The 50,283-nt window shown below is 67.8% G+C and carries 49 protein-coding genes; 22 read left to right on the top strand and 27 right to left on the bottom strand.

Annotated features, from left to right (window positions below):
• The 3 genes from PSEWESI4_RS01410 to PSEWESI4_RS01400 all read left to right on the top strand — a co-directional run.
• The coding region (locus tag PSEWESI4_RS01410; RefSeq protein ID WP_187669409.1) for an electron transfer flavoprotein-ubiquinone oxidoreductase at window positions 1-721 on the top strand (721 nt) is incomplete at its 5' end.
• Window positions 722-886: 165 nt separating this feature from the next.
• A complete protein-coding gene (locus PSEWESI4_RS01405; RefSeq protein WP_187669408.1) occupies window positions 887-1,339 on the top strand; it encodes a PaaI family thioesterase in 453 nt (150 codons plus the stop codon).
• Window positions 1,340-1,610: 271 nt separating this feature from the next.
• Window positions 1,611-1,826, top strand: a complete 216-nt coding sequence (locus tag PSEWESI4_RS01400; protein WP_187669407.1) for a hypothetical protein — start codon at window positions 1,611-1,613, stop codon at window positions 1,824-1,826.
• A gap of 110 nt (window positions 1,827-1,936) precedes the next feature.
• Here PSEWESI4_RS01400 and PSEWESI4_RS01395 read toward each other — a convergent pair whose 3' ends face one another.
• Window positions 1,937-3,421 (bottom strand): helicase HerA-like domain-containing protein, encoded by a 1,485-nt coding sequence (locus PSEWESI4_RS01395; protein WP_187669406.1) that lies wholly within the window; start codon window positions 3,419-3,421, stop codon window positions 1,937-1,939.
• A gap of 126 nt (window positions 3,422-3,547) precedes the next feature.
• Between PSEWESI4_RS01395 and PSEWESI4_RS01390 the strand changes: the two genes are divergently transcribed.
• A complete protein-coding gene (locus PSEWESI4_RS01390) occupies window positions 3,548-5,425 on the top strand; it encodes a methyl-accepting chemotaxis protein (RefSeq protein ID WP_187669405.1) in 1,878 nt (625 codons plus the stop codon).
• Between the two features lie 90 nt (window positions 5,426-5,515).
• On the opposite strand, the gene PSEWESI4_RS01385 is transcribed toward PSEWESI4_RS01390, so the two are convergent.
• Together PSEWESI4_RS01385 and purU are read right to left on the bottom strand one after the other, a co-directional pair.
• Entirely contained in the window at window positions 5,516-5,692 is a 177-nt protein-coding gene (locus PSEWESI4_RS01385; RefSeq protein WP_187669404.1) for a hypothetical protein, read from the bottom strand.
• A gap of 280 nt (window positions 5,693-5,972) precedes the next feature.
• Entirely contained in the window at window positions 5,973-6,824 is an 852-nt protein-coding gene (gene purU / locus PSEWESI4_RS01380) for a formyltetrahydrofolate deformylase (protein WP_187669403.1), read from the bottom strand.
• Between the two features lie 516 nt (window positions 6,825-7,340).
• On the opposite strand from purU, the gene mvaT reads away from it, so the two are divergent.
• Window positions 7,341-7,715 carry a histone-like nucleoid-structuring protein MvaT gene (gene mvaT, locus PSEWESI4_RS01375; RefSeq protein ID WP_187669402.1) on the top strand — a complete coding sequence of 125 codons (375 nt, stop codon included), beginning with the start codon at window positions 7,341-7,343 and terminating at the stop codon, window positions 7,713-7,715.
• Window positions 7,716-7,902: 187 nt separating this feature from the next.
• Here mvaT and sbcB read toward each other — a convergent pair whose 3' ends face one another.
• The gene (gene sbcB / locus PSEWESI4_RS01370; RefSeq protein WP_187669401.1) at window positions 7,903-9,333 is read right to left on the bottom strand and encodes an exodeoxyribonuclease I; all 1,431 of its coding nucleotides are present in this window, start codon (window positions 9,331-9,333) and stop codon (window positions 7,903-7,905) included.
• Window positions 9,334-9,517: 184 nt separating this feature from the next.
• Here sbcB and PSEWESI4_RS01365 point away from each other — a divergent pair, with 184 nt between their 5' ends.
• The 6 genes from PSEWESI4_RS01365 to PSEWESI4_RS01340 are packed head-to-tail and all read left to right on the top strand — an operon-like array spanning window position 9,518 to window position 16,258.
• Window positions 9,518-10,216: an RDD family protein gene (locus PSEWESI4_RS01365; protein ID WP_187669400.1), complete on the top strand. Its 699-nt coding sequence runs from the start codon at window positions 9,518-9,520 to the stop codon at window positions 10,214-10,216.
• Window positions 10,213-11,193: a stage II sporulation protein M gene (locus PSEWESI4_RS01360; RefSeq protein ID WP_187669399.1), complete on the top strand. Its 981-nt coding sequence runs from the start codon at window positions 10,213-10,215 to the stop codon at window positions 11,191-11,193. The genes PSEWESI4_RS01365 and PSEWESI4_RS01360 overlap by 4 nt, the downstream gene beginning before the upstream one ends.
• On the top strand, window positions 11,180-12,742 hold the full coding sequence (locus tag PSEWESI4_RS01355; protein ID WP_187669398.1) for a DUF4129 domain-containing protein: 1,563 nt from the start codon (window positions 11,180-11,182) through the stop codon (window positions 12,740-12,742). Before PSEWESI4_RS01360 ends, PSEWESI4_RS01355 begins: the two co-directional genes overlap by 14 nt.
• The gene (locus PSEWESI4_RS01350) at window positions 12,739-13,914 is read left to right on the top strand and encodes a DUF4350 domain-containing protein (protein ID WP_187669397.1); all 1,176 of its coding nucleotides are present in this window, start codon (window positions 12,739-12,741) and stop codon (window positions 13,912-13,914) included. Before PSEWESI4_RS01355 ends, PSEWESI4_RS01350 begins: the two co-directional genes overlap by 4 nt.
• Window positions 13,911-14,930 (top strand): AAA family ATPase, encoded by a 1,020-nt coding sequence (locus tag PSEWESI4_RS01345; protein WP_187669396.1) that lies wholly within the window; start codon window positions 13,911-13,913, stop codon window positions 14,928-14,930. Before PSEWESI4_RS01350 ends, PSEWESI4_RS01345 begins: the two co-directional genes overlap by 4 nt.
• Window positions 14,927-16,258 (top strand): DUF58 domain-containing protein, encoded by a 1,332-nt coding sequence (locus PSEWESI4_RS01340; protein WP_187669395.1) that lies wholly within the window; start codon window positions 14,927-14,929, stop codon window positions 16,256-16,258. Before PSEWESI4_RS01345 ends, PSEWESI4_RS01340 begins: the two co-directional genes overlap by 4 nt.
• A 30-nt stretch (window positions 16,259-16,288) precedes the next feature.
• Here PSEWESI4_RS01340 and PSEWESI4_RS01335 read toward each other — a convergent pair whose 3' ends face one another.
• The 5 genes from PSEWESI4_RS01335 to mdlC all read right to left on the bottom strand — a co-directional run bounded on the left by PSEWESI4_RS01335 (window position 16,289) and on the right by mdlC (window position 23,173).
• The gene (locus PSEWESI4_RS01335; RefSeq protein WP_187669394.1) at window positions 16,289-17,539 is read right to left on the bottom strand and encodes an OprD family porin; all 1,251 of its coding nucleotides are present in this window, start codon (window positions 17,537-17,539) and stop codon (window positions 16,289-16,291) included.
• Between the two features lie 95 nt (window positions 17,540-17,634).
• Complete coding sequence (locus PSEWESI4_RS01330) at window positions 17,635-19,110, bottom strand: aldehyde dehydrogenase family protein (protein WP_187669393.1); 1,476 nt, start codon at window positions 19,108-19,110, stop codon at window positions 17,635-17,637.
• A gap of 25 nt (window positions 19,111-19,135) precedes the next feature.
• Window positions 19,136-20,086 carry a ketopantoate reductase family protein gene (locus PSEWESI4_RS01325; RefSeq protein WP_187669411.1) on the bottom strand — a complete coding sequence of 317 codons (951 nt, stop codon included), beginning with the start codon at window positions 20,084-20,086 and terminating at the stop codon, window positions 19,136-19,138.
• A gap of 49 nt (window positions 20,087-20,135) precedes the next feature.
• Window positions 20,136-21,527, bottom strand: coding sequence for an MFS transporter (locus PSEWESI4_RS01320; protein WP_187669392.1), 1,392 nt, complete (start codon window positions 21,525-21,527; stop codon window positions 20,136-20,138).
• Window positions 21,528-21,586: 59 nt separating this feature from the next.
• Complete coding sequence (mdlC, locus tag PSEWESI4_RS01315; RefSeq protein WP_187669391.1) at window positions 21,587-23,173, bottom strand: benzoylformate decarboxylase; 1,587 nt, start codon at window positions 23,171-23,173, stop codon at window positions 21,587-21,589.
• 109 nt (window positions 23,174-23,282) lie between these two features.
• On the opposite strand from mdlC, the gene PSEWESI4_RS01310 reads away from it, so the two are divergent.
• Window positions 23,283-24,179 (top strand): LysR family transcriptional regulator, encoded by an 897-nt coding sequence (locus PSEWESI4_RS01310; protein ID WP_187669390.1) that lies wholly within the window; start codon window positions 23,283-23,285, stop codon window positions 24,177-24,179.
• Between the two features lie 7 nt (window positions 24,180-24,186).
• Here PSEWESI4_RS01310 and PSEWESI4_RS01305 read toward each other — a convergent pair whose 3' ends face one another.
• Complete coding sequence (locus tag PSEWESI4_RS01305) at window positions 24,187-25,512, bottom strand: MFS transporter (RefSeq protein WP_187669389.1); 1,326 nt, start codon at window positions 25,510-25,512, stop codon at window positions 24,187-24,189.
• Between the two features lie 335 nt (window positions 25,513-25,847).
• Between PSEWESI4_RS01305 and PSEWESI4_RS01300 the strand changes: the two genes are divergently transcribed.
• A complete protein-coding gene (locus PSEWESI4_RS01300) occupies window positions 25,848-26,906 on the top strand; it encodes an aromatic ring-hydroxylating oxygenase subunit alpha (RefSeq protein ID WP_187669388.1) in 1,059 nt (352 codons plus the stop codon).
• Window positions 26,907-26,957: 51 nt separating this feature from the next.
• Window positions 26,958-27,902, top strand: coding sequence for a PDR/VanB family oxidoreductase (locus tag PSEWESI4_RS01295; protein WP_187669387.1), 945 nt, complete (start codon window positions 26,958-26,960; stop codon window positions 27,900-27,902).
• Between the two features lie 452 nt (window positions 27,903-28,354).
• On the opposite strand, the gene PSEWESI4_RS01290 is transcribed toward PSEWESI4_RS01295, so the two are convergent.
• The 4 genes from PSEWESI4_RS01290 to PSEWESI4_RS01275 form a co-directional block, all read right to left on the bottom strand.
• Window positions 28,355-29,083 carry a GntR family transcriptional regulator gene (locus tag PSEWESI4_RS01290; RefSeq protein ID WP_187669386.1) on the bottom strand — a complete coding sequence of 243 codons (729 nt, stop codon included), beginning with the start codon at window positions 29,081-29,083 and terminating at the stop codon, window positions 28,355-28,357.
• 105 nt (window positions 29,084-29,188) lie between these two features.
• Window positions 29,189-29,548 (bottom strand): PilZ domain-containing protein, encoded by a 360-nt coding sequence (locus PSEWESI4_RS01285; RefSeq protein WP_187669385.1) that lies wholly within the window; start codon window positions 29,546-29,548, stop codon window positions 29,189-29,191.
• 74 nt (window positions 29,549-29,622) lie between these two features.
• Complete coding sequence (locus PSEWESI4_RS01280) at window positions 29,623-30,054, bottom strand: DUF4124 domain-containing protein (protein ID WP_187669384.1); 432 nt, start codon at window positions 30,052-30,054, stop codon at window positions 29,623-29,625.
• An 84-nt stretch (window positions 30,055-30,138) separates the two neighbouring features.
• The gene (locus tag PSEWESI4_RS01275) at window positions 30,139-30,504 is read right to left on the bottom strand and encodes a tetratricopeptide repeat protein (RefSeq protein WP_187669383.1); all 366 of its coding nucleotides are present in this window, start codon (window positions 30,502-30,504) and stop codon (window positions 30,139-30,141) included.
• A gap of 157 nt (window positions 30,505-30,661) precedes the next feature.
• Here PSEWESI4_RS01275 and PSEWESI4_RS01270 point away from each other — a divergent pair, with 157 nt between their 5' ends.
• Both PSEWESI4_RS01270 and pyk read left to right on the top strand, forming a co-directional pair.
• Window positions 30,662-31,462, top strand: a complete 801-nt coding sequence (locus PSEWESI4_RS01270; RefSeq protein ID WP_187669382.1) for an outer membrane assembly lipoprotein YfiO — start codon at window positions 30,662-30,664, stop codon at window positions 31,460-31,462.
• A gap of 162 nt (window positions 31,463-31,624) precedes the next feature.
• On the top strand, window positions 31,625-33,076 hold the full coding sequence (pyk, locus tag PSEWESI4_RS01265) for a pyruvate kinase (protein ID WP_187669381.1): 1,452 nt from the start codon (window positions 31,625-31,627) through the stop codon (window positions 33,074-33,076).
• Between the two features lie 290 nt (window positions 33,077-33,366).
• Here pyk and PSEWESI4_RS01260 read toward each other — a convergent pair whose 3' ends face one another.
• The 3 genes from PSEWESI4_RS01260 to PSEWESI4_RS01250 are packed head-to-tail and all read right to left on the bottom strand — an operon-like array spanning window position 33,367 to window position 36,189.
• Window positions 33,367-34,125: an enoyl-CoA hydratase gene (locus PSEWESI4_RS01260; protein WP_187669380.1), complete on the bottom strand. Its 759-nt coding sequence runs from the start codon at window positions 34,123-34,125 to the stop codon at window positions 33,367-33,369.
• Window positions 34,122-35,069 (bottom strand): iron-sulfur-binding ferredoxin reductase, encoded by a 948-nt coding sequence (locus PSEWESI4_RS01255; RefSeq protein WP_187669379.1) that lies wholly within the window; start codon window positions 35,067-35,069, stop codon window positions 34,122-34,124. Before PSEWESI4_RS01255 ends, PSEWESI4_RS01260 begins: the two co-directional genes overlap by 4 nt.
• Complete coding sequence (locus PSEWESI4_RS01250) at window positions 35,062-36,189, bottom strand: GGDEF domain-containing protein (RefSeq protein WP_187669378.1); 1,128 nt, start codon at window positions 36,187-36,189, stop codon at window positions 35,062-35,064. Before PSEWESI4_RS01250 ends, PSEWESI4_RS01255 begins: the two co-directional genes overlap by 8 nt.
• Before the next feature lie 214 nt (window positions 36,190-36,403).
• On the opposite strand from PSEWESI4_RS01250, the gene PSEWESI4_RS01245 reads away from it, so the two are divergent.
• Window positions 36,404-37,927, top strand: coding sequence for a fumarate hydratase (locus tag PSEWESI4_RS01245; RefSeq protein WP_187669377.1), 1,524 nt, complete (start codon window positions 36,404-36,406; stop codon window positions 37,925-37,927).
• A 138-nt stretch (window positions 37,928-38,065) separates the two neighbouring features.
• On the opposite strand, the gene PSEWESI4_RS01240 is transcribed toward PSEWESI4_RS01245, so the two are convergent.
• The 8 genes from PSEWESI4_RS01240 to PSEWESI4_RS01205 form a co-directional block, all read right to left on the bottom strand.
• Complete coding sequence (locus PSEWESI4_RS01240) at window positions 38,066-38,302, bottom strand: DUF2789 domain-containing protein (RefSeq protein WP_187669376.1); 237 nt, start codon at window positions 38,300-38,302, stop codon at window positions 38,066-38,068.
• A 71-nt stretch (window positions 38,303-38,373) separates the two neighbouring features.
• Entirely contained in the window at window positions 38,374-38,955 is a 582-nt protein-coding gene (locus PSEWESI4_RS01235; protein ID WP_187669375.1) for a DJ-1/PfpI family protein, read from the bottom strand.
• A gap of 220 nt (window positions 38,956-39,175) precedes the next feature.
• The gene (locus PSEWESI4_RS01230; protein WP_187669374.1) at window positions 39,176-39,760 is read right to left on the bottom strand and encodes a DUF2846 domain-containing protein; all 585 of its coding nucleotides are present in this window, start codon (window positions 39,758-39,760) and stop codon (window positions 39,176-39,178) included.
• 76 nt (window positions 39,761-39,836) lie between these two features.
• Window positions 39,837-40,994, bottom strand: coding sequence for a phospholipase D-like domain-containing protein (locus tag PSEWESI4_RS01225; RefSeq protein ID WP_187669410.1), 1,158 nt, complete (start codon window positions 40,992-40,994; stop codon window positions 39,837-39,839).
• Complete coding sequence (locus PSEWESI4_RS01220) at window positions 40,991-41,566, bottom strand: YceI family protein (protein ID WP_187669373.1); 576 nt, start codon at window positions 41,564-41,566, stop codon at window positions 40,991-40,993. Before PSEWESI4_RS01220 ends, PSEWESI4_RS01225 begins: the two co-directional genes overlap by 4 nt.
• Window positions 41,567-41,801: 235 nt before the next feature.
• Window positions 41,802-42,137 carry an amidase gene (locus PSEWESI4_RS01215; protein WP_187669372.1) on the bottom strand — a complete coding sequence of 112 codons (336 nt, stop codon included), beginning with the start codon at window positions 42,135-42,137 and terminating at the stop codon, window positions 41,802-41,804.
• On the bottom strand, window positions 42,134-43,252 hold the full coding sequence (locus PSEWESI4_RS01210; protein ID WP_187669371.1) for a serine hydrolase domain-containing protein: 1,119 nt from the start codon (window positions 43,250-43,252) through the stop codon (window positions 42,134-42,136). The genes PSEWESI4_RS01215 and PSEWESI4_RS01210 overlap by 4 nt, the downstream gene beginning before the upstream one ends.
• Before the next feature lie 275 nt (window positions 43,253-43,527).
• Window positions 43,528-44,409, bottom strand: a complete 882-nt coding sequence (locus tag PSEWESI4_RS01205; RefSeq protein ID WP_187669370.1) for an acyl-CoA dehydrogenase middle domain-containing protein — start codon at window positions 44,407-44,409, stop codon at window positions 43,528-43,530.
• A 122-nt stretch (window positions 44,410-44,531) separates the two neighbouring features.
• Here PSEWESI4_RS01205 and olsB point away from each other — a divergent pair, with 122 nt between their 5' ends.
• A complete protein-coding gene (olsB, locus tag PSEWESI4_RS01200; protein WP_187669369.1) occupies window positions 44,532-45,290 on the top strand; it encodes an L-ornithine N(alpha)-acyltransferase in 759 nt (252 codons plus the stop codon).
• Window positions 45,287-46,060, top strand: a complete 774-nt coding sequence (locus PSEWESI4_RS01195; protein WP_187669368.1) for a lysophospholipid acyltransferase family protein — start codon at window positions 45,287-45,289, stop codon at window positions 46,058-46,060. The genes olsB and PSEWESI4_RS01195 overlap by 4 nt, the downstream gene beginning before the upstream one ends.
• A gap of 210 nt (window positions 46,061-46,270) precedes the next feature.
• Here PSEWESI4_RS01195 and PSEWESI4_RS01190 read toward each other — a convergent pair whose 3' ends face one another.
• Together PSEWESI4_RS01190 and PSEWESI4_RS01185 are read right to left on the bottom strand one after the other, a co-directional pair.
• Window positions 46,271-46,642, bottom strand: coding sequence for a universal stress protein (locus tag PSEWESI4_RS01190; protein WP_187669367.1), 372 nt, complete (start codon window positions 46,640-46,642; stop codon window positions 46,271-46,273).
• 72 nt (window positions 46,643-46,714) lie between these two features.
• Window positions 46,715-47,296: an acyl carrier protein phosphodiesterase gene (locus PSEWESI4_RS01185; protein ID WP_187669366.1), complete on the bottom strand. Its 582-nt coding sequence runs from the start codon at window positions 47,294-47,296 to the stop codon at window positions 46,715-46,717.
• Window positions 47,297-47,454: 158 nt separating this feature from the next.
• On the opposite strand from PSEWESI4_RS01185, the gene PSEWESI4_RS01180 reads away from it, so the two are divergent.
• The 3 genes from PSEWESI4_RS01180 (at window position 47,455) to PSEWESI4_RS01170 (ending at window position 50,094) form a co-directional block, all read left to right on the top strand.
• Window positions 47,455-47,757, top strand: coding sequence for an ArsR/SmtB family transcription factor (locus tag PSEWESI4_RS01180; RefSeq protein ID WP_187669365.1), 303 nt, complete (start codon window positions 47,455-47,457; stop codon window positions 47,755-47,757).
• Window positions 47,758-47,844: 87 nt separating this feature from the next.
• Window positions 47,845-49,014 (top strand): MFS transporter, encoded by a 1,170-nt coding sequence (locus PSEWESI4_RS01175; protein ID WP_187669364.1) that lies wholly within the window; start codon window positions 47,845-47,847, stop codon window positions 49,012-49,014.
• A gap of 30 nt (window positions 49,015-49,044) precedes the next feature.
• A complete protein-coding gene (locus PSEWESI4_RS01170) occupies window positions 49,045-50,094 on the top strand; it encodes an alkene reductase (protein WP_187669363.1) in 1,050 nt (349 codons plus the stop codon).
• Window positions 50,095-50,283 lie beyond the last annotated feature (189 nt).

Raw genomic sequence — 50,283 nt, 5'->3', positions numbered from 1 at the left:
CTCGCTGCCGAAGATGGTCTTCCCCGGCGGCGCGCTGATCGGCTGCGACCTCGGCACCCTGAACTTCGCCAAGATCAAGGGCAGCCACACCGCCATGAAATCCGGCATGCTCGCCGCCGAGGCGATCGCCGAAGCGCTGGCCGCCGGCAAAGAAGGCGGCGACGAGCTGACCAGCTACGTCGAGGCGTTCAAGTCGAGCTGGCTGTACGACGAGCTGCTGCGCAGCCGCAACTTCGGCGCGGCGATCCACAAGTTCGGCGCCCTGCTCGGCGGCGCGTTCAACTTCGTCGACCAGAACCTCTTCGGCGGCAAGATCCCGGTCACCCTGCACGACAACAAGCCGGACCATGCCTGCCTGAAGCCGGCCGCCGAATCCAAGCGCATCGACTACCCGAAGCCGGACGGCAAGCTCAGCTTCGACAAGCTCTCCTCGGTGTTCCTCTCCAACACCAACCACGAGGAAGACCAGCCGGTGCACCTGAAGCTGACCGATCCGAACATCCCGATCGGCCAGAACCTGCCCAAGTACGACGAACCGGCGCAGCGCTATTGCCCGGCCGGCGTGTACGAAGTGGTGAGCAACGACGACGGCTCCAAGCGCTTCCAGATCAACGCGCAGAACTGCGTGCACTGCAAGACCTGCGACATCAAGGACCCGGCCCAGAACATCACCTGGGTCGCCCCGGAAGGCACCGGCGGGCCGAACTATCCCAACATGTAAGCTCTGGTAGGGTGCGCCATGCGCACCGTTTACCGGGAACGACCGGAAACATTGGAGCTGCCGCCTTATCGGTGCGCGCGGCGCACCCTACCGAAGCATTGCACCGGATTGCAGTCCTCTTCTGAATAGAAGAGGACATTTCCATTTGCAGCCAGGAAATAGCGCATGACCATCGATGCCGAACAATTGCAGTTATATACCGCATATCGCGGAATCGACATTCCCCTGCTCGACCATCTGAAACTTCGTTATTGCCCGCCGGAAACAGGCGAAGAGCAAGGCCACATCATTCTGAAAGTCGAACGCGAACATCTGAACGGCTGGCGAAGTGCCCACGGCGGCGTGATCATGACCCTGCTCGATGTAGCCATGGCGCTGGCCAGCAGCCATAGCGACGAACAGCAACGCGGCGTGGTGACCATCGAAATGAAGAGCAACTTCCTGCGCCCCGGTGGCGATGTCGGCGAAACATTGGAAGCCTTCGGCAAAGTTCGCCACCACACCCATTCGCTGGCCTTCTGCGAAGCGGAATTGCGCAACAGTGCCGGCGATACCGTCGCCACCGCGTCAGGCACCTTCAAGTACCTCAACAAACCCCGCCCCCTGGCCGACGCCTGAGGCGCTCCGCTTGTCGAGCGCATCCGGCAAGCGCCACTCAGGGCAATCTGAAAAAGTCATCATCCCGCACAATCGCCGGCTGAGCTTTTTCGGCGGATTGGCTATAATCCGCCACGAAGTTGCCAACGACGCTCGTTGCAATAACGAGAAAGTCCTTGAAACATCTTCGCCAATCCAGAAAAACACCGCAGGCGGATCAAGCCCTGCTCCCGGTAACTGAAGTTCCTACTCGCATGTTGCCGGCAACAATTGAAGACCAACGGGAAACCACGTGACGAAAGACGAACTGCGCGCCGAACTCGAGCGTCAGGCGCAACGTTACAAGGATGTTTATGGCGGGGAAGTCATTACCTACGCCGCCCAACCGGACCCGGATCGCAAACCCTGGCGCAAGAAGTCCAGTCTCCTCGACAAAGCCTTCGAGAAAGAGCTGGAAAAGATCGAAAAAGACCTGAAAGCCAAAGAGCAGGAACAGGACGCTCCCTGACGGAGTAGTTTCCGCCTTGGTGGGCTGAAGCCCACCCTACAGCTCGTACCGTAGGGTGGAAAACCGCGAAGCGTTTTCCACGGGGCGGCCATCCCTCGGCCGCCTCCGTCTCAGCGCCGCTTGCCGCCCATCAGCGAGCCCATCAGCCCGCGTACCAGTTGCCGGCCGATCTGGTTGGCGGCCTGGCGTACGGCCGTTTTCATCGCCTGGCTGGCCAGGCTGCCGAGCAACTCGCCAGCCATGCCGCCCAGGTCAGTGTCCTCCTTGGTCTTGCCCTTGGCCGGCTTTTCCTCGACCTGGCTCTCCACCGCACGGGCCTGCAGCATCTCATAGGCCGATTCGCGGTCGATGGGCTTGTCGTAGCGCCCGGCCAGCGGCGACTGGCGGACCAGCGCCTCGCGCTCGCCTTCGGACAGCGGGCCGATACGCGACTGCGGCGGCGCGATCGCCACGCGCTGCACCATCGCCGGGGTGCCCTTCTCTTCCAATGTGCCGACCAGCGCCTCGCCAATGCCCAGTTCGGTGAGCACCGTCAGGGTGCTGAACGCCGGGTTGGGACGGAAACCATCGGCCACCGCGCGCAGCGACTTCTGCTCCTTGGCGGTGAACGCACGCAGGCCGTGCTGGATGCGCAGGCCGAGCTGGGCAAGCACATCGTCCGGCAGGTCGCTGGGCGACTGGGTGACGAAATACACGCCGACGCCCTTCGAGCGGATCAGCCGCACCACCTGCTCCAGGCGTTCCTGCAAGGCCTTCGGCGTGCCGGAGAACAGCAGGTGCGCCTCGTCGAAGAACAGCGCCAGCACCGGCTTGTCGGCATCGCCGCGCTCCGGCAACTGCTCGAACAGCTCGGCCAGCAGCCAGAGCAGGAAGGTCGCGTAGACCTTCGGCGCTTCGTGCACCAGCTTGCTGGCGTCGAGCAGGTGGATGCGCCCACGGCCGTCGGAATCCGGGCGCAGGATGTCTTCCAGTTGCAGCGCCGGCTCGCCGAACAGCGCCTCGGCGCCCTGCTGCTCCAGGGTGGCCAGGCGACGCAGCAGGGCCTGTGCGGAGGCGCCGGCGAACAGCGCACGGTCCTCGCCGAGCAGTTCCGGGTGGTCCTTGAGGTGGTTGAGCAGCGCCTTGAGGTCCTTCAGGTCGAGCAGCAGCAGGCCCTCGCGATCGGCCACCTGGAAGGCGGCATAGAGCGCGGCCTGCTGGCTGTCGGTCAGCTCCAGCAGGTTGCCGAGCAGCAGCGGGCCCATTTCGCTGAGCGTGGTGCGCAGCGGGTGGCCACTCTCTCCGGCCACGTCCCAGAGCGTCACTGGATAGGCGCTCGGTCGGTGCTCCAGCCAGGGCATCGAGGCGATGCGTTCGGCGACCTTGCCCTGGGGATTGCCTTCAGCGCCGAGGCCGCACAGGTCGCCCTTGATGTCGGCGGCGAACACCGCCACGCCGGCATCGCTGAACAGTTCCGCCAGGCGCTGCAAAGTCACGGTCTTGCCCGTGCCGGTGGCCCCGGCGATCAGCCCGTGGCGGTTGGCGAGTCGCAACGACTGGGATACCGGCTGGCCGGCAGGATCGGCGCCGAGAATGAACGAATTGGTTAAAGCCATGCTGCCTCTCCCTGATTTAAAGCTTTGCCCCGGATGGTCGATATCAATGCCAGATGGAACGCATATCCGGCGATGGCTCGCCCTTTCCCAAGACTGCCGCTGGTCACATGACGGATGCAACCCACCATGCCCCAGAACCTCAAATTCAGCCACAAGATACTGATTGCCGCTTCCCTGGTGGTCACTGCGGCATTCGCCTTGTTCACCCTCTACAACGACTACCTGCAGCGCAACGCCATCCGCGCCGATCTCGAAGACTACCTCCACGAGATGGGTGACGTGACCGCCAGCAACATCCAGAACTGGCTGTCCGGGCGCATCCTGCTGGTGGAGAACACCGCGCAGTCGATCGTCAACGACCCGGTCCCGGATCGCGTGGCCAGCCTGCTGGAGCAGCGCACGCTGACCTCCACCTTCGCCTTCACCTACCTGGGCGCCGAGGACGGCAGCTTCACCATGCGCCCGGACGAAGAAATGCCGGCCGACTACGACCCGCGCAGCCGTCCCTGGTACAAGGACGCCATGGCCGCCGGCGGCACGACGCTCACCGAGCCCTACGTCGACGCCGCCACCGGCGAACTGATCATCACCATCGCCACCCCGACCAGCCGCGCCGGTGTCGTGGGCGGCGACCTGAGCCTGCAGACCCTCACCCGGATCATCAACGCGCTGGACTTCGGCGGCATGGGCTATGCCTTCCTGATCAGCGCCGACGGCAAGGTCCTCGTCCACCCGGACAAGGACATGGTGATGAAGAACCTCCGGGACATCTACCCGCAGAACACCCCGGCCATCGGCACGGCGATCAGCGAAGGCGAGACCGGCGGCGCCACGCGCATCCTTACCTTCGCGCCGGTCGAGGGCCTGCCGTCGGTGAAGTGGTACGTCGGCCTGTCGGTGGACAAGGACAAGGCCTACGCCATGCTCAGCGAGTTCCGCACCTCGGCGCTGGTCGCCACGCTGATCGCGGTGGTGAGCATCATCCTCCTGCTGAGCATGCTGATCCGTGTGCTGATGCAGCCGCTGCACACCATGGGCCGCGCCATGCAGGACATCGCCGAGGGCGAGGGCGACCTGACCAAGCGCCTGGCGATCCACGCCAAGGACGAGTTCGGCGAACTGGCCGACGCCTTCAACCGCTTCGTCGAGCGTATCCACGGCTCGATCCGCGAAGTGTCCTCGGCAACCCGCCAGCTCAACGAGGTGGCCAAGCTGGTGGTCGATGCCTCCAACTCGTCGATGATCAACTCCGACGAACAAGCCAACCGCACCAACAGCGTGGCCGCGGCGATCAACGAGCTGGGCGCAGCCGCCCAGGAAATCGCCCGCAACGCCGCCGACGCCTCGCACCAGGCTTCGGACGCGCGCCACCAGGCCGAGGACGGCCGTCAGGTGGTGGAACGCACCATCGCCGCCATGAACGAGCTATCCGGCAAGATCAGCGCATCCTGCTCCAACATCGAGGCGCTGAACAGCAAGACGGTGAACATCGGCCAGATCCTCGAAGTGATCAAGGGCATCTCCGAACAGACCAACCTGCTCGCCCTCAACGCCGCCATCGAGGCCGCGCGCGCCGGTGAGGCCGGACGCGGTTTCGCGGTGGTCGCCGACGAAGTACGCAACCTGGCGCACCGCACCCAGGAGTCGGCGCAGGAAATCCATTCGATGATCGAGGAACTGCAGGTCGGCGCCCGCGAGGCGGTCACCACCATGACCGAAAGCCAGCGCTACAGCGAGGAAAGCGTGGAGATCGCCAACCAGGCCGGCCAGCGCCTGGGCAGCGTGACCCATCGCATCGGCGAGATCGACGGCATGAACCAGTCGGTGGCCACCGCCACCGAGGAGCAGACCTCGGTGGTCGAGTCGCTGAACATGGACGTCACCGAGATCAACGTGCTCAACCAGGAAGGCGTCGAGAACCTGCAGGCCACCCTGCGCGCCTGCGGCGAACTGGAGCAACAGGCCGCGCGCCTGAAGCACCTGGTCGACAGCTTCCGGATCTGAAAAAACGCTCTCCGTAGGGTGGGCTTCAGCCCACCAATCAACGGTTCGGCATTGAATGGTGGGCTGAAGCGGAGCGCCGCCCGGCCTACCCTACGGTTCTTTCCGCTCTTCCTCTTCCGAACGCTGCAACTCCTCCCACAACTCGGCGGCACCGGGAAACTCGGTGCCGTTCTCGTCGCTCAGGGCTTCCGGGTCGTAACGCCGCACGCAGCCTTCACCGAGGGTCGGTGGCGGACTGGATGTGGCTCGGTCACGTGGATCGGGCATGGCGATCACCTCCTGGCGAGGAGTATGCGCGCCCGGGACCGGCAATAGACATCCACACTTCGAAGGACGGGGCGAAGCACTGCTGTTCGACCTGCCGGCAGAGTGAGGGTAAGCCTGTAGGAACGAGGGGGCGCCTGGTTCTCTGCTCGCGAAGCCGAGTCATGCAAACGCTTCGCGAGCAGAACTCGCTACATTTAAGAGGCGTGGGCTTCAACGCCTGACCGTCATCCCCGCGAACGCGGGGACCCGGAATCCGGTGGGCTGAAGCCCCGCGTTTCGATCAGTCGAACAACACCGTCTTGTTGTCGTGGATCATCACCCGGTCCTCCAAGTGCAGGCGCAGGCCACGGGCCAGCACGCGCTTCTCCACGTCCTTGCCGAGCCGCACCATGTCCTCGACGCTGTCGCGGTGGGTGACTCGCGCCACGTCCTGCTCGATGATCGGCCCGGCGTCCAGCTCCTCGGTGACGTAGTGGCAGGTCGCGCCGATCAGCTTCACGCCGCGCCGCGCCGCCTGGTGGTAAGGCTTGGCGCCGACGAACGAAGGCAGGAAGCTGTGGTGGATGTTGATCACCTGGCCAGCGTACTCCTGGCACAGATCCGGCGGCAGGATCTGCATGTAGCGCGCCAGCACCACCACATCCGTCCGATGCTCGCGCACCAGTCGCGACACCTCGGCGAAGGCCGGGGCCTTGTCCTTCGGGTCGACCGGGACATGGAAGTACGGGATGCCGTGCCACTCGACCATGCTGCGCAGGTCGTCGTGGTTGGCGATCACGCAGGGAATCTCGCAATCCAGCTCGCCGCTGTGCCAGCGGTGCAGCAGGTCGGCCAGGCAATGCGACTCGCGGCTGGCCATCAGCACCACGCGCTTCTTCTGCTCGGAGTCGGTTACCCGCCACTCCATGGAAAACTCGCGGGCGATCGGCGCGAAGGCCTGGCGGAACCCGTCCAGGTCGAACGGCAGGGAATCGGCGCGAATCTCGTGGCGCATGAAGAACCAGCCGCTCTGGTTGTCCGAATGGTGGCTCGCCTCGGTAATCCAACCGTTATAGGTGGCCAGGAAATTACTGACCTTGGCGACGATACCGACTCCATCCGGACAGGCGATGACCAGTCGAAAAGTGCGCATGACAAACTCCAGGAAACTGCAAAGGCCGCCATTCTAGGCGCTGTGCGAAGGGTCGTCGAGCGAAGGTCGGGCAAGGCAAAAGAGGATAGGAATGGACCGAGCTCGCGTACGAGTTCTCAACTGTAAACGAGCACTCCGACTGGACTCGCTTTAACGCAGCCTCACACACGAAGCCCGCGGGCACTTTTCTTGTGGAGCCCGGCGGCCGGCAGGAAAAACCGCAGTACTCCCGTCTCCTCCGACGCTCACTCCACGCAACCCGGAACCATCGGACAACCGCGCCTCGCTAATTACCGGCAAATAGTCCATACCGCCGACATGGACTATCCGCTTATATACCGGCGAGACCGAAGACCCGCCAACTTTCCCGCAGCTCCCGGATTCACTGGCCCTTAGAACCAGAAAAGCCTTAAATGGTGCAAAACTTTGCAAATATGTTTACTTGTACAAACTGCCTGACTATTATTCGGCTTACTAAGCCACTACCACCCTCCAAAAGAATTCAAGGTAAAGCCCATGTCGCTGATCAACGAATATCGCGCTACCGAAGAGGCCATCAAGGAACTCCAAGAGCGCCTGAAAAGCCTCTCCCAAGATGACAAGCTGAAGAAAGAACTGGAGTTCGAAGGCAAACTCCGCGCGCTGATGGGCGAATACTCCAAGTCCCTGCGTGACATCATCGCCATCCTCGACCCGGAAGTTAAGTCCGCCAAGGCACCGCGCGGCGCCAAGCCGGCCGGCAGCAAGCGGGCCCGCAAGATCAAGCAGTACAAGAACCCCAACACCGGTGAAGTCATCGAAACCAAAGGCGGCAACCACAAGACTCTGAAAGAGTGGAAAGCCAAGTGGGGCGCCGATGTGGTGGAAAGCTGGGCTACCCTGCTCGGCTGAGCGACCCCCGACTTCCGGCTTCACCGCAATAAGAAACGCCAGCAATGCTGGCGTTTTTTATTGGCATATCGGAACTGTCGTCCGTCCCATCGCCCGCAGGCGATACAGGCACCGATAAGCAGAACTGCCGCACACGACACTACGGGCACAGCTCCTTTATTAGCGCCGGCTTGCTCCAGCCCAGTATTCACAGGCTGTAGCGCCGTCCCAGTTGTTCGCCGTAGGCCTGCCACTCGAGCAGCAAACTTCTCTGTTCGGGAGTGGCACTCTGGAGATTTTCGGCCAACGCCGTCTGGAAATTCGCCAGGGTATTGGGGGCGCCCCACTCTTGCTCGCTCAGCCGTAAGCGGCAGAACTCCTGCCAGCGTTGCTGTTCGTCAGCCTGCAAAGTTTCCGGGAAGTTGCGCGCGCGATAACGGAACAACAACTCGGTCAAGCGCGGATCATCGAACAGCCAATCCCCTTGGCCGAGCCGTTGCGGTTCGGCGCGACGAACCTGTTCGCACAGGCGCCGGTCACGGTCGCCGAGGAACCCGTCATAGAGTTGCTGCTCCGGATCAGAACTGGACGCGAAGGCTTCCTCGGCATAGACCAGCGGCAACTTGTCCTGCCAGACATTGCGCGCCTCGCCCAGTTGCCTGGCCAGTTCCTGGCATTGGCCCAGGTCCAGCTCCAGGCGTTGCAGGTCGTTCGCGCGCAGGACGCTCAGCGGCGCCAGCACCGGGCAGCGGTTGATGTGCACCAGCTTCAACGGCACCGGCAGGTCGCCCTCGGCCAGTTCGTCGCGGCGGGTATACAGCAGCCGACGCAAACGCTCGGCGTCGTATTCCAGCAAAGGCGTCGGATCGCCCTGCAGGTCGCAGACGATCAGTGCATTGCGGTTGCGCGGGTGCCAGGCCAGCGGCAACACCACGGAAAGGTAATGACGCGCCGCGGAAAAGCGCCCGGACACATGCACCACGGGCTGCAGCAGGCGGATCTGGTCGAGCACCGCCTGCTTGCCACGCAGGCGATAGAGGTAGTCGTAGAGCTTGGGCTGGCGCTGGCGGATCAACCGGGCCAGGGCGATGGTCGCACGCACGTCGGACAGTGCATCGTGGGCCTGGCCATGCTCCAGGCCGTTGGCGGCGGTGAGGCGTTCCAGCCTGAGGGTGACGCGTCCATCTTCCTCCGGCCACTCGATGCCTTCCGGGCGTAGCGCATAGGCGGTGCGCACCATGTCGATCAGGTCCCAGCGGCTGTTGCCGCCCTGCCATTCGCGGGCATAGGGATCGAAGAAGTTGCGGTACAGGCTGTAGCGCGTCACCTCGTCGTCGAAGCGCAGCGTGTTGTAGCCGGCCCCGCAGGTGCCCGGCGTCGCCAGCTCGGCATGCACGCGGGTCATGAACTCGGCTTCGCCGAGACCCTGCTCGGCGAGGCGGCGCGGGCCGATGCCGGTGATCAGGCAGGCCATGGGGTGCGGCAGGATGTCGTCGCTCGTCCGGCAATAGAGGTTGAGCGGTTCGCCGATCTCGTTCAACGCCTCGTCGGTGCGAATGCCGGCGACCTGCAACGGGCGGTCGCGGCGTGGGTCGATGCCGGTGGTTTCGTAGTCGTACCAGAAGATGCTGGAAGTCACGGAAGGCTCCTGAACGTGAAGGCCGCCGCAGTGTACCCCGCATGGCCGGGCTGCTGCTTGTGGTGGCACCGGCCGAGCCGCTAGCATGCCGTCCATCGCCACGTACAAGGATCGTCGCCATGAGCGCCGCGCTCGTGTTCTCTCCAGCCCCGCGCTCCGGCCGGGTGTTCGCCTAGATCTCGCCATGTCCGCCACGGCCCGTCCCCTGGATACCCGCTTCCGGGTGGAGACCCCGGAAGGCATCGACCTGCTGCTGCGTCCCGCCGGCCTGGTGCCGCGCGCGCTGGCGTTCGCCATCGACCTGGCGATCCGTGGCCTGGTGCTGCTCCTGCTGTTCATCGTGCTCGGCGCGCTCGGCCAGTTCGGCATGGGCCTGGGCGCGATCCTGCTGTTCCTGATCAACTGGTGGTACATGGTGCTGTTCGAAGTGCTCAACCAGGGCCGTACGCCTGGCAAGCAATGGATGGGCCTGCGCGTGGTGCATGACGACGGCACGCCGGTCGGCTGGGCGGCCTCGCTGACCCGCAACCTGCTGCGCTTCGTCGACCTGCTGCCGTTCGCCTACACCCTGGGCATCCTCAGTTGCCTGATCCATCCGGCCTTCAAGCGCCTCGGCGACCTCGCCGCCGGCACCCTGGTGGTCTACCGCGACGCCCCACCGAGCCGCCCGCAACTGCCGGAAGCCGAGCCGCTGCGCGCGCCCTTCCCGCTCAGCCAGAGCGAACAGCGCGCCCTGCTCGGTTTCGCCGAGCGCCAGGGCCAGCTCTCCGAACCACGCCGCGCCGAACTGGCGGCGATCCTCGCCGAGCCGCTGGACATACCGGCCGAGCAGGCGGAACGGCAACTCAACCGCATCGCCCGCGGTCTGCTGGGGCCGACATGAAGCAGAGCCTGTTCGAAAACCGCCACCAGGCCACCTGGCAGCGCTTCGCCCAACAGCTCGACGCCCTGGAAAACGGCAAGACCAAGGGCAAGGCCTACACGGATTTCGCCGCCGACTACCGGCAGCTCTGCCAGCATCTCGCCCTGGCCCGCGAGCGCGGCTACAGCAGCCACCTGGTCGACCAGTTGCAGCAACTGGCGATGCGCGGGCACCAGCAGTTCTATCGCCACCGCAGCCACCTCGGCGCCCAACTGATCGGCTTCGTGCTCGGCGGCATGCCGCGCCTGGTGCGCCAGGAATGGCGCCACGTGCTGGCCGCCAGCCTGCTGTTCTTCGGCAGCCTGATCGGCATGGGCGTGCTGGTCTACCTGTTCCCCGACCTGGTCTACAGCATGGTCAGCCCTGAACAGGTGGCCTCGATGGAATCCATGTACGATCCCGACGCGCGCCGCCTGGGGCGCTTCGGCGAGCGCGACGCCGGCGACGACTGGATGATGTTCGGCTACTACATCATGAACAACATCGGCATCGCCTTTCAGACCTTCGCCGGCGGCCTGCTGTTCGGCCTCGGCAGCCTGTTCTTCCTGCTCTTCAACGGCCTGATGATCGGCGCGGTGGCCGGCCACCTGACGCAGATCGGCTTCGGCCAGACCTTCTGGACCTTCGTGATCGGCCACGGCGCCTTCGAGCTGACCGCCATCGCCCTGGCCGGCGCCGCCGGCTTCAAGCTCGGCGCCGCGCTGCTCGCCCCCGGCCGCCTGCCGCGCGGCGAAGCCCTGCGCCTGGCCGCCCGGCCGGCCGTGCAACTGGTCGCCGGCGCCGCGCTGTTCCTGCTGGTCGCCGCCTTCGTCGAGGCCTACTGGTCGTCGATGACCCTCACCACGCCGACCGTCAAGTACGCGGTCGGCGGCGGCCTGTGGCTGCTGGTGCTGGGCTACCTGCTGTTCGCCGGACGAGGCCAGCATGCGCCTGACTGATGCCAGCGTCGCCATTCGCCCGCGCAGCGCCTGGGAGGCGGTCGACCTCGGCGTGCTGCTGGCACGCCGGCATGCCGGGCTGCTGATAGCCAGTTGGGCGCTGGTCACCCTGCCGATCTTCGCCCTGCTGACCCTGCTGCTGTGGAACTACCCGAGCTGGTCGCTCCTGCTGTTCTGGCTGCTCAAGCCGGCCTACGAACGGCTGCCCCTGCACATCCTCTCGCGCGCCCTGTTCGGCGACGTGCCCACCCTGCGCGACGCGTTGCGCGCCTGGCCGCGCCTGCTCAGACCGCAACTGCTGGCCAGCCTGACCTGGCGGCGGCTCAGCCCGACGCGCAGCTTCGACCTGCCGGTGCAGCAGCTCGAAGGGCTCTCCGGGGCAACGCGCAGCCAGCGCCTGGCAGTGCTCGGCCAGCGCGACGCCGGCGGCGCCACCTGGCTGACCGTGGTCGGCGTGCACCTGGAAATGGCCCTGTGGCTGGGCCTGATCACCCTCCTCTATATGCTCCTGCCGCAACAGGTCGAACTCGACTGGGACTGGGAGCGCCTGATCCTCGAGGACACCGGCGAATGGCTGTGGCTGGAACACCTTTCCAACCTGCTGTATGCCCTGGTGCTGATCATCTGGGAACCGATCTACGTGGCCTGCGGCTTCACCCTCTACCTGAACCGCCGTACCCAACTGGAAGCCTGGGACATCGAACTGGCCTTCCGCCGCCTGCGCCAGCGCCTGACCGGCGCCGCCTACGCCCTGCTGCTCGGCGCCGGCCTGCTGTTCCTGCAACCGGCGCCCCAGGCCTGGGCCGCCGAGGCCATCGGCAGTTGCCCGGTCCCGGAAGAAGCCGACCCGCTGGGGCCGAAGGCCGAGCGCCTGCAACAGCAGGAGCTGACCAGCAAGGCCGCCCATGACACCATCGAGCGGTTGCTCGACCAGCCGCCGTTCGAGAACCGCGAGACCGTGACCCGCTGGCGTTTCGGCGAGGAACCCGAGGAAGCGGACCACGAAACCCTGGCCCGCCTGCTGAAGCATCTCTTCGGGCTGGCCGAACACTGGGGCGGCCTGGCACACCTGCTCGAAGCGCTGCTCTGGGCGCTACTGGCCAGCCTGCTGGTGCTGCTGGTCTGGCGCTATCGCGACTGGCTGCAGACCTTCGTCGGCCGCCTGGGCCTGCCGCAGCGACGCGAGCGCGCCGCGCCGACCGTGCTGTTCGGCCTGGAAGTGGCCCCGGAAAGCCTCCCCGACGACATCGCCGGAACCGTCGAACGGCTCTGGGACGAACGACCGCGCGAAGCCCTCGGCCTGCTCTATCGCGCGCTGCTCAGCCACCTGCTCCACGAACTGCGCATGCCCCTGAAGGAATCGCACACCGAAGGCGAGGTGCTGGCGCTGGTCGAGGGCCTGGAGCAGCACGAACTGAGCCGCTTCAGCCAGGTGCTGACCCGCCACTGGCAGAACCTCGCCTATGGCCATCGCCCGCCACCAGCCGGCCTCAAGCGCGGCCTGTGCGAAGGCTGGCGCCGGCTGTTCCCGCAGGAGCGCACAGCATGAAACGGCGCGAACGCTTCCTGATCGGCGCCGGCCTGTTGCTGGCGCTCGGCCTGCTGGCGATCTTCGCGCTCAGCCGGCTGACGCCTTATCAGGAAGAACTCAAGCACGGCCCTTCACCCGAGGCCCGGCGCAATCCCTACCTGGCCGCCGAGACCTTCCTGCGCCAACGCGACCTCAAGGTGCGGCGCGCCGATAACCTGGCCGAACTGGGTGACCTGCCCAGCACCGGGCAGACCCTGCTGCTGCTCGGCGACCGTGGCAACATGACCCCGCGCCAGGCCGAACGGTTGCTCGACTGGGCGGGCAAGGGCGGCCACCTGCTGCTGATCGCCGAGCGCCTGTGGGACGAGGACGACGGCAAGAGCGGCGACCTGCTGCTCGACCGCCTGGGCGTCCAGCAATACCTCAGCGAAGACCTCGACGATGACGAGGAAAACGGGCAGCAGGACCCGGACGCAGACCGCTACCCGCGCCTGACCAAGCTCTACCTGGAGAACGAGACGGCGCCGGCCTACATCGACTTCGACACCCGCTTCCACCTCTACGACGCCAACAACCTCGCCCACGCCTGGGCCAACAGCGGCAAGGCCACCCACCTCCTGCAGCTCTATTACGGCGCGGGGCTGGTCACCGTGCTCAGCGACCCGTGGATCTGGCAGAACCAGCAGATCGCCGACTACGACAACGCCTGGCTGCTCTGGTACCTGACCCAGGACAGCGCCGTCACCCTGCTCCATCGTGCCGAGCGCGACGGCCTGTTCACCCTGCTCGGCCGGCACTTCCCCGAAGCCCTGGCCGTCCTCGCCCTGTTGCTGGCCTTCGCCCTGTGGGCCGTCGGCCAGCGCCGCGGCCCGCTGCTCGCGCCGCTCAGCCGGGCGCGCCGCCAGCTCGAGGAACACCTGCGTGGCGGCGCCGACTTCCAGCTCCGCCATGGCGGCCAGCAAGTGCTGATCCAGACCCTGCAACGCGACATCCAGCGCCGCGCGCGGCGCCGCCATCCCGGCTTCGAACGGCTCGACGTGGCCAGACAGTGGCAGGTGCTCGGCCGTCTCACCCGCCTGCCCGCCAGCGCCATCAGCCAGGCCATGCGGCCGTTGCCGGCGCAGCGCCTGCCGGCCCCCGACTTCACCCGCCAGGTCGCCCACCTGCAAACCCTCAGGAATGCCCTATGAGCGAACAGACTCCCGACTCCCCCGCCGGCGAAAAACCCGCCGCCAGCAACCCCGCCGCCCAGCGCCAGCGCGCCAGCCAGTTGGCCCAGGCGCTGCGCCACGAGTTGCAGAAGGCCCTGATCGGCCAGACGGCGGTGATCGACGACGTGCTCACCGCCCTGCTCGCCAGCGGCCACGTGCTCATCGAAGGCGTGCCCGGCCTCGGTAAGACCCTGCTGGTGCGCGCCCTGGCGCGCTGCTTCGGCGGCGAGTTCGCGCGCATCCAGTTCACTCCCGACCTGATGCCCAGCGACGTCACCGGCCACGCCGTCTACGACCTGCAGTCCGAGCAGTTCAAGCTGCGCAAGGGGCCGGTGTTCACCCACCTGCTGCTCGCCGACGAGATCAACCGCGCTCCGGCCAAGACCCAGGCGGCACTGCTGGAAGTCATGCAGGAGCGCCAGGTGACCCTCGAAGGCCGCGCCCTGGCGGTGCCGCAGCCGTTCATGGTGTTGGCCACCCAGAATCCCATCGAGCAGGAAGGCACCTACCCGCTGCCCGAGGCCGAGCTGGACCGCTTCATGCTCAAGCTGCACATGGACTACCCGGAAGCCGGCGAAGAACTCGACATGGTCCGCCAGGTGACCCGCTCGGCGCGCGCCGACATGCTCGACGTGACGCCACTGCGCCCGCTGCTGCAAGCCAGGGACGTGCTGGCCATGCAGAAGATCGCCAGCGACCTGCCGATCGACGACCAGGTGCTCGACTACGCCGTGCGCATCGCCCGCGCCACCCGCAACTGGCCGGGCCTGCTGCTCGGCGCCGGGCCGCGCGCCTCCATCGCCCTGGTGCGCGGTGGCCGGGCGCGGGCGCTGCTGCGCGGCGGCGACTTCGTGGTGCCGGACGACATCAAGCACTGCGCCTTGGCGGTGCTGCGCCATCGCGTGCGGCTGTCGCCGGAGCTGGACATCGAGGGCCTGTCGATCGACCAGGTGCTGCTGCAACTGCTGGATCAGGTTCCCGCGCCGCGCCTATGAAGCCTTCCCGTCCGCTGCTGGCGCTGCTCGTCGGCCTATTCGCCATCGCCCTGGCGTTCGGCGTGCTGTCGGCCCTCGGCCACGCTGCGCCGCCACTGCTGCACCGGCTGTGGTGGGTCGCCCTGCTGAGCCTGGGCCTGCTCGCCGCCGTCGATGCGCTGTGGCTGCGCCGGCTGCCGTCGCCGCGCCTTGTCCGCCAGTTGCCCGGCAACCTGTCGCTCGGCCGCTGGAGCGAGGTGCAACTGGACGTCCACCACGACTTCCCGCGCACCACCTGGCTGGAGTTGTTCGACCACGTGCCGGCGGACATGGAATTCGAGCACCTGCCGCAACGCATCGCCCTGCATCCCGGCGAGGTCAGCCAGTACCGCTACCGCTTGCGCCCGCTGCGCCGTGGACACTTCCGCTTCCCCGGCTGCGAGATCCACCTGCCCAGCCCGCTGCGCCTGTGGCTGGGCAAGCGCCTGCTGCCGCTACCCGACGAAACCCGCGTCTACCCGGACTTCGCGCGCCTCTACGGCGCCCAGTTGATGGCGGTCGACCACTGGCTCAGCCAGCTCGGCGTGCGCCAGCGCCAGCGACGCGGCCTTGGCCAGGAATTCCACCAGTTGCGTGAGTTCCGCGAAGGCGACACCCTGCGCCAGATCGACTGGAAGGCCACCGCCCGCAAACGCACGCCGATCGCCCGCGAATACCAGGACGAGCGCGACCAGCAGGTGCTGTTCCTGATCGACTGCGGCCGCCGCATGCGCAGCCAGGACGGCGACCTGCCCCACTTCGACCACGCCCTCAACGCCTGCCTGCTGCTCAGCTACGTGGCGCTGCGCCAGGGCGACGCGGTGGGCCTGGCCACCTTCTCCGGCGACCAGCCGCGCTTCCTGCCGCCGAACAAGGGCCAGGCGCAGCTCGGCGTGCTGCTCAATGGCGTCTACGACCTGCAATGCACCCAGCGCCCGGCGGACTTCAGCGCCGCCGCCGACCTGGTCCTCGCCCGCCAGCGCCGCCGCGCCCTGGTGGTGGTGGTGAGCAACCTGCGCGACGAAGACGACGACGAACTGCTCGGCGCCATGCAGCGCCTCGGCCGCCACCACCGCGTGCTGGTCGCCAGCCTGCGCGAGGAAGTCCTCGACCGCCTGCGCCAGGCGCCGGTACAGACCTACGAGGACGCCCTCGCCTACTGCGGCACCGTGGACTACCTCAACGCCCGCGCCGGCCTGCACGAACGCCTCGCCGCCCACGGCCTGCCAGTCCTCGACGCCCGCCCCGGCGAGCTGGGCCCGGAACTGGTCGGTCGCTACCTGGCGTGGAAGAAGGCGGGGGTGCTTTGAGCACACCCGCCAGGGCTTGCGGTCCTTGCCTCAGAGCGAGAACGGGTAATTGACGATCAGCCGCGTCTGGTCGAAATCGCTGCTGAAACTACGACGGTTGCTGCCATGGTTCACCCGCGCGCTGAGAAGCTTGAGCGGCCCGCTCTGCACCGTGTAGCCCAGCTCCACGTCACGCTCCCACTCCTTGCCGCCGCGGCCCACCTTGGTGGTGGCGTTGTCGCCCTTGCCGTAGCGCAGCATGCTCACCAGGCCGGGCACGCCCATCGCGGCGAAGTCGTAGTCGTAGCGCAGCTGCCAGGAGCGTTCGTCCTCGTTGGTGAAGTTGCCGTTGAACATGTCGTTGCCCATGGTCCTGCCGCTGCTGCCGTAGACCGACTGCCAGCCACCCTCGCCGCCGACCTTCTGCAAACCGAGGTAGAGGGTATGCCCGCCATGGTTGGCCGAGAGCAGCGCATAGGCGGTGTGGCTGTCGATGTCGCCGGCCAGGGCGCGGCCGTCGTCGCGGTCGAAGAACAGGCCGAGGTTGGCGCCCAGCACCCAGTCGCCCACCGGCTGCTTGTGCAGCAGGTTGAAGTAGCGCTGGGTGTAGATGTCCTCCAGTTGCGCGTACCAGGCGCCGACCAGGGTGCGCTGGTCGTTGAAGCGGTATTCCCCGCCGGCATAGTTGAAGGCATCGGATTTCGCCGTGGGCGCCGACCAGGACGACAGGTCCTGCATGTCCGCCGAGTTGCGCAGGCTGACCTGGTCGTAGCGCCCGCCGTACAGGCTCGTCCCGGCCCACTCGCGGGACACCAGCGCCGCGCTGCGGAAGGTCTGCGGCAGCAGGCGGCCGTCGTCGTAGCGCAGCACCGGCACGTCCGGCAGCATCTCGCCGAGCTTCAGCTCGCTGGCCGACAGCCGCAGCTTGGCCGCCACCGCCACGCGCCCGTATTCGTCGGCGGCCTTGCCGTCGTCGTGCACCGGCAGCAGCTCGGAGCCGCTCTGGTCGCGGCTGCTGTTCAGCTTCACGCCGTACAGGCCCATGGCGTCCACGCCGAAGCCCAGCGGCCCGCGGGTGTAGCCGGAGCTGAACTTGAGGATGAAGCCCTGGGCCCATTCGTTGATCAGGCTCTTGCCGGCGCTGTGGTCGCGGAAGTCGCGGTTGAACGCGTAGTTGCGCAGCACCAGGTCGGTGCGCGAATCCTCGAAGAAGCCGCCCTCCTCGGCCAGCGCGGGCGCGCACAGCAGCGGCAGGGCCACGCAGGCGAGGGACGGCAATACGGCGGTGTGACGGTTTTGCATTGTTATTGTTCTCCGTTTTTTCGGGGTGCAGCGGCCCGCGGCGCGTCCTTGTGGACACGCCGTGGGCGGGGTGGGTGGCAGAACCGGCTAGGCGATCAGAACGGGTAGTGGCGCGCCTCCCGTTGCACGCTCACCCAGTGGTCGCGGGTGAACTCGTCGATCGCCCAGTCGCCGTTGAAGCGGCCAAGGCCCGAGTTCTTCTCGCCGCCGAAGGGCGCGTTGGCCTCGTCGTTGACCGGGATGTCGTTCACGTGGGTCATGCCCGCGCGCACCTTTCGGGCGAAGGCCACGCCGCGTTCCAGGTCGCCGGTGAACACGGCGCTGGAAAGGCCGTACTCGCTGGCGTTGGCCAGTTCCAGGGCATGGGCTTCGTCACGGGCGCGCAGCAGGCCGATCAGCGGGCCGAAGATTTCGTCGCGGGCGATCTCCATGTCCGGGCCGACTTCGCCATAGACATGGGGCGCCAGCAGTTGGCCCTGCACGCCGCCTTCGTACAGCGGCGTGGCACCTTCGCGGCGGGCCAGGGCGACCTTCTCCAGCAGGCCTTCGAGCTGGCGATGGTTGATGATCGGGCCCACCGCGGTCTCCATCGACTGCGGGTCACCGACCTTCACCTGCTTCACGCGCTCGACGAAGCGTTCGGCGAAGGCGTCGTACAGCGCGTCGACCACGATGATGCGGTTGATCGCCATGCAGATCTGCCCCTGGTGCAGGAACTTGCCGAACACCGCGGCGTTCACCGCCTGCTCCAGGTCGGCGTCCTCCAGCACCACGAAGGGGCTGTTGCCGCCCAGCTCCAGGGCCACGTGCTTGAGGTGCGCGCCGCCGCTGGCGATGCGCCCGATGTTGCGCCCCACCGGGGTGGAGCCGGTGAAGGTCACCAGGCCCGGCACGGGATGTTCGACGAAGGCGTCGCCGATCTCGCTGCTGGCGCCGACCACCACGCCGAGCACGCCGGCCGGCAACCCGGCCTCCTCGAAGATGCGCGCCAGCAGCAGGCCGCCGCACACCGGGGTGTCGCTGGCCGGCTTGACCACCACCGCGTTGCCCAGCGCCAGGGCCGGGGCCAGCGAGCGCTGGGTGAGGTGCAGCGGGAAGTTCCACGGGCTGATGACGCCGACCACGCCGATGGCGCTGCGGTACACGCGGCTTTCCTTGCCGGGGATGTTGGAGTCGACGATGCGCCCGTGCACGCGGCTGGGGAAGGACGCCGACTCCAGGGTGATGCCCCGCGCCGCGCCCCATTCCAGGGTGGCCTTCAGGCGGGTGCTGCCGGATTCGCGGATGATCCAGTCGATGATCTCCTCGCGGCGCCGGTCGAACACCTCCACCACCCGGTGGAGCAGCGCGGCGCGCTCCACCGGCGGCAGCGCGGCCCAGGCCGGCTGCGCTTCGGCGGCCTTGCGGTAGGTGGCATCCAGGTCCTCGCGGCCGGCCTGGGGGATTTCCGCCAGCAGGCTGCCGTCGTAGGGGTTGCTGTCGCGCAGCACCTTGCCGGCGCTGCCGGTGCGCCATTCGCCGGCGAGGGGTTGCAGGTGGAAGTCGGTGTAGGGGGTATTGGCATCGCTCATGACAAAGCTCCTTGAAAGACGGGGTTCATACCAAGGGTCCGCTCGCGGCGGCGGCTTCGCGGGCGCGCGCCTCCACCAGGCGCAGCAGCCCGAGCAGCATTTCCGTGCGCGGCACGGCGATGCCCGCCCGGCGGGCGCGGGCCACCACCTCGCCGTTGATCGAGCCGATCTCCGTGGGCCGCCCGGCCAGCACGTCCTGCAGCATGGACGGCTTGTGCGTGCGGTGCTGGGCGATGGCATCGGCGACGCTCGCCAGGCAGTGCCGGGGGTCCACGGCGATGCCCTCGGCGCGGGCCACGGCCAGCACCTCCTGCACCACGGCGCGGGCCAGTTCGGGGCCTTGCGGCACGGCCGCCAGTTGCCCCACCGCGCAACCGGTGACGGCGCACAGGCTGTTCAGCGCGGCGTTGAACGCCACCTTCTCCCAGATCGCCGCCCACACGTCCGCGTCCGCCACGCAGCGCAGGCCTGCCGCATCCAGCACGGTCGCCACCTCCGCGCAGGCAGGGCGTTCGACACCGTCCGCCGAAAAGACCCGCACCACGCCGAGGCCGTGGGATTCGACATGGCCGGGACCGTGCAGGTCGGCAGGCCAGGTGGTCATGCCGATCAGCACCTGCTCCGGCGCGACGTGGCGGAACAGCGTCTCGGCATTGCCCAGGCCGTTCTGCAGCGACAGCACCCGCGTGTGCCCGGCCAGGTGCGCTGCGATGCTCGCCAGGGCCTGTTCGGTATGCAGGGTCTTGGTGAACACCAACAGCAGGTCCGGATGCCCGCTGGCCTGTTCCGGGCGGCAGGCCGTCAGCCCGCGGATGCGCCGGTCGCCGCTGTCGGTGACCAGGCGCAGGCCCTGCTCGCGGATGACTGCCAGGTGCGCGTCGTTGATGTCCAGCAGGGTCACCCGCTGGCCGCTTTCCGCCAGCAGGCCGCCGAACAGCGAGCCCATGGCGCCGGCTCCCAGGATGCTGATGTTCATAGCGTTGCCGTTCCGTTCATTCATCGGATGCCTCCCGCTCACGGCCGTTTCAAGAAAGCCCCGGCGCACGCCGGGGAATGTGCCGGCGCACCAGCATCAGGGCGACCATCGCCGCCACCATCACCGTACCCAGCAGCGTCAGGTAGCCGTGCGCGCCGCCCAGGGTGATGACGCTGGCGCCGGCGAAGGCGCTGAGGATGGCGCCCAGGCGACCGAAGGCCAGCGCCGAGGCCGTGCCGGTCGCCCGCACGCCGGTGGGGTAGATGAAGGCGCACAGGGCGTACAGGGTGGACTGCACGGCATTCACGAACAGGCCATGGACGCCGAAGCCGAAGATCAGCAGGCTGGCGTGCTGGTTCGCGTCCAGCACCTGCATGGCGAAGGCGCTGGCGGCGCCGCCCAGGCAGCACAGCAGCAGTGGCCAGTAGGAACCCCAGCGGGTCATGGCCACGGCGCAGACCAGCGCGCCTATCACGCCGCCCAGGTTGTAGGCGGTCAGCCCGGAGCCGGCCACGGCCAGCGATAGGCCTTCGGCCTGGAGCATGGTCGGCAGCCAGCTGAAGGCGCTGTAGACGGCGGTCAGGCACATGAAGAAGGCTACCCAGACGGCGACGGTGTCACGCCCGTAGCCGAGGTCGAACAGGGCGCGGAAGCCGGCGCGTTTCTCCCGTGCCTGTTCCAGCGAATCGGTGTAGCGCGCACCCTCGGGCATGGGCCGCTGCATGCGCCCGAGCAGGCGGCCCAGTTCGCCCCAGCGCTGCGGCCGGCGCGCCAGGAAGCGCGGCGACTCCGGCAGCGTCGCCAGCAACAGGAAGCCCAGCACCAGCGGCAGCGCGCCGCCGGCGAAGAACAGCGTGCGCCAGCCGTACAGCGGCAGGATGTGCGAAGCGAAGAAGCCCGCCAGCATGCCGCCCAGGGGCACGCAGACGATGGTCGCGGTCACCGCCAGGGTGCGCCGCCGCGCCGGGGTGAATTCGGCGGTCATGGTGGTGGCGCTGGGCAGCGCGCCACCGATGCCCAGCCCGGCGACGAAGCGCAGCAACGCCACGGTCAGGGCATCCGGCGCCAGGCCGATGGCGCAGGTCGCCGCGCCGAACACGAAGACGCTGGCGATGACCGCCATGCGCCGCCCGAAGCGGTCGGCGAACAGGCCGGCGCAGGCGCTGCCGATGCCCATGCCGATCAGCCCGGCGGCCACCGCCGGGGCGAAGGCCTCGCGGCTGATGCCCCACTCGGCGATCATCATCGGGATGGCGAAGCCGATGAGCTGGCCGTCGAAGCCGTCCAGCACGATGGACAGCGCGGCCAGCAGCACCACGACCTTCTGCATCCGGGTGAAGGGGCCTTCGTCCAGCAGGGTACCGATATCGGCGCTGGCCGCAGGGCGGTTCGAGTGCTGGCCGGCAGCCTCCAGCGTCTCACTGACGGTAGTCGTATTCATATCCACCTCGTTCTTATTGTTGTGGCGTGGCCGCGAGCTGCGGTCGGTAAGTCGGGCCCTCAGGGCTCGATGGTCAGGGTGGGCACCTCGATCAGCACCGGCTCGTCGCCGGCCAGGGCGCGGGCCAGTTCCGCGCGCAGGCTGGCGGCGTCGGCCGCCTGCACCGAGCGCACGCCATAGCCGCGGCCGAGCTGGCAGAAGTCCAGGCCGGGCACGTCCAGCCCGGGGGCGTCGGGCACGTCGAGCACCCCGGCGAACCAGCGCAGCGCGCCGTAGGTGCCGTTCTTGAGGATGATGAACACCGCCGGGATGCGGTATTGCGCGGCGGTCCAGAGCGCGGTGATGCCGTAGTTGGCCGAGCCGTCGCCGATGATGCCGATCACCCTGCGCTGCGGTTGCGCCAGCTGCACGCCGACCGCCGCCGGCAGGCCGAAGCCCAGGCCGCCGGCGGCCGGGAAGAAGTAGCTGCCCGGCTCACGCATCTGCACGCGCTGCCAGAAGGCGGTCACGGTGGAGGTGGATTCCTTGACGAAGATGGCGTCGTCCGGGGCCAGTTCGTCGATCACGTCGAACACGGTTTCCGGGTGCAGCGGGCCCGCTTCGTCGGCGCGCGGCGCCGGGCGCGGCAGGGCTTCGGGCATCGGCCGCGCGCTGGTGCGAACCGATTCCACCATGGCTTCGAGGGTGAGGAAGATGTCGCCGACCAGGGCATCGCCCATGGGCGCGCGGGCGGCCTCGCCGGGGTCGCAGGTGATGTGCACCAGCTCGGCGCCGGCGGGCAGGTAGTCGCCCGGGGCGAACTGGTGGTAGCGGAACACCGGGGCGCCTACCACCAGGATCAGGTCGTGCCCGGCGAGCCGTTGCGAGATGCCGGCGATGGCCGCCGGCAGCACGCCGCGGAAGCACGGATGGCGCGTGGGGAACGGGCAGCGCGAGGCCGAGGGCGCGATCCAGGCCGGCATGCGCAGCTTCTCCGCCAGTTGCACGGCCAGCGGGTTGGCGCGGGCGCCGTCGACGTCCGGGCCCAGCACCAGCACCGGGTTGCGCGCCCGCGACAGGCGCCCGGCCAGCTCGCCCAGTTGCGCCGGCGAAGGCAGCCCGGCGCTGGCCACGTTGCGCGCGGCCAGGTGCTCGACGCCCGCCGGCGCCGGCTGCGCCCAGTCGTCGTAGGGAATCGACAGGTACACCGGGGCCTTGGGCGCCAGGTTCGCCATGTGGATGGCCTGGCTCAGCGCGCGCGGCACGTCCTGGGCGCAGGCCGGCTCGGCGCTCCACTTCACCAGCGGCTTGGGCAGCTGCGGCGCCTCGACGTTGGCCAGCATGGCCTCCACGCCGATCATCGAGCGCACCTGCTGGCCAGCGCTGATCACCAGCGGGCTGTGGCTGTACCAGGCGTTGGTCAGCGCGCCCATGCCGTTGCCGGTGCCGGCGGCGGCGTGCAGGTTGACGAAGGCCGGCTGGCCGCTGGCCAGGGCGAAGCCGTCGGCCATGCCGACCACCGCGCCTTCGTGCAGGCCGAGGATGTAGCGGAAGTCCGCGGGGAAGTCCTTGAGGAACGGCAGCTCGTTGGAACCGGGGTTGCCGAAGATGGTGGTCAGGCCGTGGCGACGGAGGATGTCGTAGGAGGCGCAATGGACGGTTTTCATGCTGGCCCTTCAGGCTCGTTCTTGGGTTTGCGCTACTCTCGCAGCGGCCTAATAATCGATCAAATCGATAGTCTTTCTATCGAAAATAAAAACCATCTATGTGACTGCCATGGCCCAGATCGACCTCAACCTGATCCGCACCTTCGTCACCCTCTACGAGGCCGGCAGCGTGACGGCCGCCGCCGAGCGCCTGTTCGTCACCCAGCCCTCGGTGAGCTACGCCCTGGCGCGGCTGCGCGAGCTGTTCGACGACCCACTGTTCAGCCGCAGCCGCGACGGCATCCAGCCGACCTTCGTCGCCGAGCAGCTGTACGCCACCCTGCGCGAGGCGCTGACGCGCATCGAGGGCGCGGTGCAGAGCACCCGCCAGTTCGACCCGGGCACCACCGAGCGGCGCTTCCGCATCACCCTGTCGGACCTGGGCGAGCTGGGCTTCCTGCCGCTGATCCTGGCGCGGCTGAACCGCGAGGCGCCGCTGGCCGAGGTGGAAGTGCTGCCGCTGCAGGTGGACGAGGTGGGCGACTGGCTGGCCAGCGGCAAGGTGGACACCGCCATCTGCCGCCAGGCGGTGCCCGGCAGCCGCAGCCGGGTGCTGATCCAGGAGCGCTACGTGTGCCTGCTCAGCGCCGACCACCCGCGCATCGGCGAACGCCTGGAGCTGGCCGGCTACCTCGCCGAACGCCACGTGGTGGTGACGCGCACCTCCGGCCACGGCATCGCCGAGGACGTGCTCCAGGCGATGAAGCTGGAGCGCCGCATCGCCCTGCGCGTGCCGCACTTCTCGGTGCTGCCGAAGATCATCCCCGGCACCGACCTGCTGACCATCCTGCCGGCGCAGATCGCCCGCATGTTCGTCGCCGAGGGCGGGCTGAAGATGCTCGAACTGCCCTTCGCCGTGCCGGCGTTCGAGGTGTCCCTGCACTGGCGCGCGAGCAGCGAGCAGTCGGCGGCGCTGGAGTGGTTCCGCAACGCCATCGCCGACGCGATCCTCGAAGGGCAGCATTGAGGCGTCCTCAGTGCGCGGCCAGCGGCTCGCCGGCCGGCGCCGCCGGGCGCAGGCCCAGCAGCACCAGGGCGGCGGCGACGAAGACCACGGCGAACACGCCGTACAGGTGCAGCGGTTGCCAGCCGTCGTCCAGCAGCAGCCCGGCCACGGTGGGCGAGAGAATTGCGCCCAGGCGGCCGACGCCGATCGCCCAGCCCACCCCGGTGGCGCGCACGCCGGCCGGGTAGATCAGCGGCGACAGCGCGTAGAGCCCGGCGATGCAGCCGTTGGCGAACAGCCCGATGAGCAGCCCCAGGCCAAGCGCGGCAGCCAGTGACGAAGCCGAGCCGAGGAACAGCACCAGCAGCGCGGCGGTGACCAGCATGAAACCCTGCAGCACCCGCGCCAGTGGCACGCGCGCCGAGAGCGCGCCGACCAGGGCGGCGCCGAAGATGCCGCCGATGCTCAGCAGCACGCCGCCGGTGATGCCCTGCTGCGCGGTGAGGCCGGCGGCGGTGAGCAGCTTGGGCGTCCAGCTCATGATGAAGTAGAAGCCGAACATGGCGAGGAAGAACAGCAGCCAGATCAGCAGCGTCGAGCGGCGCAGCGCGGGCGCCAGCAGCTGCAGCATCGCCACGCCGGAGGCCTCGCGCGAGCGGGTTTCGGGCAGCGCATCCAGGCTCTGCAGGCCCAGGCGCCGGGCCAGGCCGTTGACCCGCGCCAGGGCGTTGGCCGGACGGCGGGCGAGGAGGAAGTCCAGCGATTCGGGCAGGCCCGCCAGCACCAGCGGGATGGCCGCCAGGGAGATCAGGCCGCCGGCCAGGAACACCGAGCGCCAGCCCCAGTGGCCGATCAGCCACACCGCCAGCAGGCCGCCGAAGGTGGCGCCCAGGGCGTAGCCGGTGGACTGCAGGCTGACCGCCAGGGGGCGCCAGCGGCGGTTGGCGTATTCGGCGGCGATCACGTTGCTGCTGGCGAGGATGCCGCCGATGCCCAGGCCGGTGAAGCCGCGCAGCAGGGCCAGTTGCGTCGGGCTCTGGGCCAGGGCCGAGCACAGCATGCCGAGGCCGCACAGCAGCAGGCAGAAGAGGATCAGCGGGCGGCGCCCGAAGCGGTCGGCGCGCGGGGCGATGAACAGCGAGCCGGCGGCCATGCCGAACAGCCCGGCGCTGAGCAGCAGGCCGACCTGGGCGCCGTTCAGGCTCCACTCGGCGGAGACCGAGGCGGCGGTGAAGGCCATCACCAGCACGTCGAAGCCGTCGATCATGTTGAGCAGGATGCAGATGCCGATGGCCGTCCACTGGAAGCGGTTCATCGGGCCCTGGTCGAGGGCATGGCGCAGGTCACGATTCATGGGCGCACCTCCGGCGGACGGAGGTTCGGGAATGGGCGCACGGCATGGCGGGTTCCTCTTGTTCTTGTTGTGGAGGCTTTGCTGGCGCACACCCTGGCAGCAGTGGATCCCGAAAACAAGCCCTATTGGATCCCAAAAACACGAAATGGGCTGACGGAGTCTACAGAGCCCACAGCCTTTACGATGCTAGAACCCCTATTTATCGGAGATTTCAGCCTGATCATGGAATTCGTTCGGTTATCGAACTGATTATTTTTCGACCACCACGGTTGACAGGCCTTCCGCTCGAAGCCAACCATTGGATCCAATAAAAACCACAAGATGAGGATCGCCCCATGTTCCCGAAGAACGCCTGGTACGTCGCCTGCACCCCCGACGAGATCGCCGACAAGCCCCTGGGCCGGCAGGTCTGCGGCGAGAAGATGGTCTTCTACCGCGGCCCCGAAGGCCGCGTGGCGGCACTGGAGGACTTCTGCCCGCACCGCGGCGCGCCGCTGTCGCTGGGCTTCGTCGAGGACGGCAAGCTGATCTGCGGCTACCACGGCCTGGCCATGGGCTGCGAAGGCCACACCGAGTCCATGCCCGGCCAGCGCGTGCGCGGCTTCCCGGCGATCCGCAAGTTCGCCGTGGAAGAGCGCTACGGCTTCATCTGGGTGTGGCCGGGCGACGCCGCGCAGGCCGACCCGGCGCTGATCCACCACCTGGAATGGGCCGACAACCCGGACTGGGCCTACGGCGGCGGCCTGTACCACATCCAGTGCGACTACCGGCTGATGATCGACAACCTCATGGACCTCACCCACGAGACCTACGTGCACGCCAACAGCATCGGCCAGAAGGAGATCGACGAGGCCGCGCCGAAGACCCGCGTGGAAGGCGACGAGGTGATCACCGAGCGGCATATGGAAAGCGTCATGGCCCCGCCCTTCTGGCGCCTGGCCCTGCGCGGCAACGGCCTGGCCGACGACGTGCCGGTGGACCGCTGGCAGATTTGCCGTTTCACTCCGCCCAGCCACGTGCTGATCGAAGTGGGCGTGGCCCACGCCGGCCACGGCGGCTACCACGCCCCGGCGCAGCACAAGGCGGCGAGCATAGTGGTCGACTTCATCACCCCGGAGAGCGAGACCTCCATCTGGTACTTCTGGGGCATGGCGCGCAACTTCCAGCCGCAGGACGCGGCGCTCACCGCGACCATCCGCGAGGGCCAGGGGAAGATTTTCGGCGAGGACCTGGAGATGCTCGAACAGCAGCAGCAGAACCTGCTGCGCCATCCGCAGCGGCAACTGCTGAAGCTGAACATCGACGCCGGCGGCGTGCAGTCGCGGCGCATCCTCGAACGCCTCTGCGCGGCCGAGCAACAGCAACCCGCCGCCGCGCTCATCGCCAGCGCCTGAGCCCCATCCCAGAGCCGGCCCGCGAGGCCGGCCGAGCGTGAGACCGCCACCGTGCTAGACGTCGTCATCACCCGCGTGCAGCGGGAAACCCCGGACATCCTCAGCCTCGAACTGGCCCGTGCCGACGCCGGCCCCCTGCCCGCCTTCAGCGCCGGCGCGCACATCGACCTGCACCTGCCGGGCGGGCTGGTGCGCCAGTACTCGCTGTGCAACGCGCCGGAGGAAACCCACCGCTACCGCATCGCCGTGCTGCGCTGTGCCGACTCGCGCGGCGGCTCCCGCGCGGTGCACGAACTGCAGGCCGGCCAGCCGTTGCGCATAGGCGAACCGCGCAACCTCTTCCCCCTCGCCGAAGGCCCGGGGCGGCGCCTGCTGCTGGCCGGCGGCATCGGCATCACCCCGCTGCTGAGCATGGCCGAGCAGCTTTCGCGCAGCGGCGCCGACTTCGAACTGCACTACTGCGCGCGCTCGGCGCAGCAGGCGGCCTTCGTCGAGTACCTGGCGCAGTCCGCCTTCGCCACCCGCGTGCATTGCCACTTCGATGACGGCGAGCCGGCGCGGCGCCTGGATGTGGCCGCGTTGCTGGCGGCGCAGGCGGGCGATGCGCAGCTGTACACCTGCGGCCCGGCGGGCTTCATGGAGCATGTGCTGGACAGTGCGCGCGCCCTGGGCTGGGACGAGTCGCGCCTGCACCGTGAGTACTTCGGCGCCGAGCCGGACGTGGGCGGGGAAGCCTTCGAGGTGCAGTTGGCGAGCAGCGGGCAGGTGGTGCGCGTGGAGGATGGGCAGAGCGTGGTGGAAGCGCTGCGGTGCGTCGGGGTAGAGGTGCAGGTGGCGTGCGAGCAGGGTATCTGCGGCACCTGTCTGACGCGGGTGCTGGAAGGTGTGCCGGAGCACCGTGACCAGTACCTGACCGAGGACGAGCAGGCTGCCAATGATCAGTTCACGCCTTGTTGCTCGCGGTCGCGGAGTCCGCGGTTGGTGTTGGATCTGTAGCCTCATCGCGGACGGAGTCCTACGCTGTTTTCTGGATTCCCGCGTTCTCGGGAATGACGTCAGGACACACGACTCTCATCCCGTCACTCCCGCGAACACAGGAGCCCGGAGACTCTGGCCCCGTGTTCGCAGGGACGACGAGATTCCTGTAGGAGCGGGCCACGCCCGCGATCGCGCGCATGGCGCGCTCCTACCGATGGGGTTAGGAGCGGATTTACCCGCGATACGCGGTGGACGGGCACCCTACGCTGTTTTCTGGATCCGCGCATTCGCGGGGACGACGTCGGGACACGCGACTCTCATCCCGTCACTCCCGCGAACACAGGAGCCCGGAGACTCTGGATCACCGCATTCGCGGGGAGGAGATTCCTGTAGGAGCGGGCCACGCCCGCGATCGCGCGCGTGGCGCGCTCCTACGGATGGGGTGGTCCGTTGCGCGAGCAAGCCCGCGCCTACGCCCGGTCTTTTTCCCCCGCCACGGACTTCTTCAGCACCGCCACACCCTCCCGCGGTGGGTGGAAGTATTCGGCGTAGCGCAGGGTGGCGTTGGCATGCTCGCGCATGATCGCCTCGGCCCGCGCGCCCTGGCCGTTGATCAGGGCGTCGTAGGCGGCGTGGTGCTGCATGTGGGCGAAGTTGAAGCGCTGGTATTCGCGCGGGAGGTTGTCGCGGTCCACCGCCAGCGAGCTGACCGAGGCGAACGGCAGGTGGTCGTTGCGCGCCAGCGCCTCGGCGATGGCGCGGTTGCCGCTGGCCTCGATGATCGCCTGGTGGAAGCGCATGTTGAGGCTGTGGTAGGCCTCCAGGTCCTCGGGCAGCACGTGGCCCTTTTCGAAAATGCGGTCGCCTTCGTCCAGGCAGGTCCGCAGGATCGCCCGCGTCTCCTCCGAGATGCCGCGCTCGGCGGCCTGCCGTGCCGCCAGCCCTTCCAGCACGCCACGCACCTCCACGGCGCCGGCGATGTCGTCCTCGGTGACCTCGCGCACCGTGTAGCCACGGCCGCCGGCCTTGACCAGCAGGCCTTCCTGCTCCAGCACGCGCAACGCCATGCGCACCGGCATGCGCGAAACCTGCAGGCGCTCGGCGGTGGGAATCTCGACGATGCGCTCGCCGGCGGCCAGTTCGCCGGAAGCGATCATCTTGCGCAGCTCGGCCAGTACGCGTTGACCCGGTTTGCTCATGGAATGCCTCTGGATACCCGTCGAGGCGACATCATAACGTCCCGCCCGGAAGTGGCGACACGGCACGGAAGGGCTTGCGAAGGAGGTCGCCGGGCAGGCTACCGCTCAGGCCGAGGCGGCGAAGCTGTGAAAGCTGAAGTAGTAGCGCAGCGCCTCGACCATATCGACGTACTCCGCCGGCGGCGCCACCAGGGAGAAGCCGGAGTCGAAGCCACCGGGCGTGACATCCTCGCGGCACCATTGGCAGGTGGCGGAGAAATCGATGAAACGCATGCCGTCCTGGCCAGGGATCTTCAGGCGCAGGTCGAAGCGCGCGCCCACCAGCATCGGCAACTGGCTGATCAGCATCAGGCCATCGAGGGAGACGTTGCCAATGTAGCCCATCGGCTTGTCGGTGATGCGGTTGAACACCTTGAGGTAATACGGCAACTGGTGGCGTTCGATACGACGGATTCGACGTTGCATGACGAGAGACCACGTAATGGCAAAACGCTACATTTCGGTCGAGTATGCCTCTCCGAACATCGGATCGACCAGCCCTAACCGCATCGTTGACCGATCCGCTCGGTCAGTTGGCGACGAGCGGCAGTGATTTCCGCGTCGCTGTAATAGATATGCCGGCCGGCATCGTCGACGCGGTAATAGCGCCCGTCCTTGGAGACTTCCGCCAGCCGCTCGCGCAACGCGCCGCACTCCTCGGCCCGCTGTGCCTGGCGCTCGGCCTGCTGGCGGGCGCTTTCCCGCTGTTCCTGGCGACGCGCCTCGTAGAAGCGTTCGACATTCGCCTCGCGCTCGCGGGTCGCGTCGTCGCGCTCGACCACCTGCGGCTTGACCTCGACCTGCTCGGCCCCGGCCTGCGGCCGCTGGCCGAAATGCACGCGGCCATGCTCGTCGGTCCAGCGATAGATCTCCGCCGCCTGGGCAACGGCCATTCCCCCTGCCAGCAGCACGACGCAGCACATTCCACGCATGATCATCCTCCCTGGAGCCCTGGCCAGCTTAGCGCTGGCCATCCGCCACTCAAGCCGGGCGCGACCGGCGGTCGGGTCTGTCCGTCAGAGTGACGTTCCAACCGTCGTCGCGCGGTCGATCCGGCCGAGCTGGCGCAAGGTTTCCAGGCGCGCGCGGGCCCGGTAGGCGTACTCGCTGTTCGGATACTGGGCGATGATGAACCGGTAGGTCTCCGCCGCATCGACGAACAGGTTCTGCCGCTCCAGGCACTGGCCGCGCAGCAGCGACACCTCCGGCTGCACGTAGCGTCGCGAACGACTCTTGCGTTCGACCTGGGACAACTCGAGCATCACCCGCTCGCAGTTGCCGCGCGTGTATTCGCGGTAGGCGTTGTTCAGGTGGTGGTCCATCGACCAGCGGGTGCAACCCGTGACGCCCAGGACCAGGGCGATGATCAGCAAAGTGCGCATGACGGCTCCTCCATGCCCGACAGTATCGACCGGCATCGGCAAAACTGCAGTCCACACATCCTCCGATTGGAACTGCGCCGCCACCCTTGGCCGGGGACGGACGGCTGTCTATGCTGCCGGCATCGGCGGGTCGTCCGCCCCACGCCCAGGAGAGTCCATGGCGCCCCTTCGCCCGTTGTTGCTGACCGGTTGCCTGCTGCTGATCGCCTGTTCCCCCACCACGCCGCTGTTCGTCGCCCAGATCACCGCCCAGGAAGCGGTGGAGCACAAGGCGCTGAAGAGCAAGCGCATCGCCGCCGCCGTCCAGGAGGAAGGCGACCTCTTCACCTACAGCGCCCGGGCCATCCGCGATGGCAAGAGCGCCCAGGCCGAGGAGCTGTACCTGACCGGCTACCGCGACCGCAAGCTGAGCGACGAGGTGCGCGCCATCGCCCTGTACCAGATCGGCCTGATCTACATGAGCCGCTACAACGATCAGCGCGACGATACCCGCGCACTCAACTACTTCTACCAGGTGCGCAACGAATTCCCGCAAACCCAGGCCGCCAGCCGCAGCGAGGAACGCATCGAACAGATCGGCCAGCGCGCCCAGCAGCCGGTACAGAAGACCGCCCGCGAGTTGCTGGCGACCTGGCAGCCGAACAACAGCCTCGACCTCTACTCCCCCGACCTCGATCCCGACATGACCCTGCTGTCGCGCCGCGCGGTACTCAAGGGGCGCGTCGCCGAGGCCGAGGAGCTGTACCTGCTGGCGGTCGACGACCCTGGCGTGACGGCGGGCATCAAGGAGAAGTCGCTGTACCAGTTGGCGTTGATGTACCTGGCGCCAACCAATCCGCAGGCCAATCGCGACAAGGCCATCGGCTATCTGCGCCGCCAGCTCGCCCAGTACCCCGACGGCGAACTCGCCGACAAGGCGGCGCGGCACCTCGACCAGGCGCTCAACCAGAACGATTGAGTACCTCGTGGTGGTGGGCTGAAGCCCACCCTACGAACTTGCCCCAAGCAGGGTGGGCATCAGCCCACCAGCCAGCGAATGGAACAGGTAGTGCGCCCCATGCATGACTACAGGGAAATGGAGGAGTAGCCTCGGCTCCAGCGTCAACACTGGAGTCTCCGCATGACCTTCCGCCGCACCAAGATCGTCGCCACCCTCGGCCCCGCCAGCAGTTCCCCCGAAGTCCTCGAACAACTGATCCTCGCCGGTCTCGACGTCGCCCGCCTGAACTTCTCCCACGGCACGCCCGAGGAGCACAAGGCGCGCGCTCGCCTGGTACGCGAACTGGCCGCCAAGCATGGCCGCTTCGTCGCCCTGCTCGGCGACCTGCAAGGACCGAAGATCCGCATCGCCAAGTTCGCCAACAAGCGCATCGAACTGGCGGTCGGCGACAGGTTCCGCTTCTCCACCAGCCACCCGCGCGACGCCGGCACCCAGGAAGTGGTCGGCATCGATTACCCGGACCTGGTCAAGGACTGCGGCGTCGGCGACGAACTGCTGCTGGACGACGGCCGCGTGGTGATGCGCGTCGAGGAAGTGGCGGCCGACGAACTGCGCTGCGTGGTGCTGATCGGCGGCCCGCTGTCCGACCACAAGGGCATCAACCGTCGTGGCGGCGGCCTCACCGCGCCGGCCCTGACCGAGAAGGACAAGGCCGACATCAAGCTGGCCGCCGAGATGGAGCTGGACTACCTGGCGGTGTCCTTCCCGCGCGACGCCTCGGACATGGAATACGCCCGCAAACTGCGCGACGAGGCCGGCGGCAGCGCCTGGCTGGTGGCGAAGATCGAACGCGCCGAGGCGGTGGCCGACGACGAGGCGCTGGACGGCCTGATCCGCGCCAGCGACGCGGTGATGGTGGCGCGCGGCGACCTCGGCGTGGAGATCGGCGACGCCGAGCTGGTGGGCATCCAGAAGAAGATCATTCTCCACGCGCGCCGCTACAACAAGGCGGTGATCACCGCCACGCAGATGATGGAATCGATGATCCACAGCCCGATGCCGACCCGCGCGGAAGTCTCCGACGTGGCCAACGCGGTGCTCGACTACACCGACGCGGTGATGCTCTCCGCCGAGAGCGCCGCCGGCGAATACCCGGTGGAAGCGGTGAAGGCCATGGCGCGCATCTGCCTGGGCGCCGAGAAGCACCCGACCAGCCAGAAATCCAGCCACCGCCTCGGCCACACCTTCGAACGCTGCGACCAGAGCGTGGCGCTGGCGACCATGTACACCGCCAACCACTTCCCCGGCGTGAAGGCCATCATCAGCCTCACCGAGAGCGGCTACAGCCCGCTGGTGATGTCGCGCATCCGTTCCTCGGTGCCGATCCTCGCCTTCACCCCGCACCGCGAGACCCAGGCGCGCGTCGCGCTGTTCCGTGGCGTCTACACCGTGCCCTTCGACCCGGCCGCGCTGCCCGCGGACAAGGTCAGCCAGGGGGCGGTGGACGAGCTGCTCAAGCGCGGCGTGGTCGAGCCCGGCGACTGGGTGATCCTCACCAAGGGCGACAGCTACCACACCACCGGCGGCACCAACACCATGAAGATCCTCCATGTGGGTGATTCGCTGGTGTAAAGCCATTTCTGGATTCCCGCGTTAGCGGCGGCCCGCGTAGGGGAATGACGCTCCCCACGTCGTCCTCGCGAACGCGGGGACCCAGAAAACCGGTGATACCAGCCCATGAAAGCGTGAGGGGTTCACGAACCGCTCCCTCTCCCCCGGCCCCTCTCCCATGAATGGGAGAGGGGTGACTAATGCCTGACCTCCCTGCCCAACAACCAAGGCCGCTCATGTGAGCGGCCTTGGTTGTTGCGGAAACCGTAGCCCATCAGACGCTACGCACCGCTTCTGCTCTTACTTGAAGCTTATGGCTGCCTCTTACGCATAAAGGCGCTCATCGCCTCGATAGCTTCCGGCGAGCGTAGGCGCTGGCCGAACAGTTCGCCTTCCTCTGCGATCACCCGGCGCAGTTCCTCGCGGTCCGGCGCGCGCATCAGGCGCTTGGTCACTTCCAGCGCCGAGGGCGCCAGGCTCAGGAAGCGCCGGGCCATTTCCTCGGCCCTGGCCAGGGTTGCCGCGCCGTCGGCCAGCGCCTCGTTGGCGATGCCCCAGGCGGCGGCCTGTTCGCCATTGAACTCCTCGCCGAGCATCAGCAACTGCGCCGCTCGCGCCTGGCCCACCAGACGCGGCAGGATCAGGCTGGAACCGTATTCAGGGCACAGGCCAAGGTTGACGAAGGGCATCTTCAGGCGCGCATCGCGGCTGACGTAGACCAGGTCGCAGTGCAGCAGCAAGGTGGTGCCGATGCCCACCGCCGGGCCGGCGACCGCGGCCACTACCGGCTTGCGGAACTCGAACAGTGCATGCATGAAGCGCAGCACCGAGTTGTCCAGGCCGCCGCCGGACGAAGCCTGAAGGAAATCGCTGAGATCGTTGCCAGCGGTGAAGCAACGCTCGTCGCCCCTGATCAGCACCACGCGCACCGAACGATCGTCCTGGGCCTGCTCGAGGACTTCCGCCATGCCGGCGTACATCGCCTGGGTCAGGGCGTTCTTCTTGTCCAGGCGGTTCATGCGCAGGGTCAGGATGCCCTCTGCGCGTTCGACAAGCACATGCTCGCTCATGCAATACCTCGGCGGGTCAGGAAGGTGTCGGCCAGCATCTGGTTGCGCGGCAGGCCAGCCAGGTAGAGGTGGCGCGCGAAGCTTTCGACGCTGCCGGGATGGCCGCAGAGTAAGGCGAGGGTTTGCCGCGAAACAAGGCGCAGTTCGGCCAAAGCGGCCGGCAGCTCGGCCGCCTCGCGCAGGTCCACGCGCAGGTTGGCGTGACGGGCCACCAGCTCCCGCAGCGGCCCGGCGAGATAGTGTTCGGCCGGCTCGCGGGCCAGATGCAGCAGGTGGATATCGCCCTGGTGCTCCTGGCGCAGGGCCTCGCGCAGCACGCCCCAGAGCGGCGCCAGGCCGGTGCCGGCAGCCAGCAGCCAGAGCGGCCGCCGCTGCCAGTCCGGGTCGTAGTGCAGCGCGCCGCCACGCAACTCGCCGAGACGCAACGGATCGCCCGGACGCAGACGCCGCGCGGCATCACTGAAGGCGCCGGGGTGGTGGCAGTCGAGATGGAATTCCAGCCAGGGATCTTCGCCGGGCAGGCTGGCCAGCGAATAAGGCCGCGCCACGCCCTCGGCGTTCCACAACACCAGATGCTGGCCGGCCCGATAGCGCAACGGCCGCTCGGCAACCAGCCGCAAGCGCAGCACGCCCGGGCTCGGCCAGTCGACCGATTCGACCGTCGCCGGCAGTCCATCGCGCTGCGGATCGAAGACTTCGACGGCCAGATCATCCACCACCTGGCACTGGCAGGACAACCGCCAGCCCTCGGCGCGGCGCGTGGCATCCAGCGCTTCGGGCCGGGCGTCCAGCGGTTCTCCGTCGACGCAACGCACCAGGCAGGCATGGCAACAGCCGGCGCGGCAACTGTAGGGCACCGCGAGGCCGGCGGCGTTGAGGCTGTCGAGCAGGTTGCTGCCGGTGGGCACGGCCCAGCGGCGGCCGGCTGCGCTGAGTTCAGGCACCGCTGCGCTCCCAGGTCGCGTCGCAGCGATTGCGGCCGCTGCGCTTGGCCCGGTAGAGAGCCTGGTCCGCGCGCTGCAAGGCATCGTCTAGGTCATCGCCGGGCACCAGCAGCGTCATGCCCACCGACAGGCTGAGGCAATCCACCGCCACGCCGACCGGCTCGGCATTGGCGAACGCCTCGCGCAAGCGCTCGCAGCAGGCAGTGAACTGGTCAGCGTCGGTGTCCGGCAGGAGCAGGACGAACTCCTCGCCGCCATAACGGGCCAGGATGTCGCCGTCGCGCAGGCAGGCCCGCGCCACCGCGGCGAAGGTCTGCAGCACGCGGTCGCCGCTGGCATGGCCGTGCTGGTCGTTGATCTGCTTGAAGTGATCGAGATCGATCAGCGCCAGGCCGTGCTGCTTGCCCGGCTCGAGGTTGGCCTGCTCGCGTTCGGCAAGGCGCAGGAAGTGACGGCGATTGAACAGCCCGGTCAGTTCGTCGGTGGCGACCAGGTCCTCGAGCTGGCGCATCATCCCGCGCAGGGTGTCCTGGTGCGCCTGCAAGGCGAAGCGGCGCTGACGCATGCGCTGGCGCAGGCTCTGCACATAGGAGGCGAACAGGCTCAGCCAGACCAGTACCAGCAGCAGCACGCAGACTTCCAGCAGCGCCAGCGGCGGGTCGGCCAGCACCCCCGCCCAGGCTTCCCAGAGGTTCATGCCGACGAAGCCGGCGAAGGCCAGGGCCGCGCAGCGAACGAACACCCGTGGCGGCAACTGGAACACGCCGAACATCAGGATCACCACGTAGAACACCAGCAGCGGGCCGCGAAAGCTGTCGAGCAGGGCCAGCAGGTGGGTGAGCCAGACGAGCGCCACCAGGACCTGCGGCTCGGTCAGGCTGGCATCCTGGAAACGCCGGTTGTAGCCGCTGGCGAACAGGGCGAAGAACACCAGTTGGCTCACCGCCACCAGCACCGTATACAGGGTGGCGGTCGCCAGGCTGGCGCGGAACAGGCCGGCAAGCACCGCCAGCCAGAACAGCAGCAACGCCAGGCCGTAGGTTGCCACGGCCATGCAGAAGCGCTTCATCAGCAATCGCTGCAAGGCCTGCCGTTTGACTTGGAGACTGCCTGAGCTCATGGGCTCCATCCCGTGCTGGCATGATGATGCCAATGTACCGTCGTGATCACGAAATGCCTAGCGCGACGACTGGCCGATCACCGACCAAGGTCGACCGTCGGCGGCTGGGCCCCGTGGGTCTGTACGGGGTATACTGCCGCGCCTTTTTTACCGCGATGAGAGCGCCGGCATTCGATTCGGCGCCCGGTTCCCGCTTTATAGAGGAGCGCGCCCCATGACCGTGATCAAGCAGGATGACCTGATTCAGAGCGTCGCCGACGCCCTGCAGTTCATTTCCTATTACCACCCCGTCGATTTCATCCAGGCCATGCACGAGGCATACCTGCGCGAGGAATCGCCGGCCGCGCGCGACTCCATGGCGCAGATCCTGATCAACTCGCGCATGTGCGCCACCGGTCATCGCCCGATCTGCCAGGACACCGGCATCGTCACCGTTTTCGTGCGCGTCGGCATGGACGTGCGCTGGGATGGCGCGACCATGAGCGTCGACGACATGATCAACGAAGGCGTGCGCCGCGCCTACAACCTGCCGGAGAACGTCCTGCGCGCCTCGATCCTGGCCGACCCGGCCGGCAGCCGCAAGAACACCAAGGACAACACCCCGGCGGTGATCCACTACTCCATCGTCCCCGGCGACAAGGTCGAGGTGGACGTCGCGGCCAAGGGCGGCGGCTCGGAGAACAAGTCGAAGATGGCCATGCTCAACCCGTCCGACTCGATCGTCGACTGGGTGCTCAAGACCGTGCCGACCATGGGCGCCGGCTGGTGCCCGCCGGGCATGCTCGGCATCGGCATCGGCGGTACCGCCGAGAAGGCCGCGGTGATGGCCAAGGAAGTCCTGATGGACCCGATCGACATCCACGAACTGAAGGCCCGCGGCCCGCAGAACCGCATCGAGGAACTGCGCCTGGAGCTGTTCGAGAAGGTCAACCAACTGGGCATCGGCGCCCAGGGCCTGGGCGGCCTGACCACCGTGCTCGACGTGAAGATCATGGACTACCCGACCCACGCCGCCTCGCTGCCGGTGTGCATGATCCCCAACTGCGCCGCCACCCGCCACGCCCACTTCGTGCTCGACGGCTCCGGCCCGGCCGAGCTGGAAGCCCCGCCGCTGGACGCCTACCCGGAAATCGTCTGGGAAGCCGGCCCGAGCGCGCGCCGCGTCGACCTGGACACCATCACCCCGGAAGAAGTGCAGAGCTGGAAGCCGGGCGAGACCCTGCTGCTCAACGGCAAGATGCTCACCGGCCGCGACGCCGCGCACAAGCGCATGGTCGACATGCTCAACAAGGGCGAAGAACTGCCAGTGGACCTCAAGGGCCGCTTCATCTACTACGTCGGCCCGGTCGATCCGGTCGGCGACGAAGTGGTCGGCCCGGCCGGCCCGACCACCGCGACCCGCATGGACAAGTTCACCCGCCAGATCCTGGAAAGCACAGGCCTGCTGGGCATGATCGGCAAGTCCGAGCGCGGCCCGATCGCCATCGAGGCGATCAAGGACAACAAGGCCGTGTACCTGATGGCCGTCGGCGGCGCCGCCTACCTGGTGGCCCAGGCGATCAAGAAGTCCAAGGTCCTGGCCTTCGCCGAACTGGGCATGGAAGCGATCTACGAGTTCGAAGTGAAGGACATGCCGGTGACCGTCGCGGTCGACACCAACGGCGAGTCGGTGCACATCACCGGCCCGGCGATCTGGCAGAAGAAGATCGCCGAGAACCTGGCGGTGGAGGTGAAGTAAGCCACCACGCAACGCAAGAGCCCGGCCAAGTGCCGGGCTTTTTCATGGGCTACATGCTTTTGTAGGGTGCGCCGTGCGCACCGTTTACCAAGACATTCACGTCGCCTTCCCGGTGCGCCCGGCGCACCCTACGGTCACCTACGCTGGCGGGCTCAGGCGCACGGCCAGTTCGTCGACCTCCTCCGCCCAGTCCGAATCGTCCGCCAGCGCCTCGCGCAGGAAGGCGGCCTGGCCCTCGTTCCAGAACGGCGCGTCGGGCAGCGCCTGGCCGGGTTGCAGGCGGTGGCTGGCGAGGAAGCCGTCGATGCTGGCGCGGTCGTCGGGCAGGCCCAGTTGGGCGAACAGGGTCGCCAGGTTGTGCGGCACGGTATCCATGGATCTCCTCCGGTCGAAGGTGGGCGAGATAGACCCTTACAGACTAGCCGCTCAACTTCGCTCCCGTTCGATTACAGGGTGATCTTGGTGCCCAGCACGGCGAGAAAGCCGGCCAGCCAGGTCGGATGGGCCGGCCAGGCGGGGGCGGTGACTAGGTTGCCTTCGACATGCGCGCCGCTGACCTCCAGCTCGACGTACTCGCCGCCGGCCAGGCGAACCTCCGGCGCGCAGGCCGGGTAGGCGCTGCACTCGCGGCCCTTGAGCACACCGGCGGCGGCCAGCAACTGGGCGCCGTGGCAGATGGCGGCGATCGGCTTGCCGGCCTTGTCGAACTCCTTGACCAGCTTGATCACCTTGTCGTTCAGGCGCAGGTACTCGGGCGCGCGCCCACCGGGGATCACCAGCGCGTCATAGGCGTCGGCCTTGGCCTTGGCGAAATCGAAGTTCAGCGCGAAGTTGTGGCCGGGCTTCTCGCTGTAGGTCTGGTCGCCCTCGAAATCGTGGATCGCGGTGCGCACGGTCTGCCCGGCCTTCTTGTCCGGGCAGACGGCATGCACGGTGTGGCCGACCATCTGCAGGGCCTGGAACGGCACCATGACTTCGTAGTCTTCGACATAGTCGCCGACCAGCATGAGGATCTTTTTCGCGGCCATCGGAAGTCTCCTGTCGTGTTGATCACCGGGCTGTTCGGCTGGCCTCCAGCCCCGGGCATCCTTCGAGCCTAGCTCTTGATAGGCGAGTTCACCCGATGGGTATCGTCGCTGCGCTCCTCGACCCATCTTACGGGAGTGCAGGTTGCGCTCTTCCGTAGGATGGGCTGAGCAAAGCGATACCCATCACCCACGATTCGACGGGCATCGCCGTTGCGTTCCCCTACGGAAAGAGCCGCGACCAGAAGCCGGGTTCCCGCTCGCGCTGGCCACTGGCGGCGATCCGCGCGAACGGCTGGACCAGCCTGGTGCTGGCGATCTCGCGTTGCCCCAGTTCGGCCGAGACCAGTTGCAGCGGGCCATTGGCGGTGGCTTCCTGGCCGTTCAGCGGTGGCGGGTCGAGCTCGTCGTAACGCAGGTAGTAGACACCGCCCGCCTCGGTATCCAGGGTGAAGCCGGTGATCTTGGTGAAATCGAACACGCCATCGGCCAGCAGGGTCCAGTAGCTGCCGAGCAATGGCCGGCGCATTTCCAGGTGGTAGCTGGCGATGTCGAACTCCAGCACCAGGTAGCCGTTGCTCGGCAGCGCGCCGATCAGTTCGTTGTCGAGGAACAGCCCCGGAGCCTCCAGTTCCTGGTCGGCCCACTCGCTTTGCGGCCGGTAGAGGTAGACCAGGGCATGGTCGTCGTCGCTGAGCACATGGGGCTGGAACGGCGGGCCATCGGTGGCGCCGAAGAACGCCCCGGGCGTCGAGCAGCCGGCCAGGAGGGTCAGCGATAGCACGGCGAGCAGGAGGTGATGGCGCATGGCGAATCCTTCTTATGGTTATCCGCCGAGCATAGCCAGCCGGCCCCGGCGCAGCCCCCGACAAAAGTAGTGCGGTCTAGCCCCGGCGGTACAGCAGGTTGACCACAAGCCGATCCATCCAGCCCCACAGGTACTGCTTGAGGCGCTTGAGCAGCGGCCGCGAGCGCCAGTCCTCGAGGGTCACTTCGCGGCTGGAGGCGAAGTCGGCGTCCAGGCAGGTGGCCACTTCGGCGGTGAAGCCGGTGTCGAGCGCCTCCAGGTTGGCCTCCAGGTTGAAGCGCAGGTTCCAGTGGTCGAAGTTGCAGGAACCGACGCTGACCCAGTCGTCCACCAGCACCATCTTCAGGTGCAGGAAGCGCGGGCCGTACTCGTAGACCCGCACACCGGCGCGCAGCAGCCGTGGATAGTAGCGCTGGCCGGCATAGCGCACCGGCGGGTGGTCGGTGTTGCGGCTGGTCAGCAGCAGGCGCACATCGACGCCGCGCCGCGCGGCGTGCAGCAATGCCCGGCGCACCTTCCAACTGGGCAGGAAATACGGCGTGGCCAGCCACACCCGGCGCTTGGCGCGGCGCACGCTGCGCACCAGCGACTGGACGATATCGCGGCTCTGCCGGGCATCGGCGTAGGCCAGCCGGCCCATGCCCTCGCCCAGCGGCGGCAACGGCGGCAGGTGCGCCAGGCCGGGCGCCTCCTCCGGCTTCCAGGGGCGCCTGCCGATGTTGGCCAGCCACTGGTAGTCGAACAGCAGTTGCCAGTGCACCACCAGAGGCCCCTCGATGCTGACCATCACCTCGTGCCAGCGGCTCAGTTCCTCGCCCGGCTGCCAGAACTCGTCGGTGGAACCGGTACCGCCGACGAAAGCGATGCGCCGGTCGACCACCAGCAGCTTGCGGTGGTCGCGGTACAGGTTGTGCAGGCCACGCCGCCATTTCAGCGGGTTGTACAGGCGCAGCACCACCCCGGCGTCGCTCAGGCGCTGGCGCAGGCGATTGCCGAAGCGCAGGCAGCCGAAACCGTCGAACAGGCAGCGTACCTCCACCCCGCGCCCGGCGGCGGCGACCAGCGCCTCGACCAGCGCCTCGCTGCACTCGCCGTCCTCGACCAGGTACAGCTCCAGCAGCACCTCCAGCTCGGCGCTGGCGATGGAATCGAGCATGGCGGGGAAGAAGCGCTGGCCGTCGATCAGCAGGGCGAAGCGGTTGCCGGAACGCCAGGGGAAGATGTGGCCCATCAGCGCGAGGTAAAAATCAGCACGGCGCTCACCGGCACCGAGGAGCCGATGGCGTCGATCCCGGAGACCTGGCGCAACGCATCGACGCCGGCGCCCAGTTGGAAATCGTCGATGTGCAGCACCAGCGGCGCCAGGCTGACCACCTGGAAGCGCCGGTCATCCAGGCGGGTGGCCAGCAGCTCGGCAACGTAGCGGTGCTCGCGCCCCCGCAGCGTGACGGTCACCGGCAGGCGCAGTTCCAGTTGCGCGCCAGGGGCCAGTTCGGTGATCGGGCCGAGATCGAGCTGGGCACTGATCTTCGCATCGGCGAAGCGGTCGATCTCGAACAGCAGCTTGCGCAGGTATTCGTCGCGGCGCGGAATGCCGGTGCTCACCGAGTCCAGCTCGATGCGCAGGCTGGCGCGCCCCGCTTCGCTGATACTGCCGTGCAGGGTGAGGAAGCGGTGTACCTCGGAGAGATTGCCGGAACGGGTGGAGATGAAGGAAATCCGCGAGGACTCGTTGTCCAGGTACCAGGCGGCCTGCGCGGGTAGCGCCAGGCAGGCGGCAAGCAGGAAGATCAGCAGTTTGCGCATGGGCGTCCTTGGGCCGATGGAACTCAGGCGGAACGATAGCCGTCCGAGTAGACCTTGCAAACCCGCCACCGGTTCATGGAGCGGTTGCTGGACTCCCGCATTCGCGGGAGCGACGATGGTTCACGGCGCCTACTCGCGAGCCTTCGACCGGACTCCCGCATCCGCGGGAGCGACGGGGTTGCAAAACGCTCGGTGCGTCATCCCCGCGAACGCGGGGACCCAATAGATAGCCCCCTCAGGAACCCGGCAGCAACCGGCACCCCTCACGCGGACCGACCCAGGCGGCGACCTGGGTGCTGCCCAGGCCGCTGGCGGTCACCCGCTTGTTGGTCTGGTCGTCGAGGAAGCGGCTGACCGGCAGGTACTGCTTGACGTAGCCGACGCAGTAATCGACCGGGTTGTCCATCACGTAGCGGCAGGAGCAATACTCCTTGGCCGTGTAGGCGCCAATGATGCCGGGGAAGGCCGCGAGGTGGACGCGGTATTGCCAGGCCAGCCCGGCGAGGATCACCAGCATGGCCAGCAGCAGGCTGGTGAACGGCCGGCGCAGGACGAAGGGGCGGTAGGTCATTGCGCATTCTCCTCGGCGAAGGCGGCCCGCACGCGCTTGAGCAGTTCGTTGTGGGAGTAGCTGCCGTCGCGGTCATCGGCGTAGCGCACCACCACCAGTTTCTCGTCGGGCGACACGTAGAGCGCCTGCCCCCAGTGGCCGAGCGCGGCGAACAGCTCCTCGGGCGCATCCGGCCAGGGCCTGGGCTTGCCGTTCAGCGGCTGGTTGAGCCACCAGTGCCCGCCCGGCACCGCCTCGCCGGGCTTGTCGGGATTGCCCTGGTAGTTGGCGAATGGCGTGCGGTTGAAGGCGACCCACGCCGGCGGCAGCAACTGGCGCTCGCCCCAGCGGCCGTCGCGCTGCATCAGCAGGCCGATGCGGGCCAGGTCGCGGGCGGTCATGTAGGTATAGGAGGAGCCGACGAAGGTGCCCTCCCCGTCGCGCTCCCACACCGCGCTGGTGATGCCCAGCGGCTCGAACAGCGCGGTCCACGGGTAGTCCCGGTAGGCCTGCTCGCCGACCACGCCGCGCAGCACCGCCGAGAGCAGGTTGCTGTCGCCGCTGGAATAACGGAAACGGCTGCCGGGCGCGACTTCCTCACGGAAACCGGCGGTGAAGCCGGCCATGTCGCCACGCCCACGGGTGTACAGCATCGCCACCACCGAGGAAGTCAGCGGCGCGTATTCGTAACCTTCCTGCCAGGCCAGGCCGGACGCCCAGTTGAGCAGGTGGCCGACCTTCAGTTGCGGATGCTCGGCCAGCGCCGGGTAGTACCTGGCCGCCGGCTCGTCGAGCTTGAAACGTCCATCACGGTAGGCGGTGCCGAGGGTGGCGGCGAGCAGGCTCTTGCTCACCGACCAGGTCAGGTGCGGGGTGTCGGCCCTGGTCGGCCCGGCGTAGCGCTCGTAGACGATGGCGCCGTCGCGCACCACCAGCAGCGCGTCGGTGCGCACACCCTCGCGGGTAGCGTCGTCGCGGGAGGGAAAGGCATAGGTTTCCAGGGCCTCGACGGCGGCGCTACGCGGGGCCGGGGCGCTGGACCAGTCGGCGCCGGGCCAGGTTTCGGCACAGGCCAGCGGAGTGACGGCGCACAGCGCGAGACTCAGGCTCAGGCGGCGCAAGGTGGGGATGGGCATCGAGGGGCCTCTTGTTGTCGGGACGCACGCACCCTAGCACGCCGCGAATGACGCTCGATAGCGTGGAAAGTGTCGTGCTTGGCGGCGTTTCGTCTTGTGGGCGGGATGAGGTTCGGTGTTGTGATTGAGGCAGCCCCTCACCCTAACCCTCTCCCAGAGGGAGAGGGGACTGTTCGGAGTTGCGGGTGGAGCACGGAGCCAAGGCCATGCACGCATACTCCCTCTCCCTACGGGAGAGGGCTGGGGTGAGGGGCGGAGTATCCCCCCACAAAAACCTACACAAAACTCCCCAACGCCTTCTCCAACCTCTTGCTCCGCGCCCCACTCGCCACATCTAGCAGGCGCTGGTCGCGCTGCCAGACGGACGCCAGCTCCGCCGGGCCGGCTGCGAAGGCAGCGTCGATCTGCGAAAGCAGGGCCACCTGCTGGGCGTACAGGCCACCGAGCAGTACGTGGCTGGCGGCGGCGCGCACCGGCTGGCGGGCCACTTCGGCGCAGCCGGCGAGCAGGCCGAGCAGTTGCAGGCGCAGTTCCTGCGGCCAGCCGTGCTCGTCGGCGATGCCGTACTGCCAGGCGGTCACCGCGCACAGCACATGCAGGTCTTCGAGGCTGCGGAAGGGTTTGACGTAGTCGTCCCAGCCGTCGCCAGCCAGCCGTTCGCAATGGGCGCCGTCCAGATACAGCCGGCCATGGCTGATATCCGGCATCAGCGGCAGCGCCGGCAGGATCTCGATACGCACGCCGGCGGCGCCGTTGTAGACCACGCCCAGAGCCACGCGCGGCGCCTCGCCGGGAGCTTCGTCGCGGGCGGCGACCAGCAGCCAGTCGGCCGCATCGGCGGCGGTGACGAAATCCTTGCGGCCGTTCAGGACCAACCCATCCAGGCGGGTCTGCAAGTCGGCCGGACGCACGCTCTTGTTCTCGGTCACGCACAACGCGCCGAGGCTCGCCGGCGCCGACGGCCACAACGCGCGCAGCGCCGCCTGGTAGCCGGCGAGAAAGGCCAGCCCCGGCGTGGCCGCGAGGCGCCCGCCGAGCAACGCCAGCTCGAACGGCGTCGGCGCGCCGCCGAGGCGGTCGCGCAACGCGGCGAACCAGTCGTCCAGGGCCGCGGCGGGCAAGCGGTCACGGGTCTCCAGCAAGCGCTGCCATGGCATGGGGCGTTCTCCTTTGGCTGTCATACAAGCATCACCGATCGGTCATGTCGGTGACACCGGGGTTACATAGGTTGAGCTTGCACAACAAAGGCAACAGGCCGCAAGGCGAACGGAGGAACCAGATGACCGCGAGCACCCGCAGCCGCGACCGCAACAACCAGCCACGCCGCCTGCAAGCCGAGCGCCTGCATGGCGAGGCCGCCCTGCGCGAGGCCCAGGCCCTGCGCTTCGAAGTGTTCAGCCGCGAGTTCGACGCCAAGCTCAAGGGAGCCGAACTGGGCCTGGACATGGACGACTTCGACAGCCACTGCTCGCACATCGGCGTGCGCGACCTGGACAGCGGCAAGCTGGTGGCCACCACCCGCCTGCTCGACCATCGCGCCGCCGCCAGCCTGGGCCGCTTCTACAGCGAGGAAGAGTTCAGCCTGCACGGCCTGGCCGGCCTGCAGGGGCCGGTGCTGGAGATCGGCCGCACCTGCGTCGACGCCGCCTACCGCAACGGCGCGACCATCGCCGTGCTGTGGGGCGAGCTGGCCGAGGTGCTCAACGAGGGCGGCTACCGCTACCTGATGGGCTGCGCCAGCATCTCCATGCAGGACGGCGGCATCCAGGCGCAGGCGATCATGCAGCGCCTGCGCGAACGCCACCTGTGCACCGAGCACCTGCGCGCCGAGCCGAAGAACCCGCTGCCGGAACTGGACCTGCCGGGCAACGTGATCGCCGAAATGCCGCCGCTGCTCAAGGCCTACATGCGCCTTGGCGCGAAAGTCTGCGGCGAGCCGTGCTGGGACCGGGAGTTCCAGGTCGCCGACGTGTTCATCCTGCTCAAGCGCGACGAGCTGTGCCCACGCTACGCGCGCCACTTCAAGGCCGCGGTATGAAGCGCCTGCGCCTGTACGGGCGGGTCGCCCGGCTGCTCGCGGTGCTCGGCGTCGGCGTGCTGCTGGCTGGCGGCGTGGCGACGGTGCAACGGCTCGGCCGCCACGAACTGGCGGGCCTGCGCCAGCGCCTGACGCGCTGGTACCTGCAACGCCTGAACGGCGCCCTGCCGTTCCGCGTCGAGGTACACGGCACGCTGCCCGAGCGGCCGATGCTGTGGGTCAGCAACCACGTGTCGTGGACCGACATCCCACTGCTCGGCATGCTCTCCCCGCTGACCTTCCTGTCCAAGGCCGAGGTCCGCACCTGGCCGCTGGCCGGCTGGCTGGCGCACCAGGCCGGGACCCTGTTCATCCGCCGTGGCTCGGGCGACAGCGCGCTGCTGCAACGGCGCATGGCCGACAGCCTGCGAAGCGGACGCTCGGTGCTGGTATTCCCCGAAGGCACCACCACCGACGGTCGCGCGCTGCGCACCTTCCACGGCCGCCTGCTGGGCGCCGCCATCGACTCCGGGGTCGCCGTGCAACCGGTGGCGATCAGCTACCGCCGCGCTGGTGAGAGCGACCATCGCATCGCGCCGTTCATCGGCGACGACGACCTGCTATCGCACCTGCTGCGGCTGTTCGCCGAGGACTGCCTGGAAGTGCGCATCGACCTGCTCGCCCCGCTCGCCAGCCTGGGGCTGGAGCGTGCCGAGCTGGCCCGCCGCGCTCAGTTGTCGGTGCACGCGGCGTTGTTCGGCACGGCCCCGGAACAGGCGCTGGCGGCCTGAAGCTCGTTTCATATCCTGTTTCGGTCGGGACGATGGGATGTGCGTTTCCCACTGATTGTGAACTGCCCTGGTTCCAGCCAGGCTATGGACTGCTGCGACACTTCGGCCCCTCACCCCAACCCTGGCTGCGCGCCCCGCTCCGAGGGGAGAGGGGGCTGAACGGTGTGGCGGGAGAGCACAGAGCCTGGGGGACGGAACTGACGACAGGCCCTAGGCGGCTTTTGCGTTCCGGGCATGTGGCACGACCAGCATTTCGCATGGCAGGTCGCGCAGGTAACCACCCAGGCTGCCGGCGCCAAGCACCAGCAGGTCGACTTCCGCCCAGCGCGCGCAGGCCATGACCTGGTCGACCACGTCGCCGTGCTCGATCCAGATTTCCGGCGCACGCCCGGCCAGGCGCGCAAGCATCTCCATGCGTCGCTCCAGATGCCCGGCCGACTGCTGGCCCGCCTGTGGCGTTTCGTCCTCGACCACGTGCAGGATGAACCAGGGACAGTGGTATTTACGCGCCAACGCGGCAGCCCGGCGCAGGGCCGGCTCCGCGGCCGAGGAAAGATCGGTCGCCAGCATCAACGACTGCATGGCGCACCTCCGTACTTGCTGTGACTACGGTGCTATTGCACGCCTTTTTCACGGAAGACCGCTTGATACAGGTCAAAATGTGATCAATGCCTCATTCGTGAAGCGCTGCAACAGCGGGTAGAAACGCCGGAAATCCTCGCTGAGCGGCTCGTACAGCTCCTCCAGGTCTTCCCAGGTCCCGGCCAGCAGTCCGGGGCGCGACAGACGTTGGCCCATGCCACCGAGCACCCGCTCGACGACAGCGAAATCGCGGTAGCTGCCCAGCCAGTCCTGCGCCGCCATGCGCGGGGCGATCAGCGCTAGGCGGCCGGGCAATTCGTCCGCTTCGGCCAGGGCGCGATAGACCCGCGCGGTGAATGCCGGCAGCGGCTCCTCGGCATAGCGCTCCCAGTCGCGCGCCAGGCAGTGGTCGAAGAACACGTCGAGGACGATCCCGGCCATGCGCCGCCGTTCGCGTGGAAAGCGCGCCTTGGCTTCGGCGACCAGCGGATGCTGGTCGGTGAAGGCGTCGATGCGCCGGTGCAGGCGGATGGCCGCCTCGATATCGCCCGGGAAACGTCCCGCCAGGCCGCCCTTGACGAAGTCGCCGTACAGGCTGCCGAGCAGTTGTGCCGGCTGCGAGCCGCCGAGGTGCAAGTGAGCGAGGTAGTTCATGGCCAGGTCCGGATGAAACCGATGTGCCTATGGTGCGCATGCCATGACCTGGCGGCAAACATCACGCCGCTCGATAAAGACTATCGGTCGAATCGATCACATATCGCTTTTGAACGATATAAAGTTCGCTGCAACACGATATACAGCGGTTCGCCTCCATGCCCATAGATCTCGACGAAGTCCTCAAGGCCCTCTCCCACCCGCTGCGACGCGAGATGCTGGAGTGGCTGAAGGAACCGGAAAAGCATTTCGTCGAACAGGACCACCCGTTCGAGATCGGCGTCTGCGCCGGCAAGTTCGACGAGCGCTGCGGCCTGTCGCAATCAACCGTGTCGGCGCACCTGGCGACCCTGCAACGTGCCGGACTTGTGACCAGCCGCAAGGTCGGCCAGTGGAACTTCTTCAAGCGCGATGAACGGAACATCGCCGAATTCCTCCGCCGGATAGGCGAAGAACTCTAGGTTCGGTACGGAAATCGTCGAGCGCGGACACTTCTCGTAGGGAACCTGGCGCGACAACCTCCGCATTCACCTTCCAAGGAGCCGGCGATGCCCGTTTCTCTTCTCGTCCTCGCTTTGTCCGCATTCGCCATCGGCACCACGGAATTCGTCATCATGGGGCTGCTGCCGGACGTGGCCGCCGACCTCGGCGTGTCGATCCCCGGTGCCGGCTGGCTGGTCACCGGCTATGCCCTGGGCGTTGCCATCGGCGCGCCGTTCATGGCCGTCGCCACCGCCAACCTGGCGCGCAAACGCGCGCTGCTGGTGCTCATGGGCGTGTTCATCGCCGGCAACCTACTCTGCGCGCTGGCCGCCGACTACGGCCTGCTGATGTTCGCCCGGGTGGTCACCGCGCTCTGCCACGGCGCCTTCTTCGGCATCGGTTCAGTGGTCGCCGCCAGCCTGGTGCCGGAGAACCGCCGCGCCCAGGCGGTGGCGCTGATGTTCACCGGCCTGACCCTGGCCAACGTGCTCGGTGTGCCGCTGGGCACCGCGCTCGGTCAGGTCGCCGGCTGGCGCGCAACCTTCTGGGCGGTCACCGGTATCGGCGTGTTGGCGCTGATCGGCCTGTGGCGTGCGCTGCCCGGCGACCAGCCGCAGGAGAAGGCCGACCTGCGCCGCGAGTTCTCCGCCCTGCGCGGCGCCGGATTCTGGCTGGCGTTATCGACCACCGTGCTGTTCTCCGCTTCGGTATTCGCCCTGTTCACCTACATCGCGCCGCTGCTCGGCGAAGTCACCGGCGTGACGCCCAGCGGCGTGACCTGGACGCTGTTGCTGATCGGCCTCGGCCTGACCGTCGGTAACTACATCGGCGGCCGCCTGGCCGACTGGCGCCTGCGCACCAGCCTGATCGGCGCGGCCGTAGCCCTGGGCACCAGCGCCGCGCTGTTCGCCTGGACCAGCCAGTCGCTGCTCGCCGCCGAAATCACCCTGTTCCTCTGGGCCGCCGCCGCGTTCGCCGCGGTGCCGGCCCTGCAGATCAACGTGGTCAGCCTCGGCGGTGGCGCGCCGAACCTGGTGTCGACCCTCAACATTGGCGCCTTCAACGCCGGCAACGCGCTCGGCGCCTGGGTCGGCGGCCTGGTCATCAGCCAGGGGCTGGGGCTGACCAGCGTGCCGCTGGCCGCCGCCGTGCTGGCCGTGTTCGCCCTCCTTGCCACCCTGCTGGGCTTCGGCGTCAAGCGCCAGGCCAGCGAACTTGAACCCGTACTCGACTGACCGCATCTATTCCCCCAGGAGGATTCATCCATGACTACGCTTTTCGACCCGATCCGCATCGGCGAACTGGAACTGCCCAACCGCATCATCATGGCGCCGCTGACCCGCTGCCGTGCCGACGAGGGCCGCGTGCCCAACGCGCTGATGGCCGAGTACTACGCCCAGCGCGCCTCCGCCGGCCTGATCATCAGCGAAGCCACTTCGGTGACACCGATGGGCGTCGGCTATCCGGACACGCCCGGCATCTGGTCCGACGAGCAGGTACGCGGCTGGACCAATGTCACCAAGGCCGTGCACGCCAACGGCGGGCGCATCGTCCTGCAACTCTGGCACGTCGGGCGTATCTCCGACCCGATCTACCTGAACGGCGAGCTGCCGGTGGCACCCAGCGCCATCGCCCCGAAGGGCCACGTCAGCCTGGTCCGTCCGCTGAAGGAGTACGTCACCCCGCGCGCCCTGGAGACCGAGGAAATCGCCGATATCGTCGAGGCCTACCGGGCCGGCGCGGAGAACGCCAAAGCCGCCGGTTTCGATGGCGTGGAGATCCACGCGGCAAACGGCTACCTGCTCGACCAGTTCCTGCAGGACAGCACCAACCAGCGCGACGATCAGTACGGCGGCTCGCTGGAGAACCGCGCGCGGCTGCTGCTGGAAGTCACCGACGCAGTGATCGAGGTATGGGGCGCCGGCCGGGTCGGCGTGCACCTGGCGCCGCGCGCCGACTCCCATGACATGGGCGACTCCAACCTCGCCGAGACCTTCGGCTACGTGGCCCGCGAACTGGGCAAGCGCGGCGTGGCGTTCATCTGCTCCCGCGAGAAGCTGGCCGACGACAGTCTGCTGAACGAGCTGAAGGCGGCTTTCGGCGGCGTCTACATCGCCAACGAACGCTTCACCAAGGACAGCGCCAACGACCTGCTCGCCAAAGGCCAGGCCGACGCGGTGGCCTTCGGCATCCCCTTCATCGCCAACCCCGACCTGCCGGCACGCTTCGCCCAGGACGCCGCGCTCAACGAGCCGCGCCCGGAGACCTTCTACGCGCCCGGGCCGGTGGGTTATATCGATTATCCGCGGTTGTAAGGGCGGAACGAGGCGGAGGTTCGGTGTGCCTCGACACTTCGCCCCTCTCCCTAATCCTCTCCCATGAATGGGAGAGGGAACTGTCCGTGCGAACGGTCAGGTCCGAGTTGTGCTGCTTTGCTCCCCTCTCCCATTTATGGGAGAGGGGCCGGGGGAGAGGGCCTGAGGTTCGGTGTGCATCGACACTTC

Source organism: Zestomonas carbonaria, assembly GCF_904061905.1.
Lineage (GTDB): Bacteria > Pseudomonadota > Gammaproteobacteria > Pseudomonadales > Pseudomonadaceae > Aquipseudomonas > Aquipseudomonas carbonaria.
This window is presented reverse-complemented; position numbering and strand designations above follow the sequence as displayed.

Coding starts and splice junctions, on each gene's coding strand:
- PSEWESI4_RS01345 (WP_187669396.1), top strand. CDS start 13,911: ATGAGCGAACAGACTCCCGACTCCCCCGCCGGCGAAAAACCCGCCGCC.
- mvaT (WP_187669402.1), top strand. CDS start 7,341: ATGTCGCTGATCAACGAATATCGCGCTACCGAAGAGGCCATCAAGGAA.
- PSEWESI4_RS01195 (WP_187669368.1), top strand. CDS start 45,287: ATGAAGCGCCTGCGCCTGTACGGGCGGGTCGCCCGGCTGCTCGCGGTG.
- PSEWESI4_RS01405 (WP_187669408.1), top strand. CDS start 887: ATGACCATCGATGCCGAACAATTGCAGTTATATACCGCATATCGCGGA.
- PSEWESI4_RS01360 (WP_187669399.1), top strand. CDS start 10,213: ATGAAGCAGAGCCTGTTCGAAAACCGCCACCAGGCCACCTGGCAGCGC.
- PSEWESI4_RS01320 (WP_187669392.1), bottom strand. CDS start 21,527: ATGAATACGACTACCGTCAGTGAGACGCTGGAGGCTGCCGGCCAGCAC.
- PSEWESI4_RS01170 (WP_187669363.1), top strand. CDS start 49,045: ATGACTACGCTTTTCGACCCGATCCGCATCGGCGAACTGGAACTGCCC.
- PSEWESI4_RS01305 (WP_187669389.1), bottom strand. CDS start 25,512: ATGAATCGTGACCTGCGCCATGCCCTCGACCAGGGCCCGATGAACCGC.
- PSEWESI4_RS01190 (WP_187669367.1), bottom strand. CDS start 46,642: ATGCAGTCGTTGATGCTGGCGACCGATCTTTCCTCGGCCGCGGAGCCG.
- PSEWESI4_RS01230 (WP_187669374.1), bottom strand. CDS start 39,760: ATGCGCCATCACCTCCTGCTCGCCGTGCTATCGCTGACCCTCCTGGCC.
- olsB (WP_187669369.1), top strand. CDS start 44,532: ATGACCGCGAGCACCCGCAGCCGCGACCGCAACAACCAGCCACGCCGC.
- PSEWESI4_RS01215 (WP_187669372.1), bottom strand. CDS start 42,137: ATGACCTACCGCCCCTTCGTCCTGCGCCGGCCGTTCACCAGCCTGCTG.
- PSEWESI4_RS01245 (WP_187669377.1), top strand. CDS start 36,404: ATGACCGTGATCAAGCAGGATGACCTGATTCAGAGCGTCGCCGACGCC.
- PSEWESI4_RS01325 (WP_187669411.1), bottom strand. CDS start 20,086: ATGAACATCAGCATCCTGGGAGCCGGCGCCATGGGCTCGCTGTTCGGC.
- PSEWESI4_RS01300 (WP_187669388.1), top strand. CDS start 25,848: ATGTTCCCGAAGAACGCCTGGTACGTCGCCTGCACCCCCGACGAGATC.
- PSEWESI4_RS01270 (WP_187669382.1), top strand. CDS start 30,662: ATGGCGCCCCTTCGCCCGTTGTTGCTGACCGGTTGCCTGCTGCTGATC.
- PSEWESI4_RS01175 (WP_187669364.1), top strand. CDS start 47,845: ATGCCCGTTTCTCTTCTCGTCCTCGCTTTGTCCGCATTCGCCATCGGC.
- PSEWESI4_RS01340 (WP_187669395.1), top strand. CDS start 14,927: ATGAAGCCTTCCCGTCCGCTGCTGGCGCTGCTCGTCGGCCTATTCGCC.
- PSEWESI4_RS01280 (WP_187669384.1), bottom strand. CDS start 30,054: ATGCGTGGAATGTGCTGCGTCGTGCTGCTGGCAGGGGGAATGGCCGTT.
- PSEWESI4_RS01240 (WP_187669376.1), bottom strand. CDS start 38,302: ATGGATACCGTGCCGCACAACCTGGCGACCCTGTTCGCCCAACTGGGC.
- PSEWESI4_RS01390 (WP_187669405.1), top strand. CDS start 3,548: ATGCCCCAGAACCTCAAATTCAGCCACAAGATACTGATTGCCGCTTCC.
- PSEWESI4_RS01220 (WP_187669373.1), bottom strand. CDS start 41,566: ATGCGCAAACTGCTGATCTTCCTGCTTGCCGCCTGCCTGGCGCTACCC.
- mdlC (WP_187669391.1), bottom strand. CDS start 23,173: ATGAAAACCGTCCATTGCGCCTCCTACGACATCCTCCGTCGCCACGGC.
- PSEWESI4_RS01205 (WP_187669370.1), bottom strand. CDS start 44,409: ATGCCATGGCAGCGCTTGCTGGAGACCCGTGACCGCTTGCCCGCCGCG.
- PSEWESI4_RS01350 (WP_187669397.1), top strand. CDS start 12,739: ATGAAACGGCGCGAACGCTTCCTGATCGGCGCCGGCCTGTTGCTGGCG.
- PSEWESI4_RS01395 (WP_187669406.1), bottom strand. CDS start 3,421: ATGGCTTTAACCAATTCGTTCATTCTCGGCGCCGATCCTGCCGGCCAG.
- PSEWESI4_RS01275 (WP_187669383.1), bottom strand. CDS start 30,504: ATGCGCACTTTGCTGATCATCGCCCTGGTCCTGGGCGTCACGGGTTGC.
- PSEWESI4_RS01365 (WP_187669400.1), top strand. CDS start 9,518: ATGTCCGCCACGGCCCGTCCCCTGGATACCCGCTTCCGGGTGGAGACC.
- PSEWESI4_RS01210 (WP_187669371.1), bottom strand. CDS start 43,252: ATGCCCATCCCCACCTTGCGCCGCCTGAGCCTGAGTCTCGCGCTGTGC.
- PSEWESI4_RS01330 (WP_187669393.1), bottom strand. CDS start 19,110: ATGAGCGATGCCAATACCCCCTACACCGACTTCCACCTGCAACCCCTC.
- PSEWESI4_RS01185 (WP_187669366.1), bottom strand. CDS start 47,296: ATGAACTACCTCGCTCACTTGCACCTCGGCGGCTCGCAGCCGGCACAA.
- PSEWESI4_RS01260 (WP_187669380.1), bottom strand. CDS start 34,125: ATGAGCGAGCATGTGCTTGTCGAACGCGCAGAGGGCATCCTGACCCTG.
- PSEWESI4_RS01355 (WP_187669398.1), top strand. CDS start 11,180: ATGCGCCTGACTGATGCCAGCGTCGCCATTCGCCCGCGCAGCGCCTGG.
- PSEWESI4_RS01285 (WP_187669385.1), bottom strand. CDS start 29,548: ATGCAACGTCGAATCCGTCGTATCGAACGCCACCAGTTGCCGTATTAC.
- PSEWESI4_RS01180 (WP_187669365.1), top strand. CDS start 47,455: ATGCCCATAGATCTCGACGAAGTCCTCAAGGCCCTCTCCCACCCGCTG.
- PSEWESI4_RS01290 (WP_187669386.1), bottom strand. CDS start 29,083: ATGAGCAAACCGGGTCAACGCGTACTGGCCGAGCTGCGCAAGATGATC.
- PSEWESI4_RS01385 (WP_187669404.1), bottom strand. CDS start 5,692: ATGCCCGATCCACGTGACCGAGCCACATCCAGTCCGCCACCGACCCTC.
- PSEWESI4_RS01310 (WP_187669390.1), top strand. CDS start 23,283: ATGGCCCAGATCGACCTCAACCTGATCCGCACCTTCGTCACCCTCTAC.
- PSEWESI4_RS01335 (WP_187669394.1), bottom strand. CDS start 17,539: ATGCAAAACCGTCACACCGCCGTATTGCCGTCCCTCGCCTGCGTGGCC.
- PSEWESI4_RS01250 (WP_187669378.1), bottom strand. CDS start 36,189: ATGAGCTCAGGCAGTCTCCAAGTCAAACGGCAGGCCTTGCAGCGATTG.
- pyk (WP_187669381.1), top strand. CDS start 31,625: ATGACCTTCCGCCGCACCAAGATCGTCGCCACCCTCGGCCCCGCCAGC.
- PSEWESI4_RS01235 (WP_187669375.1), bottom strand. CDS start 38,955: ATGGCCGCGAAAAAGATCCTCATGCTGGTCGGCGACTATGTCGAAGAC.
- purU (WP_187669403.1), bottom strand. CDS start 6,824: ATGCGCACTTTTCGACTGGTCATCGCCTGTCCGGATGGAGTCGGTATC.